The following is a 57,671-nucleotide window of genomic DNA, read 5'->3' as shown; positions in this document are numbered from 1 at the left end:
CCGCTCCCACCCGCCTTCGCGGCGGTTGAGCGTTTTGATTGCAGGCTCGAGCAGCCTGGCGCCACCCCTGCTCGATTACTTGTCGCCCTGCTCGAGCATCGCCTGCACCTTCTTGATATCGGCCATGCTCATGCCGCCCGGCATACCTGGGATACGGCGGCGACGCTTGCCCTTCTTGCCCTTCTTGCCGGAAAGCTCATCGACCGAGGGCATCATCTTCTTCATCATCTTCTTGGTCTCGTTGAACTGCTTCATGAGCTGGTTCACCTCGGTGACCGACACGCCGGCGCCCGCGGCGATGCGCGCGCGGCGGCTGCCGTTCAGAAGGTCGGGCTTCTCGCGCTCGGCCTTCGTCATGGAGTTGATGATGACCTCCATGTGATCGAGCGCGCCCTCATCGACCTGCCCCGATCCAAGTGCCTTGTCACCGCCGGGGAGCGCGCTCACAAGCTTGCGCACGCCGCCCATCTTGCGGATTTGGCGATTCATGTCGACGAAGTCGTTCAGCGTGAGCTGCGATTTCGCGAGGCGCTTCGCCGTTTCAGCCTCTTCGACCTCCTGCTGGACGCGCACGGCGCTCTCGATGAGGCTCACCATGTCACCCATGCCGAGGATGCGCTTGGCAATGCGGTCGGGATGGAATTCCTCGAGCGAATCAGGCTTTTCACCTGCGCTGATGAACTTGATGGGCTTTCCTGTGACCTGTTTGATGGAAAGCGCGCCGCCGCCACGAGCGTCGCCGTCCATCTTCGACATGATGACGCCGTCGAAATCGACGCGCTCGGCAAACGCGGCCGCCACGTTCACGACGTCCTGGCCGGTCATGGCGTCAACGACCATGAGGATCTGGTCGGGCTTGACGGCGCGCTTGATGGCCTCGGCTTCCTCCATCATCTCGTCATCGACGTGCAAGCGGCCCGCTGTGTCGACGATGACGACGTCGCGCAGGTGGTCGATGGCGTCCTGCACGCCTTCCTTCGCGATGGCGACCGGGTCCTTACCGTCGCCGCGATAGACGCGCACCCCCATCTCGTCGCCGAGCGTCTGGAGCTGATCGGCGGCAGCAGGGCGGTACACGTCGCACGCGACGAGCAGGGGCGAGTGCTTTTCCTGCTTCAAACGGTACGCGAGCTTGGCTGCGGCAGTCGTCTTGCCCGAGCCCTGCAGGCCGACGAGCATGATGACGTTGGGAATGCGGCTCGAGAGGACGAGCTTCGAGTCGGTGCGACCTAAAAGCTCGGTGAGCTCGTCGAGCACGATCTTCACGACGTTTTGCGCCGGAGTAAGCGACTCGAGCACCTCGGCGGTGAGGCAGCGCTCTTTGGTGCGAGCGCAGAACTGCTTCACGACTTTGAAGTTGACGTCAGCCTCGAGCAGCGCCAGGCGAATCTCGCGCATGGCGGAGTTGATATCTTCCTCGGTCAAGCGGCCTTTTCCGCGCAGGCCCGAGAATATGCCCTGCAATCGCTCGGAAAGACTTTCAAGCATGAATCCTCCAGTGTGGAATCGAAAAGTGCACAGTGCTTGGGATTATACGCCAGGTGAGGCGCATGACGGAAAAGACCTCGGGTAGCGCGCGAAGACTGCACCGAAAACGTGGAATCGGGCGGCGAGCTCGCGGGCCGTGAGCGAATGAGACAGGAGTCAGCATGATAGAAAGAGGTCGGGTGATTTCTTTCACGTCAAGCGGGGCTCACCTAGGTGCGGGACAGGAGTTGAGCGATTTATTTCATCCTCAGCCCTTCCAAAAAGTGCACTGAACCGCGGCGATCCTGGCACAAAATGAAGGTCTACCGAATCGGAAGTGAATCCACCACTCGCCGCAACGAAAAAGGGCGCCGACCCCAAGAGGAGTCGGCGCCCTGAACAGGCAGTTCTTCGAACGAGAAAGCGAAGCTCGCCTTATTCCTTTTCCTCACGATGCTCTTGCGCGCGCGGAGCACGGGAGCGCACCTGGTTGTGCGGCTCGCGGGCAAGCTGGCCCTGCGAAGCGGAGCTCTGCTGCGGGCGAGGACGGCGGCGCGGGGCCGACCCACCGTTGCGGTTCTGCCCCACCGGCGTGGCGCAGTACGGGCACACGGTCCATGCAGGCTCGAGCGCATGATGGCAGCTCGGGCAGAGGTTCTTCAGGCGCGTATGGCAGTTCGGGCACAGCACGTAGTCGGACTCGACCGGATAGCCGCAGTTCGCGCACTCGCCGTACTTCATGAGCTCGCGCTGCTTCAGGGCGACCTCAAGCTCCTGCTCGTCGCGATCGATCTGCAGCAGAGGCGGACGAAGCAGGCAGTACGCGATGACGCCGATAAGCGGCACGAGTGCGACGATGCCCCAAACGTACCAGTGTGTTCCGCGCATATACGCGTCGCGGATGACCCACACGATAGAAAGGACATAGAGCAGCACGAGCAGCACGATAAAGACCGTGAACGCCGTCATCAGTTCCGGCGTAATGAGCTGCGACATCAATTCGGACATGGATTCCTCGTTTCCAATGACGCCCGTCCAACAGGCATTTCGGGCAACTAGCGAACGATTATAACAAAAAACCTTTAGAGCAGACGGTATACCTCGCGATATCGCAGGCATCGCCAAATAACGTATATGAGAGAATAGAATTATCAATGGGCTGTGTCAAAACCCAGCCGTGAGCACCGCACAATTACCCTAACCTATTACGGAATGCACCCATTCAACCAAAGCATCGAAATCCCATGAACCTTCGGCAACGCCGAGCATGGCTTTCAACAGCTCATCATGACGTGGCCGGAAAGCAAGACCGGATATTCTAAGGTACGCTCCCATAAGGGCGGTGGCGGTTCGCTTGTTGCCATCAACAAACGGATGGTTTTTGATGATGCCGTAAGCATATCTGCACGCCTTGGCTTCGTCGGTTGGATAGAGCTCTGCACCGTCGAACGACTGGAGCGGCTGCGCGAGCGCAGACTCCAGAAGCCCCTCGTCTCGCACACCATCGGCTCCTCCGAACTTGGCGATTACGGCAGCGTGCACCGCAATCGCCTCATCTTTGACAATAGGGCGGATTCTCATTTGGCAAGTTCCTCGAACACGTCGGAATACTCATCCATGAAATCGACTGCAACGTCCAAAGTCGATGCCTCTGCTCCAACTGGCTGAATCACCACCCAAGGCTTATTGTTCTTCAAGACAGTAACCGGTCTGCCGGTTCTGTTGACCTCCGCCGTCAAGCGGGAAAAGTTGGCCTTGGCCTCCGCAAGGCCCATCGTCAGCGTTGCCATACAATCCTCCTTCCAATATGGTCAGAATTATGACCAATTATTAAGTCAGCGTCAACCTGAGCCATTACCTTCGATCATAGCGGAGCCAATGAAGTTGCCAGATTCGACCGCAGACACCGCGACGGTGCCTTTGCCGGGCTCTGTGTTCTCGCCGTAGGATATAGTCCGTTCACCTGAATAAAACTGCGCCGGACCCGCTTGCAAGTCCGGCGCAAAAACTAACTCTAAGAGAAGCAGCTTTTAGCCCAACTCGGCGAGCTGCTCTTCCACGCGCGCAAGCTTATCGCGCAGCTCGGCAAGCTTCGCCGTGTCCTTCTCCACGATCTCGGGCGCTGCCTTCGCGAGGAAGCCTGGGTTGGAAAGCTTCTTGGCGAACTTGGCCTCGTCCTTCTGAAGCGTTGCGCGCTCCTTGGTGAGGCGTGCGCGCTCGGCCTCGAAGTCGATAAGGCCGGTGAGCACGCAATACACCTCGCACCCGTGCGCGACGACGCAAGCGCTCTCGGCGGGCTTGTGCGCATCGGACGGAACGATCGAGAGCTCGGACGCGCGCGCCATCGAGATGATCTGACTCTTTAGACCCTCGAGGACACGGGCATTTTCAAACCCGGCGCGCAAAACCACGGGAAGCTCCTGCTTGGGCGAGATGCCGTAGCGCGCACGCGTCGAGCGGACGGCGCTCACCACGTCGCACAGAAGGCTCACCGCACGCTCGGACTCCTCGTCGACAAGCGACGCGAGGCTTTCGGGCTCGGGCCACTTCGCCATCATGAGCGCGGGCGCCTCCCCTTCTGCATGCGGAACGTTTTCCCAAATAGCTTCCGTGACGAACGGCATCGCGGGATGCAGGAGGCGAAGCGCGTTGTCGAGCACGTACACGAGGTTGCGCTGCGTCTGCAGGCGGGCATCGCCCTCTTCGCGCAGGCTCGCCTTGCTAAACTCGATGTACCAGTCGCAGAACTCGTTCCAGAAGAAGGCGTGCAGCTCGCGCGCCATCTCGCCGAACTGGTAGGTTTCGATGTCCTTGGTGACCTCGGCGGAAAGCTTCGCCAGACGGCTGAAGATCCACGCGTCGGCCTCCGAGACCGCGCGCGGCTCGCCGGGCGTGAAGCCGTCCAGATTGCCCAAGACGAAGCGGCTCGCGTTCCAAATCTTCGTTACGAAGGCGCGTGCCGACTCCGTGCGCGGGCTGCCGAGAAGCTCGTGGGTCTTCTTGTCGATATCGGCGTCAAAGCGCACATCCTGGTTGTTGGTCACGAGCGTGAGCAGGTTGAAGCGCATCGCGTCGGCGCCGTACATGGAGATGAGGTCCATCGGGTCGACGCCGTTGCCCTTCGACTTGGACATGCGCGTGCCGTCCTTCGCGAGGATGGTCGCGTAGATGACCACGTCCTTAAACGGGATTTCCTTAAGAAAGTACGTCGACGACATGATCATGCGCGCCACCCACAGCGCGATGATGTCGCGCGCGGTGACGAGCGCAGTCGTCGGATGATGGCCTTCCAGGCGCTCGGGATGCTCGGGCCAACCCTGCGTGGCGAACGTCCACAGCTGGCTCGAGAACCAGGTATCGAGCACGTCCTCTTCCTGCGCGACATGGTGGCTGCCGCACTTCGGGCACACGTCGGTGTCCTCCATAAGCGCGTCTTCCCAACCGCAGTCCTCGCAGTGGAACACGGGGATACGATGACCCCACCACAGCTGGCGCGAGATGCACCAGTCCTTGAGGTTCTCCATCCAGGTGAGATACGTCTGCGTCCAGCGCGAGGGGTGGAAGGTGACCTTGCCGGAGGTGACCGCCTCGGTCGCCGGTCCCTTCAGCTTGTCGACAGCGACGAACCACTGCTCGGACAGCCACGGCTCGAGCGTCGAGTCGCAGCGGTAGCAGTGCATGACGGAATGATGATGGTCGTCCACATGATCGAGCAGGCCGTGTTCCTCGAACCAGGCGACGACCGCTTGGCGGCACTCGTCGCGGCCCATGCCCGAGAACTCGCCGTAGCCTTCGACCACGTGCGCCGTCTCGTCGAAGATGTTGACCTTCTCAAGGCCGTGACGCTCGCCCATGCCATAGTCGTTGGGGTCGTGAGCAGGGGTTACCTTCACGAAGCCCGTGCCGAAGCCCGCATCGACGTAGAAGTCGGAGAAGATGGGAATCTCGCGGTCGACGATGGGAAGGCGAACCTTCGCACCGACGAACTTGTCCTTGTCGTGGTCCTTCGGAGAGACCGCCACGCCGGTGTCGCCGAGCATCGTCTCGGGGCGCGTGGTGGCAACCACGACATATTCCTGCCCATCGACAGGCTCGACGAGCGGGTAGCGCAGGTACCACAGATGGCCGTCTTCTTCCTTGTACTCCGCCTCGTCGTCGGCGATGGCCGTCGTGCAATGCGGGCACCAGTTCACGATGCGCTTGCCGCGGTAAATCAGCCCATCATGGTACCAGTCGCAAAAGACCTTGCGCACCGCGGTGGCGTAGTCGGCATCCATGGTGAAGTGAGGGTCGGAGAAGTCTATCGAGCAGCCCATGCGCTTGATCTGCTCGACGATGTGCCCGCCGTACTCGTGCGTCCAGTCCCAGCAGGCGTCGACGAACTTCTCGCGGCCGATCTCGCGGCGGGAGATTCCCTCAGACGCGAGCTTTTTGTCCACCTTCGTCTGCGTGGCGATGCCCGCATGGTCGGTGCCCAAGATCCAGCGGGTGGAGATGCCGCGCATGCGGTTCATGCGGATGATGGTGTCCTGGATGGTGTCGTCGAGCGCGTGGCCCATATGAAGCTTGCCGGTCACGTTCGGCGGCGGAATCGTCACCGTGCAATCGCCCACGCCGGGGTTGCGGCGATAGTAGTCGCCAGCGAGCCATTTATCGAGCATGCGCTGCTCGACGGCTTCTGCGTCGTAATTCTTCGGCATGTTTTCCATTGGATGCAAGCTCCTTCGATGAAACGTAAGCGGACAGGCGCCGAAACGCCGAGAGGGGCGCCCGCAAAAGGCGCCCCGGGAAAGTGCGGCTTAGGAAGCGGGAACGATCTCGGGGACCGTTTCCCCCGTGATGTCGCTCGCGCGCACGACGACGTGCGTGGCGACTTTGTGCTCGGGCAGGTCGTACATGACGTCCTGCAGCACGCGCTCGCAGATCGAGCGCAGGCCGCGAGCGCCCGTGCCGTGCTCCTGCGCCTCGTGGGCGATGGCGCGCAGGGCGTCCTTTTCGAACTCGAGCGTGGAATCTTCGAACTCGAACATCTTCGTGTACTGCTTCACGAGCGCGTTCTTCGGCTCGGTGAGGATGCGGACAAGATCGTCCTCGGACAGCTCGTTGAGCGCCGTGATCACAGGGATGCGGCCGACGAACTCAGGGATCATGCCGAACTTGTTCAGGTCCTCGGGAAGCACCTGCGCCAGAAGCTCAGCCTCGGCGTGCTTCTTGCTCTCGGGCAGCTCGGAAGAGAAGCCCAGACCACTCTTTCCGACGCGCTGGCCGATGATGTCTGCCAGGCCGACGAACGCACCGCCCAGGATGAACAGGATGTTCGTCGTGTCGATGTGGATGAGTTCCTGCTGGGGGTGCTTGCGCCCGCCCTGCGGCGGCACGGAGGCCTCGGTGCCCTCGACGATTTTCAAAAGCGCCTGCTGCACGCCCTCGCCCGACACGTCGCGCGTGATGGAGAGGTTTTCAGCCTTGCGGGCGATTTTGTCGATCTCGTCGATGTAGATGATGCCGATTTCCGCACGCGGGATATCGAAGTCGGCGGCGGTGATCAGCTTGAGCAGAATGTTCTCGACGTCCTCGCCGACATAACCCGCCTCAGTGAGCGTCGTCGCGTCAGCAATCGCGAACGGGACGCGCAGCGTGCGCGCGAGCGTCTGGGCGAGCAGCGTCTTGCCGGAACCCGTGGGGCCCAAAAGCATGATGTTGCTCTTCGCGAGCTCGACATCACCCTCCTGCGCCTCCGATTCCATGCTGATGCGCTTGTAGTGGTTGTAGACGGCGACGGAGAGGGCGCGCTTCGCGTTTTCCTGGCCCACCACATGCTCAGAAAGCTCGGCGTAGAGCTCGTGGGGTGTGGGCAGGTTGCCCAGGATATCGGCGGGGTTCGGGGTCGCATCCTCGATGTCGGCCTCAACGATCGCGCCGCGGTCCTGTGCACGGCGGCAGCCACGACGTCCGGCCGTCTCCTCGTCGGACATGCTGTCGAAGGCGGTCGAGAGGCCCAAGTCGCGCATCATCGCGTCGGCGCACACCGAGATGCACTCGTCGCAGATGTTGATGCCGTTCGGACCTGCGATCATCGCGGTCACCTGGTCGGATGACTTCCCGCAAAACGCGCAGTACACCGCGTCGTCGCCGCGATAGCCAAGGTCGCCTCTTCGTTCGTTTGTCATATGCGTTAGGTCGCTTCTCTTCTTAGGTTCTACTTGTCGGAGGAGCCGCGATGGCTCGTGATGATGTCGTCGACCAGGCCGTATGCCTTCGCTTCCTCAGCGGAAAGCCAGTTGTCGCGCTCGCAGTCGACGTGCACCTGCTCCTGGGTCTTGCCGCAGTGCTTGGCGATGATGCCCTCCAAGCGGTCGCGCGTCTTCTTGATCTCGTCGGCCATAATCTGGATGTCGGTCTGCTGCGTGTGGCCGTCGCCGGTGCCGCCCATGGGCTGGTGAATCATGACCTGGGCGTTCGGCAGGATAAAGCGCTTGCCCGCCGCGCCGCCGGTCAGAAGGGGCACGCCCATGGATGCCGCCATGCCCAGGCAGATGGTGGACACGTCGCACTTCACGAACTGCATGGTGTCGTAGATGGCGAGGCCCGCGGACACGCTGCCGCCCGGAGTGTTGATGTAGAGCGAGATATCCTTTTCGGGATCGGCACTTTCGAGATGGAGCATCTGCGCGACGACGGAGTTCGCCACATGGTCATCGATGGGCTCGCCGAGGAAGATGATGCGGTCGTTTAAGAGACGAGAATAGATGTCGTAGCTGCGCTCGCCGCGCGGAGATTGCTCGATGACGTAGGGAATCAGCGCCGAAGTGGCACGTTCGATGCTCATAAAAAGCCTCGCTTTCGAAAAGGACGCGGCCTCACGGGGCCGCGAAATTGCATTCTGCTTCACATGATGGAACAGCTTGCCGCTTCGCGCAAGGGGTCGCGAACACGCCGTTCACGATAAGCATAAAACGGGGCCGACGCAGATGCATCGACCCCGTTACGCGATCGGTTGAAGCTAGAGGGCGAGATGCTACGCCTCGACGTCGGCAGCCTCTTCCTCTTTCTTGGCAGCCTTCTTGGAAGACTTCTTGGCAGCCTTCTTCTCTTCCTCAGCTTCCTCGGCGGGGTCGTACTCGGTGACCTTGGCCTTCTCCATCACGTCAAGCACGGCGTGGGTGCGAAGCAGAGCCTCGCGGACCAGGTAGAGGCGACCGCCTTCGCGCCACTCCTTCAGGAGAGCCTTCGGGTCCTTGGCACCGGACTTCTCGAACTCTTCGAGAACTTCCTCGTCGGTGACCTTCAGCTCGAAATGCGCTGCCCATGCGTCGAGCGCCATGTCCTGCTTGGCGGTGTCGGCGGCCTGCTGCTTCACGTCGGCCTTGAACTGGTCGGCGGTGATGCCGTTCTGCTGGAGATACATGTCGAAGCTAGCGCCCTGGTTCTGCAGCTGGGAGAAGAAGTCCTGCAGCAGCTTGGCCTCGGTCTGCTCCTGCACGGCGGCAGGGACCTCGACGTCGAGACGCTTGGCAAGCTCGATGAGGCAGGCGTTTTCCTTCATGCGCGGAAGGACGTCTTCCTTCTGCTCCTTGATGCTGTCGGCAACGCGCTCGCGCAGGTCGGCGACATCCTCGAAGCCCAGCGCGTCCTTGACCCACTCGTCGGTGAGCTCGGGGAGAACCTGCTTTTTCACGGCGAGAACCTCGACCTCGAAGTTCACCGTCTTGGTCTTGCCCTCGAGGGAGGCCATGAGGGTCGCGTCCTTCGCGTCCTCGACATTGACGGAGAAGCTCGCGGTCTGGCCCTTCTTCAGGCCGATGACCTGCTCATCGAAGGCGGCCGGGAACATGCCGGAGCCCATGAGGCACAGACGGGACTCGCTCGACAGCGCGCTCACGTCTTCGCCGTTCTCGTCGGTCGCGGCGATCTTGAGGTCGGCGTAGGAGTCGGCCTTCACCTTGGTGTTGGCGTTAGCGTTCTCGAAATCATGGTAGTAGTCGCGCAGCGCCTCGATCTGCTGGTCGATCTCGGCCTCGGACGCGCCTTCGGCCGGGAGCTTCACTTCAACCGGCTCGTAATCGGAGAGTTCGCAGGTCGGCTTGCACTCGACCTCGAAGGAGAACTCGTAGGGCTTGCCGCCCTCGACGAGCGCAGGCTCGCCGAACTCGGGCTCGCCAACGGGGTAGAGATCGCAGCTGTCGATGGCGAGCGGATAGCAGCCGTTCACGATGTCATCGGTAACGCTGGCCGGCACAGCCTCGGCGCCGAGCGCGTTGTCGATGATCGGACGGGGCGCCTTGCCCTTGCGGAATCCGGGGAAATTGTACTTATTCGCGAAGTCCTTGTAAGCCTTCTTGATGCGATTGTCGACTTCTTTGGCATCGACGGTGACGGTCACTTTGACCTTGTTGTCCTGCAATGCCTCTACTTTTGTTTCCACTAACTTTCCTCCATCGTTCGCTTATCGCACGATTCGTGCAGCGCGCAATCGAATCTGGCCGAATCGGACAGCGCGGCCGAACATCGGCCCGAATGCGCACCGAGAAGGGATTATCGCACATATGGCGAAGTTGTGCCAACCAAACAAAGACATCCACACGGAACGCCTTATACTGAAGAGGAAGCGAACGGAACGAGAGCGAACCGAAAGGCGGCGCTAAGACCCATGACATCTTGCTGCGGCACCCAACAAAAAGCACAGGAAATCAGGCCGGAGCGCCCAAGCTGCGTCGATTGCAAGACGCTCGGCTGCGCTCACAACAACGGCCGCTACCCCTCCTTCTGCGAGACGCGCGGCATGACCGACGAGGAGGCAGCCCTGCTTCGCCACGACTACGAAGAGGACGCCGAGACCTACGAGTTCATGAAGGCGACGGCGGAGACCACCGCCCGCGGCTTCTCAGAACAGCTCTGCCGCGCCGAGGAGACAATGGATTACGCGAGGCGCATGGGATACAAGAAAATCGGAATCGCGTTTTGCGCGGGCGTCGCCGACGAAGCGCAGATCTTCGCGAAAATCCTGCGCATACACAACTACGAGGTGGTGGGCTACACCTGCAAGGTCGGCGCGCTCTCGAACGCGCAGATGGGGCTGAAGGAGAGCTGCTGCAACTTTGGACTGGTCGCCTGCAACCCGCTCACGCAGGTAAGGCGCCTCAACGCCGAGAAGACCGACCTCAACGTGCTCATGGGACTATGCGTGGGGCACGACTCGTATTTCTACAAGCTCTCGGACGCGCCCGTGACCACGCTCATGACCAAGGACAAGGCAATGGTGAACAATCCGGGAGCGGCGCTTTGGGCCTCGACCACAAGTTCGCTTTGGAACCGCATGATGCGCCCCGACGAATCGTTCGCGGCGCGAAAGGACGGGCGGGAGAAAACGAGCGAGCGGGAATAATTGCCTGAGTTCGCCTAACTATCCGAAAAGTCGCAGGGACCCTCTCCAGCGGGAAACAGACGCGCGGCAATGCGGTCGGGAACGCCCGAACGATCGAGCTTCGGACAGCCCCTGAACACGTCGCGCCCCACCTCGTCAACTTCCTCGGGAAAGACGACGCCGGAAAGCTCGGGACAGCTTAAGAACGCCTCGTCACCAAGCGATCGCAAGAGGCTGGGAAACTCGACGCTTCGCAAGGTGCGACAGCCCGAGAAGGCGCGACGCCCGATGGCCTCCACCGCGTCGAGCGCGGGTGCGACACGAAGCGAGCGGCAATTCGAAAACGCCTGGTCACCGATTTCGACAAGCCCCTCCCCTCCCGAGACGCGCCGCAGCGCGAAGCAGCCCTTGAAGGCTCCCCTCGGCACGTCGCGCACACTCGACGGCAGCACTATCTCCTCGAGCTTTTGGCAGTGCTCAAAGGCCGACGCCCCGAGAGACGAAAGGCTCTCTGGCAGCAAAACGCGCCGCAAGTTCAAGCACGCAGAGAACGCGTAGGCCCCGATTTCGCGCACGCCCTCAGGCACGGCGACTTCTTCTATGTCATCGCATCCGCGAAACGCTTCGTCGCCGATGCGGCACACGCCAGGCGGGAAAAGAACCTCGCGCGCGCCGTCGCTCTCATAGCGCGCAATAGCGATCTCGAAGGGCATCGGCTCTGCATCCCCTACGAGCGCTTGCCGCAGCAGCAGCCAGAACCCGCTGAAGCGAGCGGGTCGGGCATGACGTAGTCTTCGGGGTTGCCCACCTTCCACCAGTTTTTGCCGTCGGCGCGGAAACGCGGGTCAGGGTCGACAAGCCCTGGCTCGAAGCCCGCCTCGCGGATACGCGCGACGGCATCCTCCACGGTGAAGCCTCGCCACTCGTCCTCGTTGAACTCGGTATCGCGCGGGTTCGCGCCTCGCTCGACGGTGCACCCGTTCGCGCCCGAATAAAGCGCCTCGGGGATGGCGGGGTGGCATCCCATGGAGTGGATGCGCGACCCGACAGCGATGCGCACGGCGGCGAGAATCTGCAGCATGCGGGGCTTCGAGACGGGCTCCACCCCTTCAAACGGCGTCCCAGGCACATTCACGCGGAACATAACACCCATGCCGAAGGGATTGAGCGACATGTTATAGAGCACCTTATCGGCGATCTCCTCATTGGTGTGCTCGATGCCGATGGGCTCGACGCACGTGCCCCAACGAAGCGGGGACTCGGCGATCGCGCGGATGGTCTGCTCGCGCAGCTTGGGGTCGAAAGGCGTGTCGATTCCCTCGCGCATGCGGCAGACGTGGTAGGCGCTCGTAGCACCCGCCTGGTAAGCCGCCTCGGCCATCGCCGGCGTGAGCTCGCCAACGTTCAGGTTGATAAGATAGTCGCCCGGCACCTGCTCGCGGATATCGGCAAGCCACTCGGTAAGCACCTTCAGGTCGTAGAACTCGGTGGAGCGCAGCGTAAGCGTCGTGATGCCGGCCTCGACATAGGCGCGCGCCATCTCAATGACTTCCTCTTTGGTGTAGATAATCTCGTCGGTGACAAGGCCCCATTCAGTTCCGAACGAGCAGAACTTGCAGTTCATGTCGCAGCTGCACATATCGACCCCGATGGCACCCGCGATGCCGCACTTGTTCCCCGACGCAAAATGAGCGACACGAGAAGCGCATTTGCGAAGATAGGCAACTTCCTCGGACTCGGGATCGAGCTCGAGCATGGACACGATAACCTCCTTGGGCTGGGTTGCCCCACGCAGCGACTCGTCAGTCGCACGATCGATCATCGCCTTCACTTCTTGGTTCATTTTCTCCCCCTTCTTCTTGCCCCGCGACCTTAAAACGCTGGGCATTCTATCGAACTGTCCTCGAATGCGGCCGCACTAGTGCCACTTGGTAAAGCGCTTCTGCAACCACGCGGAGCCGTAATTCAAAACGGTGACGGTGATGCCGCACGTGATAATGCCTGCATAGATGTTCGCATAGTTCGCGAACACGTTCGCGTTGGAAATCCAGTACCCGATGCCCGATTTGGCACCGAAGCTCTCCGCATACATGAGCATGAGGAAGCCAGTCGTAAGCGAAATGCGCAGGCCCTTCAAAATATCGGGCAAAATGTAGGGCATGATGATCTTCGTGATCATAGTCAGGTTGCTCACCTTGAGCACGCGCGTGTTATCGATGATCGCAGGCGGCAGCGAGCCGACGCGCAAGATCATGCTCAAAAACTGCGGCCAGAACACACCAAGCAGGATTACCATCACAGCAGCGAGGCGGTAGTTCGGCATAAGGATGACCAGAAACGGCGTGAACACGACCGACGGAATCGGCGCGAACACGTTCGCGATCGGGTAAAACATCGCGCGTAGGCGGGGAATCCAGCCGCAGATCACGCCTAAGATGACGCCGAACAGCGTGCCGAAGAAAAAGCCCGAAAGCAGAAGCTCGAGCGACGAGACAACGCTTAAGGCCAGCTCCCCGCCGTGGTCGACAAACACGTTGAACACGTTTTCGGGCGATGGGAGCAGCACATTGTGGGCGATGCCGAGCACGGGGCCGAATATCTCCCACAAAAGCAGGAGAACCCACACACACAGCGTGATGTCGGTCGATCCCTGCGGGAAGGGATCCTGCTTCCTGCCGTGAACAAGCGCAACCAGATACAGCACCTCGATGATTCCGATAGCAGCGAAGAACGCCGTCGGATCCGCCACGTTGCGACGGTGATTCGGAACGAGGGAAACCACCAAAATGAGCGCCACCATCAGCACGTGCGCGATGACAATGCGCAGTTTCATGGCTTTTCTCATAGCGTGGCACCTCCGTCGAAGACCTGCTCGCGATCAACCTGATCGAGCTTCGTCTCTTCCGCCTTGTAGAACAAATCGAGCAGATGCGCATGCATCCGCTTGTACTCGGGCGTCTCGAAGTAAACTTCGGGGACGCGGGGGCGAGGAGCGGAGACCTCGAACTCATCACGGAACTCGCCGGCACTCATAAACACGATGCGGTCGGCTAAAAGCAGCGCCTCCTCAATGTCGTGTGTGACGAAGACCGCAGTCTTCTTCCGTCCCGACACCCAAAGGTCTTCCATGAGCATCTGCAACTCGCGACGCGTCTTGATATCGAGCGCGCCGAAAGGCTCGTCGAAGAGCAGCACCTCAGTGTCCATCGCCAAAGCGCGAGCGATGGCAACGCGCTGACGCATGCCGCCGGAAAGCTGGTAAGGATAAAGATCGGCCGCTTTCGCCATGGATACCTTCGCGAGATACTCGTCGGCGATATCGGACATCCGGTCTTTCGTCAAGCCGCGAGAAAGCTCGATAGACGCCTGCTTAATTCCGAACTCAACGTTCTTCTTCACCGTCATCCACGGGAAAAGCGAATAATTTTGGAACACGACCGAGCGATCGAGGCCGGGTCCCTCGATCGGGTTGCCGTTCGTCTCGATGGTCCCCGCAATCGGCTTCTGCAAACCGGCGAGAATCCGAAGCGTCGTTGATTTTCCGCACCCCGAATGCCCCACGAGGCAAAGGAACTCCCCGTCGGCAACCTCGAGGTCAAGGTGCTTGAGCACCAGTTTCTCCTCAGGAACCTCATCGGGGGCGATGCGATGGTGCTGCACTCCCTTGACGAGGTCCTCGTTGTAGGTGAAGCAAAGGTCCCGAAGGGACAAACTGCCCACGCGAGCCCTCCTTTCCATGTCGTTTGCGCGCAAAACCTAAAAGCGTGCCAAAGCGGCGGCCCCCTCGTCAAAGGAAGCCGCCGCTTTCGGTTTCACCAGCGTTCTAAGCAATTGGCGCCTAGTCGTTGTACTTGCTGAAGTCCTCGGCAAGCTTCTTGTAAGTAGCATTGTCAGGCTCGCGCTCGCAAAGGGTGTCAAGCGCCTTCTTGTACACGGCGGAGGTTGCGTAATCTGCCATGTCGTAGTCGCTCTTCTCGATCTCGCCGATGTTCTGCATAGCCTTGTAGAACTTCACGATTTCCTTGGTGTGCGGATCCGGAGAGAGGTTCATGATGTTGCGGTAATCGCTCGTACCGTACATTGCCGCCTCAACGTAATCGGCGCTCTGTGCGGAATAGTCGACAAGGCGCTTGATAACGTCTTCCTTGTTGTTGAGGTAGTAGTCGTAACCGCGGATAAGCGCTATCTCGAAGTCAACGAGCGAGAGGAACTTGTTGTGGTAGGCATCCTCGGAACAGTTCTGGCGGCAGCAGGGGTAGTCGCCCGTGATGTCAGCCGGAATGGCAGCCACCTTGATGTCGTCCATGCTGGTGGAATAGGTGTAGCCCATCGCGTTATTCGTGATAAACAGGTCATTTTGGCCAGAGCGCAAGCCCTCAAGCGCCGTGGTCGCGTTGTCGACGTACTCGAAGACGACGTCCTCGCCAAGCTTAAGTCCGTTTTCCTGCAAGAAGTTCTTCAAGTAAATCTGGCCAGACTCCTCACGGCTGCAAGCAATGTTTAAGCCCTTGAAGTCCTCTGCCTTCTTGAGCTCTTTGGTGAAGTCCTTCGTGGAGATAATCTCGGAGCCGTTCAGGATGGTGCCGCCGAACACGAAGATTTCGATTCCTTGGGAGACATACGAGCAAGCCGGCACGATGCCGAACAAGTCGATGTCGAGCTTATTCACCGACATCGATGCCATAGCATCGGCGAGGGCGACAGTCTGGAACTCGACATCGCAGCCCTCCTCCTCGAAGTAGCCAAGCTGGTTGGCGAGAATCGCCGGAGCGATCTTGATGAGCTTACCGGTAACGACGCAAACGAGATGCTTGCCCTTGCCCTCGCTCATGAAAGCTTCCTCCTTGGACTCTTCCTTCGCGGAATCGTCCTTCTTATCGGAACTCTCAGAGCTCGAGCAGCCAGACAGGGCGCCAGCGGCCATCGCTGCCATCGTCGTCACGCCGGCGACCTTCACGAAATTACGGCGAGAAAGATCCTGCATACTATTATTCCCTTTCTTCGGTGGTATAACGCCGCGGCGGCGCTATACACTATATGTGTAGTTCATCTATTTGTAGTGCTACCGCTATTTGCCTGTATCCAATAATAGACGCTATTTGCCAATCAGGCAACCGAAATAAGCAGGGAATCGAGCATCTTGGGAAACGAACGCCATACGCGGCTGTATTTCGAAACAGTAGGTTTGCCGGAAGGTTTGGCAGTAGGTTTGCACATTGTCTTAGGCAAATGAACTCGAGCAATCGGCACCCTCAAACACCACGCATTCTCTTCCCCAGGTTCCCAAGCATCGCGAACGAGCCGCCTGCTTGGGCGTTCAGCGCCGCCGACGCCGAATCGAAAACTTGCGCGTATCGATTGCGTTCTGTTCTGCTATTATGTGTCCGCTGTTTTTCGAGCAGCAAAGCGTGCGGGCGTGGCGGAATTGGCAGACGCGCCAGATTTAGGTTCTGGTGGGCAACCCCCGTGAAGGTTCAAGTCCTTTCGCCCGCACCAGCTGGGGGAAGGGTGCTTTTCCTGCACCCTTCCCCCAGCTTCTTTTTGCGCAGCTTATATATTTGAAAGGACCGCCAGTGGATACCATCAAGAAGATAGGGCGAACCTGGAACTCGATCAGCCTCATCAAGCGCATCATCGTGGGCCTCGTCATCGGCACCATCCTCGCGCTCGTCGTCCCCGGGAACGAGATCATCGAGATGCTCGGCACGCTTTTCGTGAACGCCCTGAAAAGCGTCGCCCCCATCCTCGTGTTCTTCCTGGTAATCAGCGCTCTTTGCAATGCGAAGGGCGGCGGGCAGATGAAGCTTGTCGTCATCTTGTATCTGGTGGGCACCTTCATCGCCGGCGCCGTCGCCGTCCTAGCGAGCACCCTATTCCCCGTCAACCTCACGCTCTCCGCCGCCGCCGAGGCGCAATCCTCGCCCTCCGGCATCGGGGAGGTCCTCGCAACGCTTATCACCAACGTGGTAGCCAACCCGGTCACGGCGCTTATGAGCGCGAACTACCTCGGCATCCTCGCTTGGGCCGTCGTTTTGGGCATCGCCCTTAGGCGCGCAAGCGACCAGGTGAAAGACGTGTTCACAAGCATCTCCGACGCTGTATCGACCGTCGTCCGCTGGATCATCTCGCTCGCCCCCTTCGGCATCCTGGGCCTCATCTACACGGCGGTTTCCACCAACGGCCTGGAAATCTTCACCGAATACGGCCAGCTGCTGCTCGTGCTCGTAGGCTGCATGCTCTTCATCGCCTTCGTCACCAACCCGATCCTCTCCTTCGCGTGCTTCCGCAAGAACCCCTACGGGCTTGTTCTTCGCTGCCTGAAGGATTCCGGCCTCACCGCGTTTTTCACCCGCAGCTCCGCGGCGAACATCCCTGTGAACATGGAGCTGTGCCGCAAGCTGGGTCTTGACAAGGACAACTACTCGCTTTCCATCCCGCTCGGCGCGACCATCAACATGGGCGGCGCTGCGGTCACGATCTCGGTCATGGCCATGATGGCGGCACACACGATGGGCATCCAGGTCGACATCCCCACCGCGATCATCCTGTCGGTCCTCTCCGCCGTGAGCGCATGCGGCGCATCGGGCGTCGCCGGCGGCTCGTTGCTTCTGATCCCGCTCGCCTGCTCGCTGTTCGGCATCGGCAACGACATCGCGATGCAGGTCGTCGGCATCGGCTTCGTGATCGGCGTCATCCAGGACTCCTGCGAGACCGCGCTCAACTCCTCCTCCGACGTGCTCTTCGCCGCATCCGCCGAGTACAGCCAGTGGAGAAAGGAAGGCCGCGACTTCAAACCTGGAAAGGACATCGAAGCCGCGTAGAGCTTTACCGAAAAGACAACCGAGCCTCACCAGAAAGCGCCCCGTCGAGGGCGCTTTCCTTTTTCCTGGACCTCCTGCGTCAGTTCTTATTCTAAATCGAACATATTGCCTATTTTTAGCATAATACTTGTATTCACATGTTCTAGTTCTGGTATAGTCTCCTTTGGCTTTATTTGACGTTGCGTATATTTTGATTTAGGGGATTTCAATTACGATGCAGAAAAGCACGCAGAGCGTCACGACGCCCGATTTCAGCGAAGAATATCGCGAGGCGCAAAAGGCACTCGATAAAAGAATCCCGCTTGGGGTGAAGCTCGGCATCGTCGCCGTGCTCGTCATCATGCTCTTCGCCTCGTTCGCGCTCGGCAAGTACCCCGTCGCGCCCGACGAACTGGTGAAAAACGTCGCCGCGCAGATTACCGTCGGCGTATACAACCTGTTCAACGACCCCGATATCGTCATCTCGGACGCGGCGAACACAGCCCTGTTCAACATCCGCTTACCCCGCATCGTCGTCGTGATGCTCGTCGGCGCCGCGCTTTCCGTCGCGGGCGCCGCCTATCAGGGCATGTTCAAAAACCCCCTCACCTCCCCCGACCTCCTCGGCGCATCCGCCGGCGCAAGCTTCGGTGCCTGCTTGGCGCTTCTGCTCGACATGCCGAACTACATGGTGCAGGTCTTCGCGTTCGCGGGCGGCATGGTGGCCGTGGCGTGCGCCGTGTGGCTCAACCGCATGGTCCGCTCCGATGCCATCCTAGGCCTCATCTTAGGCGGCATCCTCGTGTCGACGCTCTTCCAATCGGGCACGTCGCTTGTAAAGCTCATGGCCGACGCCAACGACAAGCTCCCCACCATCACCTTCTGGCTCATGGGCAGCTTCGCAAGCGTGAGCGACGGCGACATGAAAGCCGTCATCATCCCCATGATCTGCGGCTTCTTACTCTTATTGCTCGAAAGTTGGAAGCTCAACGTGCTCTCGTTCGGCGATGAGGAAGCGCGCTCGATGGGCATCAAAACCAAGCGGGTGCGGCTCGTCGTCATCTTCGCCTCGACGCTTATCGTGTCGTGTTCGGTCGCGGTATCGGGCATCGTCGGCTGGGTCGGCCTCGTCATCCCTCATCTCGCCCGCGCGCTCGTCGGCCCGAACTACCGCGCGCTCCTGCCGGCATCGATGGTCATCGGCGCAAGCTACCTCCTGCTCGTCGACAACCTCGCGCGCCTGCTCGCCACCGTTGAAATCCCGATCGGCATCCTCACGTCGATCCTTGGCGTGCCGTTCTTCATCTTCATCTTCTCGCGAAACCAGAAGGGGTGGTAAGCGATGAGCCATCTTCTGGAAGTGCGCGACGTCCACGGCGGATACCACAAGACCGAAATCGTCCACGGTGTGTCGTTCACCGTCGAGCACGGCGAGTTCGTCTGCATCATCGGCGCGAACGGCTGCGGCAAGACGACTACCTTGAAGACCGTATTGGGGCTTATGAAGCCGACCGCCGGCGAGGTGCTCATCGACGGAAAGAGCACGCATGACATGGACGAGCCGGAGCTCGCGCGGCATTTCGCCTACATCCCCCAGGCGCACACGCCGCCCTTCCCCTTCAACGTGGCCGACGTCGTGCTCATGGGGCGCACCCCGTATGTGAACCGCCTCGCCGTGGTGAAGCCCGACGACCGAGCCATCGCGTGGCGCGCCATGAAGCAGATGTCGATCGAGCACTTGGCGGACCGCCCCTACACCGCGCTCTCAGGCGGCCAGCAGCAGCTCGTGCTGATCGCGCGCGCCCTCACGCAACAGCCCGATCTGCTCGTCATGGACGAGCCGACCGCAAGCCTCGACTTCGGCAACCAGCAGCTCGTGCTCTCGCGCATGAAGTCGCTCTCGCAGGCGGGCATGGGCGTGGTCATGGTGACGCACGACCCCGACCATGCGCTGTTCTGCGCCGACAAGGTCATCGTCATGGAGAAAGGCCTCGTCATTAACGAGGGAACGGCGGGCGAGGTCATCACCAACGATACGCTGCGGCAGATTTACGGAACGAACGTCCATGTAATCGACGTTGAGATAGAACCGGGCCACACCGAGCGCGTGTGCATACCGTTGTAAAGGACGAGAAGGAAGCGAAGAGTTATCGTGACGAAGAGTGAGAACGGGAACAATCGGGCGATGAGCCGCAGGAAGTTCCTGCAATTCGGAGGAGTTGCGGCGATGACCGTGCTGTTGCCCTCAAGCGGGCTTTTGTCGGGCTGCTCGGCAGATCAGGTGACGGGGGCCCTCGACAACATGGGGGTGAAATCGGGCCTCGACGCGACGTTCCGCGGCACCCGCGAGTTCACCGACTCCTGGGGCCGCACGCGAACCATCCCCACGGTCGACAAGCTCGAACGCGTGTACTTCACGAGCGCCCTTGCGCAGATCTTCGTGTTTACGCTCGCACCGCAGCTGCTCGGCGGCACGGGCATGCAGTACACCGAGGAGGAACTGCGCTACCTGCCCGCGGGAACCGAGAACCTCATCTACATGGGAACGCTCTCGGGCGGCGGCGAGATCGACCGCGAGATGCTGCTCAAGCAGGACATCCAGCTCATCATCGACTGCTCGGGCACGACGCTTTCCGCAGCGGACGTCTCGACCGCGGAGAAGCTCGAGAGCCAGACGAACATCCCGGCCCTGTGCATCGACGGGTCGTTCGACAACATCCGCACCGCCTACAAGCTCCTCGGGGAGATTCTCGGCGCCGAAGAGCGCGCAAGCGAGATTGCCGCGTACCTCGAGCGCGTCTACAACGACGTGACGACGGCGACCGCCGACATCCCCGAAAGCGAGAAGGTGCGTCTCTACTACGCCGAAGGCCCGCTCGGCCTGCAGACCGAGCCCGACCGCGGCCAGCATGCCCTCACCTTCGACGTGGCGGGCGCGAACAACGTTTCCGCCGTCGAGGAAACCCAGGGCATCGGCATGACCAACGTGAGCCTGGAAGCCGTGCTCGCCTGGGACCCCGAGGTCATCATCGCGTGGGACGACGTCATCCGAGGCGGTGCCGACGAGATCATCCGCACCGACGAGAAGTGGAGCCACATCTCCGCCGTGAAGAACGGCCGCGTCTACACGATGCCGAACGCCCCGTTCGCATGGTGCGACCGCCCGCCGGGAGTGAACCGCTTCCTCGGCGTCCAATGGATCGCGAACATGCTCTACCCCAATCGCTATGACGTCGACATGGTGGAGGAAGTCAAGAAGTTCTACTCGCTTCTGTACTGGGTCGACATCACCGATGACGATGCGCGAGAGCTTCTCGGCAATTCGTATCCGCCCTACGGAAAGCAGTAGCGATGCGCACCCAGACCATAAAAGCCAAACGACTTGCCAGCGACGCGCTGCGTTGTTTGCTCGTCTTCTTGCTCGCGTTCTCTCTGACGTTCTACGCGCAGGGAGCCGCGTTTGCGGAAGGCGAGTCGGATGGCGGAAGCTCAACCGAGCAGCCCTCCAACCCCGACCCTGCGCCCGAACCCGACCCCACCCCGCAACCCCCCACCCAGTCGGTGGAGGGCATCTCGCTGTTCTACGAGACGCCCTACGTCGGAAGCGGCTGGAAGGTCGCATCGAACAGCTGGGAGAACACGCCCGAGACGCACGGCCAGCTCACGAAGAAGGGCGAGTCGCTCCAGTTCAAGGTGCAGCTCGTATGGAACGACGGCTCGACCTCCTGGGCAGGTGACACCGGGCACATGACCAACTGGTCGGTAAGCGACCCGTCGGTAGCGCACGTGAGCACGTCCGGCCAGGTGACGGCACTCGCGAACGGCACTGTCGCGCTCACCGCGACCTGCGACGGGCTGTCGACCTCCTACATTATCGACGTGAGCGGGCAGAACAACGAGCTCTACGTGGAGAACATCGTCATCTGCGACGAGAACGGCGAGCCCTACACCGAGGCGGGCGCGCGCCTTTACAACACGAACCAGACGCTGCAGCTCGTCGCGCGCGTGACGGTGGCGAACCCCGCCGACGGCACGACGACCGATTACCTCACCTCCAACGGGCTTTTGAGCCAGCAAACCAACGGCGCGATCGCCGACCTCTCGTGGAGCGTCGATGACTCCACCTTTGGCTACGTCGAGCCGACGACCGGCCTCTACCGCCCCGCTGAGGAGGCGAACGTCTGGGTGAGCGCCTCGTCCACGGCGGGAATCGGCGGCGCAACCGTCACGGGCAAGGTGTGCGTGAGCACCGCGGCCGAGGAAAAGCCCGACCCCGTGGCGCGCCCGCAGGATTCCCTCACCGTGAAGGTCGTGTGGGAGGAAGCCCCCGACAAGGTCGTTTCCGAGAAAAAGTTCTCGCGCGCCGAGGTCGAGGCGATGGGCATGGTCGAGCAGACCTACACCGTCATCGGCTCGGCGAACCGCTTCGCCACGGTAAGCGGCCGAGGTGTCCTGCTCTCCACCGTGCTCGAAGCTGCGGGAGCGAACCTCGACGGCATCAAGGAGTTCCGCTTCGTCACCGCCGACACCCCGGTGGGGTCCTCGGACTTCGGCACAGCGGTGAGCTATAACATGCTCTTCGGCTCGATCCGCTACTACTTCCCGCAATACGACGCCGGCGGCAACGTGCAGGGAGGCGTTCCCGTGTCCCCGATGCTCGCCGTGCAATCGAACTTCCGCTGGTACAAGTACGGCGACTCGATCGACCCCGACTATTCCGACATGAACGACAACGCCTGCTTCCGCCTGCTCTTCGGAGCGACCGGATCAGGCCAGGTCACGTCGAACGCCCAGGTCTATTGGATCAACACCATCAAAGTCGTCCTCGCAGGCGCTCCCCCCGTTCAACCCGAGATCGGCGCCAACACCGGCAATGGCACCGGACAAGGCGGCTCGGGCGGCGGAGAAGGAGGCGGAGACGGCGGAAGCACCGGAACCGACGTCGGCGACGCCACCGGCCTTGGGGGCGGGTCCGCTGCGATCAGCGACGGCGGTGGCGGCACCACGGGCGGCTCATGGCAGGTCTACCAGGTCATGAACCCCAACCCCTCCGACGTCGACACCATTGATTTCGAGAACCCCTTCGCCCCGTTCGTCATCCCCTTCGCCGTCGGCACGGCAGCCGCAGGAGGCGTGCAGATGGGCGTGAGATACCGCAGACAGAAACTACCCCTGAGATAGCGTTCGAAAGGAGACCGAAGATGAAGAAGAACATCCGCACCGCAGCGATGGGAGTCGCGTTCGCGTTCGCGCTTGCCTGCGCTGCACCATGCGCCGCTTGGGCAGTCGAGACGCCCAGCAGCGTGACCACCATCGACGAGGCTCAATCATGGGCAGAGGCGTATCTCGACGACGCCCCCGCGCTGCTCTCCCTTAACGAGGAGCAACCAGGTTGGGAGCTTATCGAGCTCGCCAGCACCTCGTGGGATTTGCGCGCGGTGGCCCCCGACACCTCCTGGTACTCGGAGGGCGCATCGAGCTACACCTTAAGCACGGGCTCGCAGCTCGCAGGCCTCGCCGAGCTCGTCAACTCGGGCGTCACCTTCGAGGGCAAGACCGTGACGCTCGCAAAGGACATCGTGTTCATCCGCGCCGAGGTCACTCCCATCGGCGGGGAAGGCGGACACGAGTTCAACGGCATCTTCGACGGCGCGGGCTATTCGATCCGCGGCTACAGCCTCACGTCTCTTGCCGATGCAGGCGAGCGCGCAACGAACATCGCGCTGTTCGGCGGATGCGGCGAGAAGTCGGTCGTGAAGAACGTTCACGTGACCGGCGCCACCGTCACCGTCCATCGCTCCGCAAGCTCCTCACAGGCAGTCTCGAACGTAGCCGCCCTCATCGGCACCTCGAAGGGTTCGGTTGAGAACTGCACCGTCGACGCCACGATCGACGTCGCCGTCGACACGCCTCAAACCGACACCGTGAAATGCGTTATGTCCAAGATCGGCGGCATGGCGGCAAATGTGTACGGCGATGTGAAGAACTGCGAGTTCTCGGGGTCTATCAAGGCCATCACGAACACCGCAGGTTCCGACGGCACCGACGGCAACGGCCGCTCACCGGGGCTCATCGTCGCGAAGACCATCGGCGGGGTCGTGGCGTACCTCGGCGACCCAGCGCAAGAGGAAATCAAAGGCGCAAGGACGCACGGTAACATCTACAACTGCGTGTTCTCCGGCTCCATCGACTCCCAGTCCCCCTGCGAGGCGGGAACCGACCGCTTCGGCGAGAAGATCTCCGCCAAGACCGAGAGCGTCGGCGGAATCGTGGGATTCTCCCTCGGCAGCGTCTACGACAGCACCTGCAAGGGCATCGTCTCCGGTGCTCAGGCGAGCATGACGGGCGGCATCGTGGGATCCCTGCGCGGGTTGTCGATGAGCGGCTCGGGAGACTCGACCGAGATCGACTACGGCTCCAAAGATGACATCCTCTACACACAGCGTTGTTTAACCGATAAAAATGCCCAGGTCACTGGGTTGTATTCTGGCGGCGGCATCGTCGGCAGCGCAGGAAGCTACACCGTGATCACCGGGTGTGCGAACGCGGCGCTCGTCACCGTGAACCGCTGGAACAAGCCCGCTGGCGGCGGCATCGTGGGGCAAAGCCACGGAACCGTCTCGTTCTGCGGCAACACCGGCACCGTGAAGACCGCCACGGGCGGCGGCTACTACGTCGCGGGCATCGCGGGCATGCTGCTTCAGTACGCAAAACCCGACGGCACGCACACCACGCCCACTCCCGAAGTATACAGCTGCTACAGCGCCGGCAAGATCGACGCGCTTCCTGGAAACAAGAGCTCCGGCCTCATCGGCCAGAACGATGGTAACCTGCATGACTGCCTCGTGCTCAAGGACACCTGCGCGGACGGCAAGATCTACCACGTGGTCGATTCCAGCTCGGGCACGTATTCCAACTGTGCGTATGTGAGTGCCACCGACCTGCGCGCGACAAGCGCCGTCGCCGCCCTCAACAAGCAGCGCAACGGCGGCGAATGGGACAACTACTTCGTGCTCTCGACCGGCGGGCAGAACAACGGCTACCCCGTCCTGAAGTGCTTCGCGAACGCAACCTCGACCACCCCGCTTTCCAGCATCACAGCAACGTGCACGGAGAACGCACCCTACACCGGCGGCGAAGCCATTCCACGCCTTGAGGTCACCATGGGCGGAAAGACCCTCACCCAGGATGTCGACTTCTACGTGGTGCCGCAAGAAGGTGCCACCGACCTCGGCGACGGCTACAGCGCGAGCATCGTCGGCATCGGCTCCTACTCGGGCACGCAAAGCAACGTGTGCACCTACAGCATCGTGAAGGGCGACCTTGCGACCTGCCTCGTCTCCATCAAGAGCAGCAAGTTCGACTACTCGGAGAAAACGCTTGCGGCAGACGACATCACCGTCACCGACGCCTACGGCAACAAGCTCCCCTCTGACTGGTTCACCTACACCTTCAAGACCTGCGTCTACAATGGGTCCAACACCACCTATGCAGGCCAAACCTTAGTCGAGCGCTACATCTCGCCTTCCAAGACCATCAACATGACGCAGACCGCACCCGAGTGGTCCGCCGACGGCGTGTACCACTACGGCTACTACCCCGTGGTCATCTCCCCCACCGAGTCGGCTCCCTACACAGGCGAAACCGAAGGCCTGTTCAAGATCACGCCGGCAAGCCTTATGACCGACGTCGACATCGAGTACATGGAGTGGGACGGCGAGAACCTCGAGTGGAACGACAAGGCTATCGCGTTCGAGAACGGTGCCCCCGTGTTCAACTACACCGGCTCGACGATCAAGCCGACCATCTCGAAAGTCACCTACAAGGGGCACACGCTCGTCGAGGGCACCGACTACCAGCTCGTCTACGGCAACCCCAACTGCGATACGAGCTCGAGCAACTACACGCAATACGCCAACGTCGGCGACCCTGACAAAAACGAGGTTGGCTGCGTGACCGTGCGCTTCAAGGGCGGCGGACGACCGTTTGACTTCGACAACTTCGTGAACATGTACTTCGTCATCCACGGGCAGAACGCGCCCGCGCCGACGAGCATCGACGACTGCACCATCGTCGTGAACGACCAGGCATACACCGGCAAAGACATCACGCCAGTGAAGGTCTACGCTCCTGACGGAACCGAGCTTAAGGGCGAAGATTACAACGTGAAGTACGAGAACAACAAGGAGATCGGTACTGCCACCTTCACCGTTCGCGGATCGCGCTCCTACACCGGAAAGGCAACCGGCAGCTTCATCATCTACGACAAAGCCGACCAGCTCGGCTACGAGGACGTCATCGCAACCGACTGGTACGTGAAGGACGGCACGCTCAAGTTCTGCAAAGACTCGGGCCTTATCAAGGGCATAAACGACACGACGTTCCTCCCCTACGGCGAGCTTACCCGCGCTCAGATGGCCATGGTGCTCTGGCGCTTCGCCGACCCTGATGCTGCAGCCGCCTGCGATTCCGACAAAACCGCAAACGAGACCGGCCTGCCCGACGTCTTGGACAACGTTTGGTACACGGGTGCTGTGAACTGGGCATTCGAAAACGGCATCATCACCGGCTACAAGGATCCGGAAACTGGCGTCGCCACCGGCTACGGCCCTGACGACCCCGTCACCCGCGAGCAGGTGTGCGTGATCTTGAGGAACTACGCCAAGTCGCAGAACAACGCCGACGTCGACGCACAGACCGACCTGTCCAAGCTGGCCGCCATGCCCGACGCCGCCGCGGTCGACACCTGGGCGACCGAAGGCGTGGCCTGGGCACTCACTCAGGGCGCCATCGGCGGCGTTTCCCACGATGACGGCACGAAGACAATCGAACCCGTGCGCAGCATCTTCCGCTGCGAGATGGGCGCGATCATGCGCAACTGCACGTCGACGAACGACATCATCGTGCCCCCGACCGTGAAGCTGCAGGAACTTGAAGAGACAGCGGATGCGGTCGAGCTTGCAAGCGCCCCGACCGCCGAGGCGGCACCCGTCGCCGATGCTGCAGCAGCCGACGCCGCAGCGCGCGACGAGGAGGCGGGCCGGGCACCCGAGGAGGACGCAACCGCCGCAGCGGACGCAACCGGCACCGCCGCAACCGAAACCACGACCAAGGAAGATTAACCCATGCTCGAAATCGCACAAGCACTCTATCTGACCGACATCCTCCATGCGGTCGCGCAGGGGCTGCTGGCTCCCGTCATCATCGTCCTGCTCGCGTTCGCCGTCTACGCGGTCTTCCTCATCGGAAGCGTCATCGTCGAGGCGGTGACCGAGCGGCGCAACTTCCGAATCGTGATCTCGAAGTTCTTGGCTTCCATCGCCTGCGCGAAGGAAGAGGACCTCGCCGACGTCGTAATCGACTCGGGCCTTCTGCGCCGCCAGAAGGTGTCGCTGCTCACGCTGTGGAGCTACCGTTCGCTTCCGAGCGAGACGCTCGAGACGCTCGCGAAACGCCTGCTTGCCATCCAGGAGCTGCGCTACGGGCGCATCACCGGGCGAACCGACGCAGCGGTGCGCCTCGCCCCCATGTTCGGCCTCATGGGCACCTTGATCCCCCTCGGCCCCGGCATCGTTGCCCTCGGCCAGGGGCAGACCGACGTGCTCGCAGCCTCCATCGGCGTCGCCTTCGACACCACGGTCGCCGGCCTTATCACCGCAGGCGTCGCCTACGTTATCGGACGCATCCGCGGCAACTGGTACGAGAACTACCTCGGCGCGCTCGAGGCAGCCATGTGCACCATGCTCGAGAAGATCGAGAAGGAGCGCGAGGCAGGTGTTGTGACCACCGTCGGCGACGGCGTCGACGTGGAGATCATCATCGCCCGCGCCGAGAAGGAAATGAGCGACAAGGGCATCTCCTTGAAGGAACTCGTGGGCGCCGCAGGCGAAGAGCCCCGTAAGGCCGACGCTGCGCCCGCCAAGGAAGGCGAATAGCCATGGCGCACGGATTGCGAAACGGCGGCGGGCTGCGCGGAGGACGCCTGCGCTCGAAAGAGGACACCGATCCCATGGCGTCGGTCGCTAACATCGCCGACATCATGCTCGTGTTCGCATGCGGTCTTATGATGGCGCTCGTCACCGTCTGGAACATCGACTTCACCCCCCTCTCGGAGCTTCAAGACAAGCAGCTCGAAGCGATCGACATGCCCGAGGACATGCCCGAGGACATGAGCGATGCCGGCAACGCCTACGTCGAGAAGGGCATGGTGTATCAGGACCCCAAGACGGGCAAGTACTACATGGTCACCGAGGACAAAGACGCAATGGACAGCGACCTTGCGAGCCAGGGTACCTCGTCGGGAGATTCGACGAGCTCCAGCTCGGCAAGCTCCAGTTCCAGCTCGGGCAGTAAATCCCGCGCTGCAAGCCCCTCGGGTTCCACCAGCGCAAGCGGCTCCTCGTCGAGCGCAGCTGCCCCCGATAGAAGCGCCGGGGCGGATTAGCGAACTATCCTTTACCGAGTTTTATCTCTATAGGGGATACTTCGCGCTATACTATCCACAAACCTGTTTATTCGGGTTTTGGAATATAGGAGTAGGGAAATAGAAAGAAGGAAAAGGAGGTTTCCATGTTATCGAACGCCAAGAAGGCCTGGCATGTTGCGCTTGCATTCGTGCTCGCCACGGCATTTGCACTGCCAAGCCTTGCATTCGGTCTCGATGGAAAGGGAGACACGTCAACTGCCGCCGATGGCACGATGGCTGTCTACGTCGAGGATGAGGCGGGCAACACCGCACTCATGAAGACCTACACCGCCGACGAGTTCGCGGCTCTCGCGACCGAGGTGGATGCAGGCTACCAGTACGGCAAGAACAACATCATCAACGTTCTCGCCGTCAAGAAGATGGTCGAGTTCGACAAGCTCATCGCCGACGCTGGCGCTTCCGCATACTGGAAGGAAGGCGCCAAGCTGCAGTTCACCTGCACCGACGGCGTGTACAAGAAGAACGTGCCGAGCTACGAGCAGCTCAACGAGCCGGGCTACTTCTACCCGAATCGTTCCAACACCGAGGTTACCGACGTCTCGGGCGCCATCGAGGTTCCCGCAGGCATCGCGATTCCTGGCTGGTACAAGAGCTCGACGACCGCTGGCGAGACTTCCGCTGACGCGCTCGCCGCTGCGCTTTCCCAGCTTGATGGCACCATCACCAAGGACAACAAGGCCGGCGACTCCACCAAGGTTGGCATCGGCATCGCCCGCGACCTGTCCTCCTCCGAGGAAGGCGCCGTCATCGACGCTGGCTGGCGTCTTACCGGCAGCGTGGTCGCCATCACGGTCAAGGCGCCGGCTGGCGTGACCGTGAACAGCATCTCCAACTGCACGATCAACGGCACCGACACCCAGTACTACACCGGCAGCGCCATCACCCCGATCACCGTGTCCGACCAGGAAGGCAACCTCCTCGCCAAGGACACCGACTACACGATCGAGTACGCCGACAACGTGAATGCCGGCACCGCCAGCTTCACCATCACCGGCATCGGCAACTACGTCGGCCAGGTCAAGGGCACCTTCCCCATCACCGACAAGATTCTGAACGTGCAGATCAACGGCCTGCCCGTGAAGTCCTACACGATGGCTGAACTGGTATCGAAGCTCTCCACCGACACGCAGTACTACCAGCAGTCCAACCACGGCTCTGTCGTGGGCTACGCCGCTACCGACTACATCACCTTCGCCGACCTTCTGAAGGATGCCGGCATCGACCAGTACTGGACTGAAGGCTCCAACCTGCAGTTCATCTGCACCGACGGCCTTTACGGGAAGAACCAGCCCACCTTCGAGGAAATTGCCGAGCAGAACCTGTTCTACCCCAACCAGTCCCCCTCTGAGGTGAACAACATCACCGACGCCGTTGCGACCCCGGCAATCCTCGCGTTCACCTACGGCTCCCAGAAATCCACTATCGAAGTTGTGAGCGACACCGCGCAGGCTGCTGCCGCCAACATGAACACCTACCCCCTCGCAAAGGTCTTCCGCGGCTGGAAGGCTGACGAGAACGGTTCCATCAACGCTCCTGGCTGGCGTCTTGCCACCGGCGTTGTCACCGTGAACCTGCAGACCACCCATGCGTCGAAGATCTTCTCCGACGTCGAAGCAAAGTCCTGGTATGAGGATGCCGTCACGTTCTGCAACTTCACCGGGTTCATGACCGGCTATGCCGACACCGACCTCTTCGGGCCGAGCAACGCTCTCACCCGCGCTGAGTTCGCCACCGTCCTGTATCGCATCATGAATCCCGACGCCGCTTCCGCTGACTTCACGAACGTGAAGAACGAGACCAATTTGCCCGACGTCGAGGACGGCAAGTTCTACACCCCGGCTGCCAACTGGGCTGTCGCCGAGGGAATCATCACCGGCGTTGACGGCAAAGAGTTCCAGCCGAACACCCCGTGCGATCGCCAGACCATGTGCGTCATCCTCTCCCGCCTCTTCGGGGCCGAGAATCCCTCCATGGATAAGCTCAATGCCATGCCGGATGCTGAAGGCGTTGCCGTTTGGGCAACCGAGGGCGTTGCATGGGCTCTGAACGAAGGCGTCATCTCCGGCGTCGACGTTGAGGGCACCCGCTACATCCAGGCCGACACCGTGCTCAGCCGCGCTATGGCCGCCCAGGTCGTCGCCAACTCTTGCTACAACGGCCTGTTCTAAGTAATCTCAGAACAACCTTGTTTGCATGAAAAAACGCTCGGTCCGCAAGGGCCGAGCGTTTTTTTGATTCGCAAGAATGGAACGTGCTACCGAGGTTGGCACGCATCAGATGCCGAAGCGTGAAGGCCGCTACGCCTCGCGCTCGTCGAAGTCTCCCACAAGGGCGCGTGCGAAGTCGTGCGGGTCGAAATCCTTCAAATCGTCCATGCCCTCGCCCACGCCGATCTTCAGCACGGGAAGCTCAAGCTCGTGGCTCACGGCAAGAGCGATGCCGCCCTTCGCCGTACCGTCGAGCTTGGTAACGACGATGCCGTCGAGGGAAAGCGAGTTGTTGAACTCGCGCGCCTGCTGCAGGCCGTTTTGGCCGGTCGTCGCATCGATGACGAGCACGGTGTAGACTGGCAGCTGCGAGCGCTTGCGCACAACGTTCACAACCTTCTCGAGCTCGCGCATAAGATCGGCAGAGGTGTGCAGACGACCTGCGGTGTCGATAAGCACCAGATCCGCACCCGTTTCCTCCGCACGCTCGATCGTGGCGTAGCACACGCTTGCAGGGTCGCTCCCCCGCTCGCGCTCGACAACCTCGACATCGGCACGGCGCGCCCAGACCTCGAGCTGCTCGATCGCAGCAGCGCGGAAGGTGTCTGCGCTGCCCAAGATGACGTTGCGGCCCGCATCGGAGGCCTCCTTGGCAAGCTTGCCGACGGTCGTCGTCTTACCCGTGCCGTTGATGCCCACGAAAAGCACAAGCGCGGGCTCGCCGCCGAAGACCTCTTCCCCGCCCTCGGTGAACGTGCTCGCGATCTGCTCGTTGAGCATATCGAGCACGGCGTAGGCGTCGGGAAGCGCCTTGCGCGTCGCCTGGTCGCGCAGGTTCTCCACGATGGAGCTCGCCGCGGGGGCGCCGACATCGCTTAAGATGAGCGTCTCCTCGAGCCCGTCCCAAAACTCGTCGTCCAAGTCCGGCCCGCGGTCGAGCAGGACGTTCATCTGCTCCTTGAATTTGTCGCGCGAGCGCGAAAGACCCTCGCTGATGCGATCGAAAAAGCCCATGGTCAATCCTTTCAGGAAAACGAAGAGGCAGGCGAAGCGCCTCGGAATCTTCTGCAACACAGCATAGCAAAGAAACGCCCCCGACATCCGAAAATGCCGAGGGCGTTGACAACACGTAGGCGGAAACGGCGAACTAACGAACCGCGCGAGTCATCTCCTCCGTTGGAGGAAGCTCGGGGTCGTACAGGTGGCAGGCGCACCGATGGTTTTCCTTCACCTCGCGCAGCTCGGGAACCGAGTTCCCGCATACGCCGAGGCGTTTGAAGCAGCGGCCCGCGAAACGGCATCCCGGGGGCGGGTCAATCGGGGAGGGAACATCACCTTGCAAGATGATGCGCTCGCGCTTCGATTTCGGATCGACCGCGGGGATAGCGGAAAGCAGCGCCTGCGTGTAGGGGGACAACGGGTCGGCATACAGCGAGCGCTTCGGGGCAATCTCCATGATCTTGCCCAAATACATGACACCCACGCGATCGGAAACATGCTTCACGACGTTTAAGCCATGCGCGATGAACAGGTAAGTTAAGCCGAACTCCTCTTTAAGATCGTCGAGCAAGTTGAGAACCTGAGCCTGAATGGAGACGTCGAGCGCGGACACGGGCTCATCGCAAACGATGAGCTTGGGGTTCACGGCGAGCGCGCGGGCAATACCAACGCGTTGGCGCTGGCCGCCGGAGAACTCGTGCGGATAGCGATTGCGCATGTAGTTCGCAAGGCCGACGCATTCGAGCAGCTCGTTCACACGGTCCTCAACCTTATCCTTCGGCACGATGTTGTTCGTGATCATCGGCTCGGCGATGATGTCGCCGATGCGCATGCGCGGATTGAGCGACGCATACGGGTCCTGGAAGATGAGCTGGATGTCCTTGCAGTAGTTCTTGCGCTCGGAATCCTTCATCGCGGTGAGGTCTTTGCCCTCGAAGATGATCTTGCCGCTCGTGGGCTTGAGCAGGTTCACGAGCATCTTGCCGACCGTCGTCTTGCCGCAACCGGATTCGCCGACGAGGCCGAACGCCTCGCCCCTCTTAATCTGGAACGACACGTCGTCGACGGCGTGCACGTACGACGTCGCTTTGCCGAAGAAGTTGGTTTCGGCGGCGAACAGCTTCGTCAGGTGCTGCACATCGAGCAATACATCGGAATCCGCCGCGCTGTCGGCAGCGGGCTTCTGGGCAGCGTTATCGCTCATCGGCTTTTCCCTCCTCTGCTTCCTGCGTCTCGTCGCCCATGATGAGAGCGGCGGCAGTGCTCACCTCGCGCGCTGCCTCGACGGCTGCGCGAGCCTTTTCCTCGTTCTTCTCGACCTCGGCGGCGTTCTTCGCCTTGCCCGATTCCTCCTCATAGAGGAAGCAGCGTACCTTGTGGTCGCCCACCTGCACCAGGTCGGGCACCTTCTCGCGGCAAATCTGCATACAGTTGTCGCAGCGGTCGGAGAAATGGCATCCGGGAGGCATCTCGAGCGGATTCGGCACCATGCCCTTGATCATGTAGAGGCGCTTCGAATCGTCGTCTTCCAAACGGGGAATCGACTTCAGAAGGCCGAGCGTATAGGGGTGCATAGGGTTGTCGAACAGCGAGCGCACCTCGGCTTCTTCCACGACCTGGCCGCAGTACATGACGACGACGCGATCGGCGGTTTCCGACACGACGCCCAAATCGTGCGTGATGAGCAGCACGGCCATGCCGGTGTCGTCGCGCAAGCGGCGCAGAAGGTCGAGGATCTGCGCCTGGATGGTCACATCGAGCGCCGTGGTGGGCTCGTCGGCAATGAGAAGCTTGGGGTTGCACGCAAGCGCCATGGCGATCATGACGCGCTGGCGCATGCCGCCCGACATCTGGTGCGGATAGTCGCGCACGCGGGCCTCAGGGCTCGGGATACCGACCTTGCGCAGAAGGTCGATCGCGCGCGTGAGCGCTTCCTTCTCGGAAATCTTCTCGTGCGTGCGAATGGCCTCGACGATCTGGTCGCCGATGCGGTACACGGGGTTGAGCGACGTCATGGGCTCCTGGAAAATCATGGCCATGTCGTTGCCGCGCATCTCGCGGTATTCCTTCTCGGAGAGCGTCGTCAGGTCCTTGCCGTCGAACTCCATCGAGCCGCCGGCGACGTGGCCGGGTTCGGCCAGAAGGCCCATAATCGACAGGCTCGTGACCGACTTGCCCGAGCCGGATTCGCCCACGATGGCGAGGATCTCCCCTTCGTCGACCGAGAACGTCACGTCGTCGACGGCGCGGACGACGCCGCGCTTGACGGGGAACTCAGTGCAGAGGTTCTTCACTTCAAGCAACATGTGACTACCTCTTTCTCGACTTGGGGTCAAGGCCGTCGCGGATGCCGTCACCGAGCAGGTTGAACGCGAGCACGGTGAGGGTGATGGCGAGGCCGGGGAAGATCATGAGCCACGGCGCGCGGAACAACTCGTTGCGACCACGGCCGAGCATGTCGCCCCATTCGGCGTCGGGCGGCTGCACGCCAAGGCCCAAGAAGCCGAGGGCCGCGCAGTCGAGGATGGCCGACGAGATGCCGAGCGTCGCGCGGACGATGATCGAGGGCAGCGCGTTCGGGAGCACATGGCGGAACACGATGGCGAAGTTCGAGTTGCCCATGACGCGCGCGGCGGCGACGTAGTCGTTCTCCTTGATGGAGAGGATCTCGGAGCGCACGATACGCGCATATTCGGGAATGGCGACGAAGCCGATGGCCACAACCGCCTTCTCGATGCCCTGGCCGAGCGCAGCCATGATGGCGATGGCGAGCAGGATCGACGGGATGGAGAGCATCATGTCCATGATGCGCATGATGACCGTGTCCCATTTCCCGCCCTTGTAGCCGGCGATCGCGCCCAGAACGACGCCGAGCGACAGCGAGATGGCCACGGCCGCCAGGCCGACGACGAGGGTAATCTGGGTGCCGACGAGCACGCGGCTGAAGATGTCGCGGCCCTGAAGGTCGGTGCCGAACCAGTGCTCGGCCGAAGGGCCCTGCGCGGAATGCGCGAGGTTCTGCTCGTAGGGATCGTAGGGCAGCACGCCGGGAACGAGCTTCGTCACAACGGCGATGACCACGAGAACGAGGATGAAGATGGCCGACACGAGCGCCGCCTTGTTGGAGACGATGCCGTCGATGACGTCCTTCCAGATGCTCTCGCGCTTTTCAACCACAGGCGCTGCTGCGGCGTTCGAATCGAGTTCGCCGGCGCCTTCGGTCGCGAGAACCGTTTTCTTGCTCATCTCGATCACCCCTCTTCCTTCGCACCGTACTTGATGCGGGGATCAAGCCATGCGTAGACGATGTCGACAAGCAGGTTCATGATGACGAAGATGACCGCGACGAGCAGTACGATGCCCTGCACCACCGGGAAGTCGCTCTTGAGCACGCAGTCGACAGCGTATTTGCCGATGCCCGGCCATGCGAACACCGTTTCGGTGAGCAGCGCGCCGCCGAGAAGGCTGCCGAACTGCAGGCCGATGACGGTGGAGACGGGCAGCATCGCGTTGCGCAGCGCGTGCTTGATGTTCACCGAGCGCTTGGTCAAACCCTTCGCACGAGCAGTGCGGATGTAGTCGGCATTCAACGTTTCGAGCATGGAGGAGCGCGTCATGCGCGTGATGATCGCCATAGAGTACAGCGACAGCGCGAGCGTCGGCAGGATGAGGTGCACGAGCACGTCGCCGAGCGCGGTCCAGTCGCCCTTCATGATCGTATCGAGGATGAAGAAGCCCGTGCCGCCCGTCGGCTGGAGAAGCGGCGTCACGCGGCCGGACGACGGCAGGATGTGCAGCGTCGCCGAGAACAGCAAGATAAGCAGGATGCCGGACCAGAAAATCGGCATCGACACGCCGATGAGCGCGATAACCATGCTCACGTTGTCGGCGAGCTTGTTCTTCTTCACCGCGGCGAGCACGCCGAGCGCGATGCCGCATACCGATGCGACGATGATGGCGCAGATGGCGAGTTCGGCCGTTGCCGGGAAGCGTGACGCGATCTCGGCCGCGACGGAGGTGTGCGTGTAGTACGACGTACCCAGGTCGCCTTGGATCGCCGACACCAAGAAGTTGACGTACTGCATCCAGATCGGATCATCGAGTCCGTAGTCAGCCCGCCACGCGGCCATCGCCTCGGGCGTCGCATGCTCGCCGAGAACGACGGGAGCAGGGTCGGACGCCAAGACGCGCGTGATGAAGAAGATGATGATCGTCACACCCAGCAGCACGGGAATCACCATAAGGATTCTCTTGAGGATGTATTTGAGCACCTTGTTCCTTTCGAAAGAGCCCCGTCTCGTCTGACTCGGGGCTGTAAAGACGCAGGTTGCGGATCCTGCCTGGAAGCGAATCCCCGTCATTCGACTCCAGGCAAGCCGCACCTCTGCGCAAAACGGGGCGCGCGAAGCGGACAACCCGCTTGCGCGCCCCGGAAAAGGGCAAAACTCAGGGAAACGGTTCTACGCTTCCTTGGAAACGCCCTTGAAGAAGACGACTCCCGTCGGGTGATAGTAGAAGTCCTTCACCTTCGGGCTGTAGCCGAGCAGGTTCTTACCATGGGAGATGAGCACCCACGGCTGCTCCTCAGCGACCATTTCCTCGCACTTCTTGTAGATCGCGTCGCGGTCGTCGCCGTCCGGCGTGTCGATGCCCTGGGCGATGAGCTTCTTGTACTCGGCGTTGTTCCAGTGAGCCACGTTCATGGACTTGTTGGAGTCCGCGAGCAGGTTCATGAAGTTGTCCGGGTCGCCGTTGTCGCCCGTCCAGCCGTAGAAGCAGATGTCGTAGGGATCGGTCTGAACCTTCGACTTGTAGGTGGTCCAGTCGTACTGGGTGATGTTCACCTTGACGCCGACCTTGTCCAGGTAGCCCTGGATCATGTTGGCGAGCTCGACGCCGCCCTTGGCGTTGTAGGGACGGGCGGTGGAGTAGGTGATGCAGGTGAGCTCGGTGACGCCCTTCGCGGAAAGCGTGGCCTTCGCAGCATCCGGGTCGTACGCGGTCTGCTTGATGTCCTTGTCGTAGGGAGCCATCCACAGCGGCATGACGGAGTTCGCGACGGAAGCGTAGTCGCCGTAGATAGCGGTGACCATTTCCTCGACGTTGATCGCCTGGGCGATGGCCTTGCGGACTTCCTTGTCGGCGCAGATGCCGCCCTCGTCGGTGTTGAACGCCATGTAGTTGATGGTCATGCCGTCCTCAGCGAAGAGCTCGTAGCCGCCGTCGATGATCTGGTTGGCGGAAGAGGGGTCGACCGAGGAGATGATGTCGCACTCGCCGTTCAGAAGCGAGGTGATGCGGGTGTTGCCCTCGGCGATGACCTTGAAGATGATGTTCTTGGTCTTCGGGGCGTTGTCCTTGTCCCAGTAGTCCTCGTTGGCCTCGAGGGTGATGGAAGCGGACTTCGTCCAGTCGACGAACTTGTAGGGGCCGGTGCCGACGGGCTTCTCGATCGGCTTGCCGGCGGCATCGTCGATGGCCTTCGGCGACACGATCGGGGAAGCGAGGCACATGGCCAGATTCTTCAGGAACGACGTGTTCGCGGCGCGCATGGTGAACTTCACGGTCTTGTCGTCGACGGCTTCGACTGTCTTCACGCCCGAGTTCGCGGCTTCCTCGCCGAAGACGAAGGAGGCGTAGGGCATGTCGGAGTTGCGGTTCGGCTCGAGCAGGCGCTCGACGGACTTCACGACGGCAGCGGCGTTGAACTCCTCGCCGTCATGGAACTTGATGCCCTCGCGCAGCTTGATGGTGTAGGTGAGCATGTCGTCGGAGATTTCCGGCAGCTCGGCGGCGAGCAGCGGCTGGACCGTCGCGTCCTTCGCGCCGTAGCCGTAGAGGCCCTCATGGATGTTGCAGGAAACAATGGCGGATTCGCCGTCGTCGAAGTACGCCGGGTCGAGAGCGCGCGGGTCGGCGGTGAGGCTGTAGGTGATGCTCTCGGCAACGCCCGAGCCGGAAGCGGACGAGTCGCTCTTCTTCTCGCTGGAACCGGAGTTGCTCGAGCAGCCGGCCATGCCAATGACGGCGGTGCTCGCAACAGCGGTGCCGAGCAGGCCCATGAACTGGCGCCTGCTGACTTGCAGCTTGCTTTCTTCCATTGGATTTCTCCCTTCCCATTTCGACCCGATCGTTCGCCGACGGGCCGTCGCACAGCTTCCTGTACCGTGCTTTCCCACGAATTCCTAAGAACAGCTAGAAATTCGTATCGATACACTTTAGCGCAGCAAAGCACGCGCGCGTGCCACGAGTGGGGATTTTTTGGACTATTTATTCGCTTTTTACCGTCAACGGCGGGAAAAAGGCAGGTAAAGAATGGGTAGCTGGCGATTCAAGGAAACATGATCGAAACATACGGAGGGCGCGCCGGAGGGTGCCTCCCCTATCTGGCGCGCCCTCCCCGCCCTCGATGCGGCTACTCGGCGTATTGCAGGGCCCTATCGAGTTTCTGGCTTACGACCTTCGTCACGCCGTCGGCCTGCATGGAGACGCCGAAGAGCACGTCTGCAGTCTCCATCGTGCGACGCTGGTGCGTGATCATGATGAGCTGCGTGGTGCCGCGAAGCGATTCCACAAACGCGACGAGGCGGCGCAGGTTCGTGTCGTCGAGCGCCGCTTCGACCTCGTCCAAGATGTAGAACGGCGTCGTGCGGATGCGGTAGACCGCGAACAGGAGCGCAATCGCGGTGAGCGACTTCTCGCCGCCGGACATAAGCGACATCTTCGTGATGCGCTTGCCGCGCGGCTGCGCCGAGACCTCCACGCCCGTGTTCTCCATATCGTCGGGGTCGACGAGGGACAGATGCGCCGTGCCGCCGGGGAACAGCGTGGAGAAGATTTCCTGGAAGTTAGCGTTCACCGCCTCGTAGGTCCTCGCGAAATCGTCCTTCATGCGCGCATCGATGACGCGGTTGATCTTCGCGAGCGCCTTGCGCGCGCCGTCGAGGTCGGCAAGCTGGCTCGCCAGATAGTCGTAGCGCACCTTGAGCGCGTCGTACTCGTCAGCGGCATCGGGGTTGATCGTGCCTAAGTTGGCGATGCGGCGGCGCAGCTTGAAGGCGGCGTCCTCCACTTCGTGGCGGTTCTCAAGCTCGGGGCATGCGAGCGCCGTCTCGAGCGGCGTGCGGCAGCCGTGGACAATCTCGTTGACCGCAGCCTCGACCTGCACCTCCAAACGTCCTTTGTCCACACGCGCAGCGCTCATGCGCTCGCTGGCCGCGTCGTAGGCGTCGTGAGCCGCGCGCGCCTTCGAGCGCGCCTCGTTCGCCTGGGCATGCAGCCCCGACTGGGAATCCTGCGCCTGCGTCGCCTTGTCCTCCAAGTCGACCGTCCAGCGGCGGGCGCTCTGCGCAAGCTCCTCGAACACCGCGAGCAGAGGCTCGATGCGGGATGCGGAAAGCTCCTTCGCGCGATGGGCCAAACGCTGCGTCTTCGCCTGGGCAGCGAGCTGGGCGAGCTCCCCCGCGCGCGCATCGCGGACGCGGACGGTGTAGGTCTCGCGCTCCACAAGCGTCGCTGCGGCGAGCCTTGCCTCGGAGAGGGCATCGGTTGCCTGTTGGGCGGCATCGCGCAAGGGGGCGGCAGCGTCAAGCGCGGCGGCAAGACTTTCCTTCACACCTTCCAGCTCGTGCCCGAGCTCGTCGGCCAAGCGCGCATACTCCTCCACGTCGGGACGGGCCTTCGCGATAACCTGCTCCGCCTCCGAGCGCTGTCGCTCGACGTTCTCAAGTTCATGGCGAGTCGAAGTGAGCTTGCGCGCGGCGGCGTCGGCAGCGGCGCGCGCGGCGTCCGACTTGCCCTTGGCGGCAGCGAGCTCCTGGCTTTTTGCGAGGCTTTCCCCTTGCGCCGTGCGCAGGGCGGCGTCAGCGGCGTCGGCAGCTTCCTTCGCCTTTTGCGTCGCCTCCTTCGCGACGACAAGCTCACGGGAAAGCTCCTCAAGACGGCGGGCGCGAGCGAGGGCGCCCTGTCCCCCATCGTCGACATGACGGCCGGCAACCACCTTGCCCGTCGGCCACACGATGCACCCGTCGGGCGTGGCAAAGCGCAGGCCGAGCGTGTCGGCCTCATGGGCGGCAAGCGCCTCCTCAAGGTTTTCGCACACGACGACATCGCCGAGGAGCGCGCGGACCGCACGAGCGGACGACTCGGGGAACGAAAGACCCGCAAGAAGCGCGCGGCCCAAGGCGCCTGCGGGACGCGCTGAGGCGTCAGGCGTGGAAACCCCGTTCACATCGTCGCGCAAGACGAGCGTCACCTCGCCGTTTTTCCCTTCGGCGGCGAGCGCGGCGACCATGCTTGCCGCATGCGACCCGTCAGCCACAAGAAGCGCTGCCACGTCGGCGCCGAGAAGGTGCTCGACGAGCGCCTCCTGCCCTTCGGGAGCAGAGATTTCGTGGGAAAGCGGCGCGACTGCGGCATCGAAGGCAGCCGCGTTGCTCGCAAGCCATTCGAGCGCGGGGCCCTGGGCCTTCGCGGATGCCCGCTCAACTTCGCGCAACGCTTCGATCGAGGCAGCGCAGGCGCGCTCGGCGTCGTTTGCCTCGTCGCGGGCAGCACGTGCCTCCTCGGCAGCGCGCACAGCCTCGCCCACGTGCATGCGGGATTCCTTCTCGACCTGCTCGAGCGCCGAGAGCTCTTCGGCGAGCATTCGGGCATGGGCCTCCGCCTGGGAAGCCTCGGCCTGGGCGCGGTCGAACTGAAGGGTAAGCTCTTGGGTATGCCCCTCGATGATCTTCATGTGCGCGAGCCCGTTCGTGAGGGCCTCTTTAAGCTCGGCGTGCTTGGCGCGGGCCGAGTTGATGCGCGATTCCAAATCGCGGCTCGCGCGGCCGAGTTCGGTCGCGCGCTTCTCGGTCTCGGCGCGCCTCGACGTCACGTCCGCATGGTCGGCAGCGAGCCGCGACACCTTTTCTTCAGCTTGCGCACGCTCGGCCTGCACGCTTGCAAGCTGGGCGTTTGCCGCATCAAGGTCGGCTTGGGCGGTCTTTGTACGAGCGGCGTTCGCCTCGAGCGACACCGCAAGCTCGCCCGCACGGGAGGTCGCTGCACGCTTGCGCTCGCGCATGACGAGCTCGGCGGACTCGATGCGCTCAACGGCGCTCGAAGCCTGGCGATGCTGACGCGTGAGCTCGCCGGCGCTTGCCCCCTCTTGGCGGATCTTCTCCTGCAGTGCCTCGGCAGCAGCTTCCGCGGTCGAAATCTCCGCGCGCTTCGCCTCGAGCTCGGCAGCAACAGCTTCCTCGCGCGCCGTGGCGGCGGCGTGCTTTTCCTGTAGCTGTCGCAAGTCATCGACGGCAAGCTTGAGCTTCAGATCGGAGAGCTCGGCGGAAAGCCCGATGTAGGTGCGGGCGCGCTTCGCCTTGCGCTCGAGCGGCTTCAGTTGACGTTCGACCTCGGCGGTCACGTCGCGCACGCGCGCAAGATGCTGATCCATCTGGGCCAGCTTGCGCTCGCTTTTCGCCTTGCGCTGCTTGTGCTTGAGCGTTCCCGCGGCCTCTTCGATGAGCGCGCGGCGGTCTTCAGGCTTCGATTGCAGAATAGAATCGAGGCTACCCTGCGAGATGATCGAGTGCGTGCCCGTCCCAAGTCCCGAGTCATGGAGGATGTCGAGCACGTCCATGCGGCGCGCCACCGTGCCGTTGATGAGGTATTCGCTTTCGCCCGAACGGTACATGCGGCGCGTAATCGCGACCTCGTCGTAGTCGACGGGAAGCGTGCCGTCGGAGTTGTCGAGCACCAAGTCGACTTCTGCAAGCCCCGCCGCGCGTCGGGCGGAGGAGCCGGCGAAGATGACGTCTTCCATGGCCTGTCCGCGCAGATGCTTGGCGTTGCGCTCGCCGAGCACCCACAGCACGGCATCTGAGATGTTCGATTTTCCCGATCCGTTCGGGCCCACGATCGCCGTGATGCCCGGCTCGAGCGTGAGCGCGCTTCGGTCGGCAAAGGACTTGAAGCCCTTGAGGACGAGGGATTTGAGGTGCATTCGCTAGCCCTGTTTCTTCTGAAGGCGTGCGGCTTCCTTCTCTGCTTTGATGCGGGCGCGCTCGGAGGCCTTCTCGGCCTTCGCATGTGCTGCAGCTTCTTTCTCGGCAGCGCGGGCGGCTGCCTTCTCGGCCTTGGCCTGCGCCGCGGCCTCCTCCTTGGCGGCACGCTCCTCCTCGGTAAGTCCGAGCCCGAAGAACTCGCCGAGGCGCGCGAGCGTGCTCTTCGCAGCCTGGCTCTCGGCCTCCTTCTTCGTGCGGCCGGTGCCACGGGCAAGTCCCTGGTCACCCGCATAGACCTGTGCGACGAACGTGCGGTCGTGCGGCGGGCCCTGCGTCTCGATGAGCTTGTAAGTCGGCGTGATGCCGCCCTCCTGCAGCTTCTCCTGAAGGGCGCTCTTGGGGTTTTCGGGCTGCGCGGCCAAATCGAGCGACATATGCGGGATAAGCGTGCGGCGCACGAACTTCACTGCGGCGTCGATGCCGCCGTCAAGGTAGAGCGCGGCAACGACCGCCTCGTAGACGTTTTCGAGCGCGGAGTGAAGGCCTCGCTTGCCCGTGCCCGTCTCGGAGGAGCCGAACACGATGATGTCGGCGAATCCGAGCTTCGCAGCCACATCCGAAAGGCTCGAGCCCGCGACGAGCGCCACCTTGATGCGGGTGAGCCCGCCCTCGTCGATTTCATGAAAGCTGTCAAACGCGATCGCCGCGACGATGGCGCCCACAATGGAGTCGCCCAAGAACTCCAGGCGCTCGTAGGAGTATTTGACTGGACGGCCCTCCGTCGCCGAAGGGTGTGTAATTGCCGAGAGGAGCAGCTGCTCCTGCTTGAATTCGTAGCCCAAGATTTCCTGGGCGCGTGCGAGCTTTTCCTGCTGTTCTTCAGTCATCGACATGCTGATATCGGACCACCTTGCGATTACCGTGTCTTCTGATTGCTTAAACGTTTATTCTACCTGTTCAGAATTATTTGCGTCGGAGCCTGCGAGCGTCTGCGCGATTATTTCAGAAACGTTCTCCCGGGCGGCGCGGGCGGTCACGAGGATGCCGTTCTTCACCGCCTTCGCGTTCGAAGAGCCATGCCCGACGACGACGGCGCCCTTGCAGCCCAGAAGCGGCGCGCCGCCGTAGGTGTCGGCGCTCATGCGGTCTTTCAGCTCGTAGAGCTCGCTTTTGAGCGCGAGCGCGCCGATCTTCGCCTTCGCCGAGGACATCATGGCTTCCTTCACCATCTTGAAGAGCACCTTCGATGTGCCCTCGATGGACTTGAGGGTCACGTTGCCGGTGAAGCCGTCGCACACCACGACGTCGAAATCGCCCGTCAGAATATCGCGACCCTCGGCGTTGCCCGCAAAGCCCGGCACCTGCTTAGCCATGAGCGCATGCGTCTTAATCGCGAGGTCGTTGCCCTTTTCCTCCTCCTCGCCGATGTTGAGAAGGCCGATGCGCGGGTTCGGGATGCCCAAGATGCGCTCGGCGTAGATGCCCGCCATGCGGGCGAACTGGACGAGGTAAGCGGGCTTGCAGTCGGCGTTCGCGCCCACGTCGCACAGAAGCACCGGGTGGGACGGCGCGGGAAGTGGCATGGCGAGAGCCGGGCGCTGCACGCCCTTCACGCGCCCGACCACAAGCGTCGCAGCGGCGAGGCATGCGCCCGTCGACCCCGCGGAGAAGAAGCCCTCTGCCTGGCCTTCTTTCACCAAGCGGCAGCCGACCACGATCGAGGAGTCCTTCTTCTGTCGCACGGCGCGGGCGGGGTGCTCGCCCATGTCAATCACCTGGGTGGTAACGTGCGCCTCGCAGCGGTCGCGGTTCGCGGCGAACGGGGTCACCACCTCGTCGGGCCCGCACAAAACGATCTTGAGCGCAGGGTCGGCCTCAAGCGCGGCTGCGACGCCTTCGAGCACGACGCCGGGCGCGTTGTCGCCGCCCATGGCGTCAACTGCGAGAACGGTTCCGGGAAACGCCTCGGCCGCAGCACGAGCGGCGGCCAGTTCGCGAGATTTCCTTCCCAAGGTGAACTCCTATCCGGCAGACGCGATTGCACCCACCTCGTGAAAAAGCCTCCCGTCCGCGCGCAAGGGCGCACGGATATGGGAGGCTCCAGGCTTGCCTATGTAAGAAGCTAGGTCGGACTCGGCGAGCCCGCAAGCCGCTATTCGGTCTCGATGACTTCGCGGTTCTTGTAGAAGCCGCAGTTCGGGCACACGCGATGCGGAAGCTTCACTTCGCCGCACTGCGGGCACACGGAACGAGAAGGTGCGTCGATGCGATCGTTAGCGCTGCGACGAGTATGGGTGCTTGCACGACCCGTTTTTTGCTTAGGTACTGCCATGATCTAGCTCCTTTGTAAAACATCGGACGGATTTCCGAACCGCCCGCTTATCACTGGGTAAACACGCGAAGAGATATGATAGCAAAGAGAAACGAGCGGCGCAAGGCCTTGCGCGCGTTTTCACCCAAGCCTACCACATAATGCGCAGAAAAGCTTGATTTGCAAGTTCATCCGAACACTTCGATTTCGTTCTCGAACTCAGCCGGACGCGTCCGGATGAGTTCGAGAATTCCTTTCCGGAGGCGAGGGCCGAGGGCCCTCCCGAGAGAAAGGAAGAGCCATGGAGGGAAAGAGGCGGCAGAAGCGGTACCGCAGGCTGGACCGGGCCGAGCGCGCGGCGATACAGAACGGCCTGGACAAGGGCAGGTCGTGCAGGCAGATGGCCCGCGACCTGGGCCGCTCGCCCTCGACGGTGGCCGACGAGGTGGCCCGCAACCGCACCGTGTCCAAGGGGCCCGGCAAGGGCGAGAGGGTCCGGGACGCGCCGGAGGACGCGTGCCCCAAGCTGCTGTCGTGGCCGCGCTGCTGCAACGGGTGCAGGAACCTGCGCTACCGCAGCTGCTCGAGGAGGTGGCGCTGCGAGTACTCGGCGGCCCGGGCGCAGGCGCTCGCGGACGCCGAGCTGCGCGAGTCCAGGATCGGCGTCGACCGGGACGAGGCCGGGTTCGAGTACGCGATGGGGCTGATCAGGTGCGACGTGGCCCGGGGGCTGTCGCCCCAGCAGATAGCGCTGGCAAGGGCCGGCCAGATCGGCGCCTCGCCGTCGACCATATACCGGTGGATATCGCGCGGCTACGCCGGGATGTGCGACCTCGACCTGCGCAGGAAGTGCGGCTACAAGCCCAGGTCGCGCTCGGAGCCGCCGAGGCCGACGGCGCACGGCGGGGCGCGCTCCTTCGCCGCCTTCATGGGGCTTCCCGAGGAGGAGCGCGCCCGCGCCTGCGAGATGGACACCGTGATAGGGCTCAGGTCCGACCGCCGGTGCCTGCTCACATTGTACCTGAGGGCGTTCAGGTTCCAGCTCGCGCTGCTGATGCCCGACAAGACGGCCGCGTCGACGGAATCGGCGCTGGACATGCTCGAGAGGGCCGCGCCGAGGGCCTTCGCCCGCCTGTTCCCCCTGCTCCTGACGGACAACGGCGCCGAGTTCTCCGACTGCGCGGCCATCGAGCGCTCCGCGCTCGACCCGGCCGCCAGGCGCTGCTCGGTCTACTACTGCGACGTCCGCCAGTCCCAGCAGAAGGGCGGCTGCGAGCGCAACCACGTCGAGGTCCGCAAGATACCGCCCAAGGGCCGCGGGATCAGCTTCGACCGGCTGGGCGGGCGGGACTGCGCGGTCCTGATGTCTCACCTCAACTCCGAGCCCAGGCCGTCCCTGGGCGGCATGTGCGCCATCGACATGCTGCTGGCGGCGCTCGGCGCCGACGGGCGCGAGCTGCTCGACGCGCTGGGGGTCGAGAAGGTGCCCTACGGGGAGCTCGACATGACGGTCGGGGCGGTGGAGGCGGACCGCAGGCGCCGCGGCGAGGGGCCGCTGATGCCTTAGCCCCGCCGGCCCGGGAAACCGAATAGGCAGGGCCCTCCAGCCCGTCCGGATGAGTCCGAAAACCGACCCGGGCGGGCCGGCGGAGCCATGCCCGAAACTCAGCCGGACGCCCCGGCCGAGGGCCCTCGGGGCCGAACCGACCTGGAAAAACGCAGGACGGGCGCGCGAGCGCCCGTCCTGTTAGCTGCGAAAACGCCGATTACGGCGCGGGTGTTCGGCTAACAATGAGAATCAACCAATGCGCAGAAAATCGCAAACGACATTTCGACGGACGCGCTGAAAAAATGAGCACGATTGAGCTTAATCGGCCGATTCGTCGGAATCGAACGAGAAGTTCGCAAGCGCCGCGAAGGGGTTTTTTGCCAGCTCGAACTCGTCGGGCCCGTCGGATTGCTCCTTCTCGCACCCGCACGGCCCCTCGTTCAAGTTGGCGCCGCAGGTGGGGCACAGGCCCTTGCAGTCCTCATCGCACAGAGGGACGAGCGGCAGCTCGAACACGATGGCCGCAACGACGAGGGACTCCATATCGAGCACGTGGTTCGCGGGCAGACGGTCGAACTCGTCCTCGTCGGCACCTTCGGGAATCTCCGCGCCGTCGAGCAGGAAGTATCCTTCGATTTCACCCTCGACATCGAAGACCGCATCCTCAAGGCAGCGCGCGCAATCGGTGCGCGCCTCACCCGTGACGCTCCCCGTGACGAGCAGCGCGTCGCCTGTGTTGGAGACGTCGGCATGCCACGAAAGCGGCTCACTGAAGCGGTACGAGTCGGGACCGCACTCGAACTCATCAACGGCAACGGTGCCCTCGAACTGGGCAAACTCTGCAGGCGAGAATAGCTCGGCGGGAACCTCGAGGGAAAGCGGATCCCCCGAGACGACGCGCAGGGAGCTTTTAACGCTAGAAAGCTCGTCCATTAGCCGCGACCGACGTTGGTCGACCCAGCGTTCAGGCGATCGCGGCAACGGCGCACGTTGCCGAGAAGCGTGTCGAGGCTCTGCTCAACGTGACCGAACACCTCGTCGGCGTAGTCTTCCGCGCCGGCGCGTGTCTGACGCTCGAGCTCGCGGGCGTCGGCCAAGATGGTGTCGGCCTGCTGCTGTGAGATGCGCACGATTTCCTGCTCGGAGGCGATGGTCATCGCCTGGCTGCGCGCGTCTTCGATCATGCGGTTCGCTTCGGCTTCCGCATCATCGAGAAGGCTCTGGCGTTCGCGCACGATCTGGCGCGACTGCGCGAATTCGCTCGGGAACGTGTCGCGGATCTCGTCGATGATCTCGAAAGCGGCGGACACGTCAACCTGACGAAGGTTGTTCTTGCCGAAAACTGGCTTTGCATCCTCAAGCAAAATCGAGAGTTCCTCGAGAAGACCCAAGACCCCGGTTTCGTCCATGTTATTCCTTCCAACCTGCTGTTATGCAGCGTTTAATCTGCGCTTCGTGTGCTGCGCTTTGTGCGCACATGAGTCCATTTATCATATCACGACGCCCTGATTTGGCAAAACGCACCACAGAGCATTCATAAGCCTCAGCTAGGCGCAGACGCATAATAAAAACTGCGCCCGCCACGCGCTACCCGAGCGTATCCGCCAAGCGCAGGATATCGACTGCCGTCTCGCCGTATTTCTTGCGGGAAGAAAGCGCAAACCCGCACGCCGCCTCCGCCTCGTCGGCATCGGCGTTCGTCGAGAGCGCATGCTCGTACACCACAATAGCATCGTCAGAGACTGCCCCCGCCTTCGCGAGGTTCGCCACCATCCTGAGGGACTCCTCCGCGGCAAGCGCGTAGGGTGGATCGAGAAACACCAGGTCGAACGCGGGACGTTGGCGAGAAGGCGGCTTCTCGAGCACATCGGCGCACACGAGGCGAGCGCGGCGCGGTTCAAGGCCGAGCGTGCGCATGTTCCCGGACACCACAGACGCCGCCGCGCCGTCGCGCTCGAAGAAGCACGCCGATGCGGCGCCGCGGGAGAGAGCCTCGAGGCCTAGTGCCCCCGACCCTGCAAAGGCGTCGAGCACGACCGCACCCTCAAGGCCCCCGCGCGCGGAGGCAAGCGCGCTCATCAGCGACTCGCGCACGCGATCGGTCGTCGGGCGCGTGCCATCCCCCTTAGGGGCCTTAATGACACGGCCGCGATATTCACCTGCGATGATTCTCATGCTATCCGCCTTCCCCAGCGCGCGCGGCGCCGAGCAGCAACCGTACCTCCCGCCCGAGCGCCGCGTGATCGGCAGCGGCAAGGTCGGGGTCGTTTTCCAAAAGCTCGCGCGCGTCGGCATGGGCCGCTTCGATAAGCCCACCATCGCGCACGACGTTCACCAGCTTCAGCACCGAGGCGCCGCTCTGGCGATTGCCCAGGATATCGCCTTCGCGGCGAAGCGACAAGTCGATGCGGGCGAGCTCGAAGCCGTCGTCGCAGGTCTCCATCGCGCGAAGGCGCTCGAGGGCGACGTCTTGCTTCGAGGCGGACACGAGAAACACCCAGGCGGGCTTCTCGCCGCGACCGACGCGACCGCGCAGCTGGTGGAGCTGCGAGAGACCGAAGCGGTCGGCGTCCTCCACGATCATGACGGTCGCGTTAGGGACGTCCACGCCCACCTCGATGACCGTGGTGGCGACCAGAACCTGCGTCTCGTTATCATGGAATCGCTGCATGACCTGCTGTTTCTCGGAAGATGGCAAGCCGCCGTGCAAAAGCTCGACCTTCCAATCGAAAAACGTGCTCCCCTGGAGCACCTCCGCCTCGCGCGTCGCCGCGGCCACGTCGTCGTGTTCCAGGTCGGCATCGTCCTCGATGGCAACCATCGGGTGGTACGCCCCGCCGTCGGGCTCCTCGCGCGATGCGGCGGCCCCCTCCCCCGCCATCGCATCGCGCTCCTGGGTGTCCTTGCCCACAAGCGGGCACACGACATACACCTGCTCGCCGCGACCGAGAGCCTCGCGGGCAGCGTCGTAGGCGTACCCGCGCTCCGACTTCGCGAGCACGCGCGTCGTGCGGCGCGCTGCGTCGTGCGGTCGATGCTTCAGGTACGTGAGCGTCAAGTTCCCGAACAACGCGAGCGCGAGCGTGCGCGGAATCGGCGTCGCCGTGAGGAAGAGCGCGTCAGGCGCGTCGCCCTTGGCGAGCAGCTTCGCGCGCTGGGCGACGCCGAAGCGCTGCTGCTCGTCGATCACGGCAAGCGTGAGGTTGCTCGGGCGCACGTCGTCCTCGAGCAGCGCATGCGTGCCGATGAGCACGTCAAGGCTGCCAGCGGCGAGGCGGGAGAGTAGCTCAGCCCGCTCGGATTCCGAGGTCGACCCAGTGAGAGCCGCATGGGTGATTCCCGCCGCGTCGAAGAGCTTCCCCAGGCTGCGCTCGTGCTGCTGCGCAAGGACCTCGGTCGGCGCGAGAAGCAGCGCCTGCCCGCCCGAATCGGCCGCAGCCGCGATGGCGAACGCGGCCACGACAGTCTTGCCCGTGCCCACATCGCCTAGAAGCATGCGGTTCATCGCATGCGGCTGCGCCATCTCGCCGAGGATGTCGAGTCGGGCCTGCTGCTGCTCGTCGGTGAGCGTGAACGGGATCGCCGCGTCGAGCGCCTGCATGCGCGGGCCCGCGATCTCGTGCGCCGTGGGCACATGGCCGCGGCTGCGAGCCGCCCCTTGTTGCATGAGGTGGAGCTCGAGCAGCAGCACTTCCTCATACGCCAAGCGGCGCCGCGCCTCATGGGCTTCGGCCAGACTTTCGGGAAAGTGAATCGCGCGGAACGCGACCTGACGGCTCACCAGGCGATACTTCACGCGAAGCTCCAGCGGCATCGGGTCGAGCACACCTTCGGCGAGCTCGAGCGCGTTGCTCACGAAGCGCCGCATCAGCGCCGGCGTCACCTTCTCGCCAGCAGGGTGCACGGGAATGACGAGGCCGTGCGCGGGCGCGTCGGACCCTTCGAGCGGAAGGATCTGCGGGTTCACCATTCGCTTAAAGCCGTAGTTGAACTCGATTTTGCCGGCGATCGCCACGCGCATGCCGGCAGAGAGCTGCTCGGCGAGCCACGGTTGGCGAAACGCAGTCACGATCACAACGCCCGTAGAGTCAGTGACGCCAATCTCCACCAAGGTCAGGCGCGGTTTCGGGCGCTTGAGCTTAACGTCGTGGATCACGCCCTCGATGGTGCACGACTCGCCGATGCGCGCCGAGGCGGCGGTCTCACGGGCGGAGAGGTCGATGTAGCGCCGCGGGAAATGCGTGATGAGCCCGCGGACCGCGCGAATGCCGAGCTTCTCGAGCGCCTTCGCGCGCGCGGGGCTCACCAGGCGCACGCGGCTCACCGGCTCGTCAAGCCCGAGCGTGGCCTGCAGCCTATCGGGTATGTGGGAAGCTTCCGGCAAAATAATCCTTCAAAGTGAACCCTGTCGAGCTTCCGCGGCAGACCTTCGTGCTCAAACAGTCCTGCTTTGGCGAACGGTCCACTGGACCGTTCGCGTCGTGCGGAACTGCGCTCGAAGGCCCGCCGCGGAAGCCCTCACTTTCTCCGATAAAAGCGCCGAGGCTGTCGAGTCCTCGCCCGCCAGCCTCGGTTTGAACAATCTGAAAAGCTAGCCTACTCCACGGAGAACACGATCGGGTAAAGCGGTTGCTCGCCGCGGTGCGCGTCGACTTCCAGTTCGTCGAAGCGCGACTCTATGCGCTCCACCAAAGCATCCAGCTGCTCGTCCGAGAAGTCCTCGCCCGCAAGCAGCGTCAGTGTGTCGGCGTCTTCGGCCTCCATAGTATCGAGCAGCGACATCACGACATCCTCCACGCTCGAGCCAACAGCCTCGATCGAACCGTCGGCGATACCGATGACATCGCCGTTGTGGATGGGGTTGTCATGCGCGTCCTTGGAGTCCTTGATCGCCGTGGTGACCTCGCCGGTCTTCGTGTCGGCGAACGCGCTCGTCATGTTCTCGACGTTATCCTCGAGCGACGCGGTCTCGTCGGCGCTGAACAGCGCCGAGAACGCCTGAGGCACGCTCTTCGTGGGAACGACGGCGCAAGGAACCTCGGACAGCCCCGCCGCGCTTTGGGCCGCCATGATGATGTTGGAGTTGTTCGGTAGGATGATGACGGCGTCGGCGTTCACGCGCTCAACGGCGTCGAGCAAATCCTTCGTCGAGGGGTTCATGGTCTGCCCGCCCGACACCACGACGTCGACGCCCAAGCTCTCGAGAATCTTCGCCATGCCCGAGCCAGCGGCGACCGCCACGAACCCGAGCGGCTTGTGCTCAGAGCGCTCCTCGGCCGCAAGCTTCTCGTTGCGCTCGACGCTCTGAAGCTTCATGTTGTGGATGAAGACTTCCGAGATCTGGCCGCGCTCCAAGAAGTAATGGAGCACCTTGTCGGGCGTGTTGGAGTGAACGTGCACCTTGAACTTGGGTTTCTCACCAACGCACAGCTCGCAGTCGCCCATCGTGGACAGGAAATCGAGCGCCTCATCCTTGTCGAGCACGTCGGAATCGACGAGGAATTCGTTGCAGTAGGTGTACTTGGAGCCCTCCCAGTCGTTGATCTGCTCGATTGCGACCTTCGGAGCCGCGCCGGCACGGGCAAGAGCGAGCTCGTCGCCAAGGGGGCCGGACTTGCCGAGCAGCGCCGCAGTGAACGCGTCAGCCAGGATGGCCAGGCCGAAGCCGCCGGCATCGACCACGCCGTTCTCCTTGAGCACCGGAAGCAGGTCGGGCGTGCGCTTCACCGAGGCGTAGCCTTCCTCGACGATGGCCTCGAGCGCCTCGCCGACGGAGAGCTTCTTCTTACGCGCGTGCTTGGCGGCGGCGGCCATGTCCTTCACCACCGTGAGGATCGTGCCCTCAACCGGCTTGCGCACCGCCTGGAAAGCGACCTCGACCGCGCGGGCGAACGCCGCATCGATCGTCGTAGTGGAAACCTCGTCAGCCTCCGCGCAGCCCTCGCACAAACCGCGGAGAATCTGCGAGGTGATGACGCCGGAGTTCCCGCGCGCGCCCATGAGGGCACCCGTGGTGATGGCACGACGGACCTCGGCTACGCCCGCGTTCGCGGGAAGCTTCGCAATATTGTCGACGACCGACTTCAGCGTGAGCGACATGTTCGTGCCGGTATCACCATCGGGAACGGGAAACACGTTCAGGCGATTGATCTCTTCCTTGCGCTCGCTAAGCTGAGCAGATGCCGAAGCAATGGCGGCAAGGACGTCTGATCCGGTATAGGTTTGTGACATAGTGGAACGATCTCCTTAACAAGCAGGCCCGCACGCCGATGCGGCGCGCACCCGCAGAAACGATGCTATTTGCGGACCTTCACGCCTTGCACGTGGACCTCGACGCCGTCGAGCGGGACGCGCGCGTACTCCTTGAGCGCGAACGTGACCTGGTCGACGAGGTTCTGGGAAACGGCGCTGATGTTCGTGCCGTACTCGATGACGACGTAAAGCTCGACGTGGACCCCGGCGTCGGTGCTCGAAACGACCACGCCGCGGCGCAGGCGCGAGGCGGGCAGGATCTTCGCGATGCCGTCGACGGCGTTCGGAGCCGCCATGCCGACGACGCCGTAGCATTCGAGAGCCGCGTTGCCGACCATGTCGGCCAGAACGTCGTTGGCAACATGCAGGTTGCCAGGAATCGTTGTGCTCATGATGCTCCTTTCGCAACACGCGCGAAGCCTAATCGCCCGCGCGTAATCATCCAAAAAGGCAGTATAGCGCAAGGAAAAGCGCCCACGATAGCTGCCAGAACCCAGCGGCCGCTATTACACACGAAAAGTCCTTGAAACGAGCTGTCTGTTTGTGATATAGTAGTTAGGCTTTTTTGTCATCAACGGTTTTTAACCGGCACGTACACGGAGTTGAGAATTATGTCGAAGATTTGCGAAGTTTGCGGCAAGGCACCGTCTTTCGGTCGTAGCGTGAGCCACTCCCATCGAGTGACCAACCGCATGTTCCGTCCTAACATCCAGAAGGTCACCATTCGCGACGAGAAGGGCCGCGTCCGCAAGGCGAACGTCTGCACCAGCTGCATGAAGGCCGGCAAGGTCGAGCGCGCGTAAAAGCGCACTTCAATCGCGCAGTGGGTTCTGCCCCCGTCGCGATTGACCGCACTGCCTTTTGGTACCAAAAGCAAAGCCCGCATCCGCGGGCTTTTTTGGGTTTGGGAGATAGCACAAGAACACGAAGCCCCCTCTTTCCACACACAAAGAAAGAGGGGGCTTAAAAACGCTTCTACGACGGTAGCACAATCAGCAGGCGCTTGCAGTTGGGACACTCACCAAGCGGCGCATGCGCTTTCAGGTCGATCAAGTGGCCTTGCTCGATCGGGGCGCGACAGGCGCCGCAGGCATCGTCGCGAAGAAGGGCAACTGCCACTCCTCCGCAATGCTTTGCCGCACGGTCGTAGCGGGCCTTGAGATCGGCAGGCAGATTCGCCGCAATCTGATCGTGCGACGAGGTAAGGTCGGCCTCTTGCTTTTTCAGCTCGCCACCCTGCGACTGGAACTCGGCTGTTGCAGCCGACTCCGTTTCCCGAAGCTGGGCAAGTGCCGTGGAAATCTGCTTCTCAACTGCAGAAATCTTATCCAACTCAGCATCGACGGCAGCGAGGTCCTCCTCAAGCGTGGCGCGGCGCTTCGCGTAGCCGTCCATCTCGCGCGTATGCGCCTCGACGTCGCGGTAGCCGGACGCCGAATCGACCGCCTTCTGCGCCTCCTCCTGCTTTGCGGCCAGTTTGCCGTCCTCCTCGGAGATGCCAGCAAGCTTCTCCTCTGCCTTTGCGCGAAGCTTCCCCACCGTTTCCTGCTTCTCCTCGATGGCCTTGATCTTCTTGCGCGCAGCGACAATCGTCTTTCGCTGCGGAAGATCGGCGATGGCCTTCTGGACGCGAAGAAGCTCCATGTCGTTGTGCTGTAACTCGATGAGCGTGGAAATGTCTTCGTCTTTGACCTGCATGCGTTGTTACCTCGCGCTTCCCTTGTGTTCCTTCGTTTTACGTCCGCTATTCTACAACCTGGTCGATTCCGGATGAGACCAATTGCCGCTCTGGTCTATCACCTCGATGCAATCTACGGAAACGCCCGCTGCCGCCACCGCATCTGCCAAAACGCCGGTAAAGGGCAACTCGGTCGTGTCGTGGCCCATGTCGATGATGGCAAGCCCCGCCGCAGACGCATCGAGCGCCGCGTGGTATTTCACCTCGCCGCAGATGAGGCAGTCCACATGCTCGCGCAGGCACGCGGCGACGATGCTACCGCACGAGCCCGTATAGGTGGCAACACTCTTGATCTCGCGGTCGAAATCGCCCCACACGCGCGGAACCTGCGCAAACACCGAGGTACAGCGCGCGGCGAGCTTTTCAAGCGTCATCGGCGCGTCGCCTTTGCGCACCGAACACAGCTGGCCGTATCCGCGATCGGGCCCCGAGGGGCACGGCACGAGGACGCGTCCGGACCAGTCGAGCGAGAGCATGTTGGGAAGCATGCGCGCCGCAAGCGGGCTTGCGTCAAGGCCGGTGTGAAACGACATCACCGCGACGCCCGATTCGATGGCAGCCCACACCACCGCGCCCGGAGACACCGCCGCAGAGGCGCCGGGCTTGAACTCGCTTGGCGGATCGAGGAAGGCGGGATGGTGCGTCACAAGCACGTTCGCGCCGCGCGACGCCGCCTCGTGAATCGCCGCAACCGTGGGGTCGAGCGCTACCGCCACGCGCGTGACCTGGCGCGACGGATCGCCCACCGTAAGGCCCGCCCGATCCCAGTCTTCAACGTCTTCTTTCGGGAAAGCTCTGAACAGCGCCGCTTCCAGGGCGCCTACGCTTAAGGTCCTCTCCTTCTTGGACAGGGGCCCGGATGCGCGTTTGCTCAGTCCCGTTTCAGGTTTTGCAGAAGCCATGTTCACATCCTCCTTATGCGTTCGAATGAGGTTTCATGCCCTTTATTGTATCGGCAGCTCCCGCCGCTCGCCATGCGCCAGGGGAATCGTCACGCAATCATAACCTGCGCGGGCCATGAGCTCGTACGCCTCGCGGATACCGAAGGCGACGTCAACCGGCTTGTGCGAGTCGGTGCCCACCGTGCAGGGCACACCCGCGCGGTGGAATGCGGAAAGCAGCTTAAGCGTCGGGTACATCTCGGCGCAGCGCTTCACCGCACCCGCCGTGTTCACCTCCACCATGCGTCCACCCGCGCGCGCCGCCTCAGCCATGCGCGCATACAGGGGCTCCAAGGGGTAGGTTGGGAAGTGCCCGAGTTTTTTCGGCAGATCAGGATGGGAAAGGACATCGAAACGGTCGGGCGAGGCCGCCATTGCACACCATTCGTCCACGTATTGGCGCCAGATGCGGTCGGGCGCGCCCGGTTCAAGCCACGGGCTCTCGATGTCCTCGTTGTCGATGCCCCAGGTGCCAAGGAAGTGCACCGACCCCAGCACCACGTCGAAGCGCGAGGTGTCGCGCTCGGCAGGTGTGCGGTCCTCCGCCGCGCCGAGCCAGTCCATCTCGCATCCCGAAAGGATGGTCATGTGCGGATGCTTTGCGCGGGCGCGGTCGATGTCGGCGAGATAGCCCGCGACGGACTCGCAGGGCATAGCCTCGTCCCCGCGCGGGTCGAACGCGCCCGAAAGCGGGAAGTGCTCCGTTACGGCGAGCACCTCGATCCCCGCCGCGTCGGCTGCGGCAACAAGCTCGGCCACCGTGCCCTCGCCGTGACCGCAGAGTGCCGTGTGGGAATGCGTGTTCACAAGCGGCATCGCAGGCACGTTAGCCCCGATTCCAGTTGAGGGCCTCGTCGAAAGCGATGAGGAACCTGTCGATATCTTCGGCGGTGGTGTAGCGTCCCATCGAAATGCGCAGCGCACCGTAGGCGTCGTCACCCTCCACTCCGATGGAGCGCAGCACGTGGCTCGGCTCGAGCGAATGCGACGAGCAGGCCGACCCGCCCGACACGCCGAAGCCCTTCATGTCGAGGCGCAGGATGAGCGTCTCGCTTTCAAGGTCGCTCACGATCACGTGCACGATGTTCGGCAGGAAGTCCACCGAACCACGCGGGACGTCGACCGTCGGGCGCACGCCCGGCACCTGGGAAAGCTTCTCGTAGAGCTCATCGCGCAACTCGCGCAGGCGGGCGGATTCCACAGGCTCCATCGCGCAGACCGCGCGGCAAGCGGCGGCAAAACCGGCGGCGCCCATGACGTTCTGCGTGCCGGAGCGCCGGCCCGCCTCCTGCCCGCCACCGAGCTGGAACGCCAAAAGCGGCGTGCGCGCCTTTACGTACAGCGCGCCGATACCCTTCGGGCCACCCACCTTGTGCGCGGAGAACGATGCGGCATCGACATCCCATTCGCGCACGTCAAGAGGCATCTTCCCCAAAGCTTGAGTCGCGTCGACGTGGAAGAGCGCGCCGTGGGCGTGCGCGATGGCGGCAAGCTCGCGCACCGGCTCGACGCTGCCGAGCTCGGAGTTCGCAGCCTGAATGGACACGAGCACCGTGTCCTCATCGATCGCTTCCTCAAGCGCGTCTGCGGTGATGAAGCCGCGAGAGTCGGGGCGCAGGCGCGTCACGCGAAAGCCCTGCTGCTCGAGCCGCTTTGCAGGCATGAGCACCGCCTCGTGCTCGATGTCCGACACGATAACGTGCGGCGTGAACGAGCCCGAGGCCACACGGCGCGCTTCGGCAGCGGCGGGGGCAACCCCCAAAAGCACCGTGTCGTCGGACTCGGTAGAGCCCGACGTGAAGATGACTTCGCTCGGGCGGGATGCGCCGATGTCGCGAGCGATCGACTTGCGCGCGGATTCGAGCGCCTCGAAGGCGGCACGGCCGGGCGAATGGAGCGAGTTCGCGTTCATGTTGAGGGCGAGGTTGTCGCGCCCGCAGGTGAGATAGGGCTTCATAGCCTCGAGCGCCTCTTCGCACAAAGGTGCTGTCGCGGCATAGTCGAGATACACGTAATCGGGACTCACAGTGGCAGGCATTACCTACATCTCCTCTTCGGCGAGGGCTTCCTCGGCCCGCGCATCCTCGATGGCCGCCACGCGCGCGGCATCGCCCTTCTCCTTCACGGCGGCAAGCGCAGCCGCGGGGTCTTCCGCCCCGAACACGGCGCTGCCGCATACGAGCACGTCGGCGCCAGCCGCAGTGAGGCGCTCGACCGTTGCCTCGGACACGCCGCCGTCGACCTCGATCAAGAGCGCATCGTTGCCGACCGCGCGCGCCATTTCGGCGACAGCCGCAACCTTCTCCTCGCTGCCTTCAATGTAGCTCTGCCCGGAAAAGCCCGGCTCGACGCTCATCACGAGCACCATATCGAGGCGCGCGATGACCTCCTCGAGCACCTCGGGGGGCGTGTGGGGCTTGAGCGCCACGGCGGCCTTCGCACCCGCGTCGTGGATCATGTCGACCGCACGGCGCAGCTCGTCGCCGTAGAGCACCTCGGCGTGCACGCACGCAATGTCGGCGCCCGCTTCGAGAAACCACGGCAGCTCGTCGAGCGGGTTGTCGATCATGAGATGCACGTCGAGCGGGATGTTCGCCAGCTTCGCGAGCTGCTTCACCACGGGAACGCCCATGGTGAGGTTGGGAACGAAATGCCCGTCCATCACGTCGACGTGGACATAGCCCGCGCCCGCCTGCTCGATCATGCGGATATCGCGGCCGAGGTTCATGAAGTCAGCCGAAAGAATAGAGGGCGCTATGGCCACCGGTTGAAACATGGGCGTGCTCCTTGTCTACCTATTACGCCGCCTACCTGCGACGTTCTCTCGTCACGCAGCCATTCTAGCGCACTGGGCGCACGCGGCGGGCACATCGAGCAATGACATGTGAAATCCCCACGCAGCAACGCGAGAAGGCACCTCGCCCGCCTATAATAGATACACTGACAGGAAGAAGGCCCCATGACGCATAGCATGCTCTCGCACTATTCCTACCCCACCCCCCACGGCCCGATCACCATCTGCGCGAGCGAGCGGGGCGTGCGCGCAGTCGCGTTCGGCGAGGTGCAGCTTGCTGGTACCCGGCGCCCGACGGAACTTTCGAACCGCTGTGCCACCGAGCTTCTGGAATACTTCGCCGGGAAGCGCACCGCCTTCGACGTCCCGCTCGACCCCGAGGGGACCGAGTTCCAGAAAAGCGTGTGGGAAGCGCTTTCCCGCGTGCCCTTCGCCACCTCGGTCACCAGCGGAGATATCGCGCGCGATCTGGGGAAACCGAAGTCATACCGCGCTGTTGGGGCCGCGGTGAGAGAAAACCCGCTCGCCGTGATCATCCCCGACCATCGGGTCGTGCGCGCCAACGGACGGCCCATCTCCGCCGACGCGCGCGGGCGCATCCGCGAGGGGCTTTTGCATATGGAAAAGGAACAAAGCCGAGGTGCGAGTTAAGTTTTTGAGGAAAAACAGCCGAGAAATCTGCTAGCGAAGGAAAAGGGCCCTTCGGTATGCTTGCGGGTGTCTAAGCCAAAGCAAGCAAGAGAAAGGCCCTTCACGATGAATCTTACCACGCGCGCCGAC

Annotated in this window: 47 protein-coding genes and 1 tRNA gene; 14 read left to right on the top strand and 34 right to left on the bottom strand. The window is 62.6% G+C overall.

Translation table 11 applies throughout. The features are described 5' to 3' along the window. Positions 1 to 75: 75 nt before the first annotated feature. The 8 genes from ffh to tig form a co-directional block, all read right to left on the bottom strand. Entirely contained in the window at positions 76 to 1,488 is a 1,413-nt protein-coding gene (ffh, locus tag ACMRQN_RS00380) for a signal recognition particle protein (protein WP_330047390.1), read from the bottom strand. Positions 1,489 to 1,902: 414 nt separating this feature from the next. Next, complete coding sequence (locus ACMRQN_RS00375) at positions 1,903 to 2,475, bottom strand: zinc ribbon domain-containing protein (RefSeq protein WP_418733335.1); 573 nt, start codon at positions 2,473 to 2,475, stop codon at positions 1,903 to 1,905. A gap of 189 nt (positions 2,476 to 2,664) precedes the next feature. Then, positions 2,665 to 3,048 (bottom strand): type II toxin-antitoxin system death-on-curing family toxin, encoded by a 384-nt coding sequence (locus ACMRQN_RS00370; protein ID WP_418733334.1) that lies wholly within the window; start codon positions 3,046 to 3,048, stop codon positions 2,665 to 2,667. Next, positions 3,045 to 3,257 carry a type II toxin-antitoxin system Phd/YefM family antitoxin gene (locus tag ACMRQN_RS00365; protein WP_418733333.1) on the bottom strand — a complete coding sequence of 71 codons (213 nt, stop codon included), beginning with the start codon at positions 3,255 to 3,257 and terminating at the stop codon, positions 3,045 to 3,047. Before ACMRQN_RS00365 ends, ACMRQN_RS00370 begins: the two co-directional genes overlap by 4 nt. 240 nt (positions 3,258 to 3,497) lie before the next feature. Beyond that, positions 3,498 to 6,176 carry a valine--tRNA ligase gene (locus tag ACMRQN_RS00360; protein WP_418733332.1) on the bottom strand — a complete coding sequence of 893 codons (2,679 nt, stop codon included), beginning with the start codon at positions 6,174 to 6,176 and terminating at the stop codon, positions 3,498 to 3,500. Between the two features lie 90 nt (positions 6,177 to 6,266). Next, entirely contained in the window at positions 6,267 to 7,637 is a 1,371-nt protein-coding gene (gene clpX / locus ACMRQN_RS00355) for an ATP-dependent Clp protease ATP-binding subunit ClpX (protein ID WP_417052840.1), read from the bottom strand. 29 nt (positions 7,638 to 7,666) lie between these two features. Beyond that, complete coding sequence (locus ACMRQN_RS00350; protein WP_158049230.1) at positions 7,667 to 8,296, bottom strand: ATP-dependent Clp protease proteolytic subunit; 630 nt, start codon at positions 8,294 to 8,296, stop codon at positions 7,667 to 7,669. 189 nt (positions 8,297 to 8,485) lie between these two features. After that, positions 8,486 to 9,892, bottom strand: a complete 1,407-nt coding sequence (gene tig, locus ACMRQN_RS00345) for a trigger factor (RefSeq protein ID WP_418733331.1) — start codon at positions 9,890 to 9,892, stop codon at positions 8,486 to 8,488. Positions 9,893 to 10,117: 225 nt separating this feature from the next. Here tig and ACMRQN_RS00340 point away from each other — a divergent pair, with 225 nt between their 5' ends. Further along, the gene (locus tag ACMRQN_RS00340) at positions 10,118 to 10,852 is read left to right on the top strand and encodes a DUF1847 domain-containing protein (RefSeq protein WP_418733330.1); all 735 of its coding nucleotides are present in this window, start codon (positions 10,118 to 10,120) and stop codon (positions 10,850 to 10,852) included. 14 nt (positions 10,853 to 10,866) lie between these two features. Here the strand turns inward: ACMRQN_RS00340 and ACMRQN_RS00335 are convergent, their stop codons facing one another. From ACMRQN_RS00335 to ACMRQN_RS00315, 5 genes are all read right to left on the bottom strand, one after another. Continuing rightward, positions 10,867 to 11,544: a leucine-rich repeat domain-containing protein gene (locus ACMRQN_RS00335; protein ID WP_418733329.1), complete on the bottom strand. Its 678-nt coding sequence runs from the start codon at positions 11,542 to 11,544 to the stop codon at positions 10,867 to 10,869. 14 nt (positions 11,545 to 11,558) lie between these two features. Continuing rightward, the gene (locus ACMRQN_RS00330; protein ID WP_418733328.1) at positions 11,559 to 12,674 is read right to left on the bottom strand and encodes a hypothetical protein; all 1,116 of its coding nucleotides are present in this window, start codon (positions 12,672 to 12,674) and stop codon (positions 11,559 to 11,561) included. A 75-nt stretch (positions 12,675 to 12,749) separates the two neighbouring features. After that, positions 12,750 to 13,676, bottom strand: coding sequence for an ABC transporter permease (locus tag ACMRQN_RS00325; protein ID WP_418733327.1), 927 nt, complete (start codon positions 13,674 to 13,676; stop codon positions 12,750 to 12,752). Continuing rightward, positions 13,673 to 14,551, bottom strand: coding sequence for an ABC transporter ATP-binding protein (locus ACMRQN_RS00320; protein ID WP_418733326.1), 879 nt, complete (start codon positions 14,549 to 14,551; stop codon positions 13,673 to 13,675). The genes ACMRQN_RS00325 and ACMRQN_RS00320 overlap by 4 nt, the downstream gene beginning before the upstream one ends. A 118-nt stretch (positions 14,552 to 14,669) precedes the next feature. Further along, a complete protein-coding gene (locus ACMRQN_RS00315) occupies positions 14,670 to 15,815 on the bottom strand; it encodes an ABC transporter substrate-binding protein (RefSeq protein ID WP_418733325.1) in 1,146 nt (381 codons plus the stop codon). Between the two features lie 426 nt (positions 15,816 to 16,241). Between ACMRQN_RS00315 and ACMRQN_RS00310 the strand changes: the two genes are divergently transcribed. The 10 genes from ACMRQN_RS00310 to ACMRQN_RS00265 all read left to right on the top strand — a co-directional run bounded on the left by ACMRQN_RS00310 (position 16,242) and on the right by ACMRQN_RS00265 (position 30,285). Further along, positions 16,242 to 16,327: transfer RNA gene (locus ACMRQN_RS00310), tRNA-Leu, on the top strand. Positions 16,328 to 16,413: 86 nt separating this feature from the next. Continuing rightward, complete coding sequence (gene sstT / locus ACMRQN_RS00305) at positions 16,414 to 17,652, top strand: serine/threonine transporter SstT (RefSeq protein WP_418733374.1); 1,239 nt, start codon at positions 16,414 to 16,416, stop codon at positions 17,650 to 17,652. Positions 17,653 to 17,866: 214 nt separating this feature from the next. Continuing rightward, the gene (locus ACMRQN_RS00300; RefSeq protein ID WP_418733324.1) at positions 17,867 to 18,970 is read left to right on the top strand and encodes a FecCD family ABC transporter permease; all 1,104 of its coding nucleotides are present in this window, start codon (positions 17,867 to 17,869) and stop codon (positions 18,968 to 18,970) included. A 3-nt stretch (positions 18,971 to 18,973) separates the two neighbouring features. Further along, complete coding sequence (locus tag ACMRQN_RS00295) at positions 18,974 to 19,756, top strand: ABC transporter ATP-binding protein (RefSeq protein WP_418733323.1); 783 nt, start codon at positions 18,974 to 18,976, stop codon at positions 19,754 to 19,756. Between the two features lie 27 nt (positions 19,757 to 19,783). Continuing rightward, the gene (locus ACMRQN_RS00290) at positions 19,784 to 20,980 is read left to right on the top strand and encodes an ABC transporter substrate-binding protein (RefSeq protein ID WP_418733322.1); all 1,197 of its coding nucleotides are present in this window, start codon (positions 19,784 to 19,786) and stop codon (positions 20,978 to 20,980) included. 2 nt (positions 20,981 to 20,982) lie between these two features. After that, a complete protein-coding gene (locus ACMRQN_RS00285) occupies positions 20,983 to 22,812 on the top strand; it encodes an Ig-like domain-containing protein (protein ID WP_418733321.1) in 1,830 nt (609 codons plus the stop codon). Between the two features lie 20 nt (positions 22,813 to 22,832). Next, positions 22,833 to 26,753, top strand: a complete 3,921-nt coding sequence (locus tag ACMRQN_RS00280) for an S-layer homology domain-containing protein (RefSeq protein ID WP_418733320.1) — start codon at positions 22,833 to 22,835, stop codon at positions 26,751 to 26,753. 3 nt (positions 26,754 to 26,756) lie between these two features. Continuing rightward, the gene (locus ACMRQN_RS00275) at positions 26,757 to 27,566 is read left to right on the top strand and encodes a MotA/TolQ/ExbB proton channel family protein (protein ID WP_418733319.1); all 810 of its coding nucleotides are present in this window, start codon (positions 26,757 to 26,759) and stop codon (positions 27,564 to 27,566) included. A 2-nt stretch (positions 27,567 to 27,568) separates the two neighbouring features. Beyond that, complete coding sequence (locus tag ACMRQN_RS00270) at positions 27,569 to 28,075, top strand: hypothetical protein (protein ID WP_418733318.1); 507 nt, start codon at positions 27,569 to 27,571, stop codon at positions 28,073 to 28,075. A 125-nt stretch (positions 28,076 to 28,200) separates the two neighbouring features. Continuing rightward, positions 28,201 to 30,285, top strand: coding sequence for an S-layer homology domain-containing protein (locus ACMRQN_RS00265; RefSeq protein WP_418733317.1), 2,085 nt, complete (start codon positions 28,201 to 28,203; stop codon positions 30,283 to 30,285). 129 nt (positions 30,286 to 30,414) lie between these two features. Here ACMRQN_RS00265 and ftsY read toward each other — a convergent pair whose 3' ends face one another. From ftsY to rpmF, 10 genes are all read right to left on the bottom strand, one after another. Further along, the gene (gene ftsY / locus ACMRQN_RS00260) at positions 30,415 to 31,338 is read right to left on the bottom strand and encodes a signal recognition particle-docking protein FtsY (protein WP_296058609.1); all 924 of its coding nucleotides are present in this window, start codon (positions 31,336 to 31,338) and stop codon (positions 30,415 to 30,417) included. Between the two features lie 133 nt (positions 31,339 to 31,471). Continuing rightward, positions 31,472 to 32,527: an ABC transporter ATP-binding protein gene (locus tag ACMRQN_RS00255; RefSeq protein ID WP_418733316.1), complete on the bottom strand. Its 1,056-nt coding sequence runs from the start codon at positions 32,525 to 32,527 to the stop codon at positions 31,472 to 31,474. Further along, positions 32,517 to 33,629, bottom strand: coding sequence for an ABC transporter ATP-binding protein (locus tag ACMRQN_RS00250; RefSeq protein ID WP_418733315.1), 1,113 nt, complete (start codon positions 33,627 to 33,629; stop codon positions 32,517 to 32,519). The genes ACMRQN_RS00255 and ACMRQN_RS00250 overlap by 11 nt, the downstream gene beginning before the upstream one ends. A gap of 4 nt (positions 33,630 to 33,633) precedes the next feature. After that, a complete protein-coding gene (gene nikC / locus ACMRQN_RS00245; protein ID WP_297149869.1) occupies positions 33,634 to 34,569 on the bottom strand; it encodes a nickel transporter permease in 936 nt (311 codons plus the stop codon). Positions 34,570 to 34,574: 5 nt separating this feature from the next. After that, positions 34,575 to 35,594: an ABC transporter permease gene (locus tag ACMRQN_RS00240; protein WP_418733314.1), complete on the bottom strand. Its 1,020-nt coding sequence runs from the start codon at positions 35,592 to 35,594 to the stop codon at positions 34,575 to 34,577. Between the two features lie 189 nt (positions 35,595 to 35,783). Further along, positions 35,784 to 37,424 carry an ABC transporter substrate-binding protein gene (locus ACMRQN_RS00235; protein WP_418733313.1) on the bottom strand — a complete coding sequence of 547 codons (1,641 nt, stop codon included), beginning with the start codon at positions 37,422 to 37,424 and terminating at the stop codon, positions 35,784 to 35,786. Positions 37,425 to 37,738: 314 nt separating this feature from the next. Then, a complete protein-coding gene (gene smc / locus ACMRQN_RS00230; protein WP_418733312.1) occupies positions 37,739 to 41,305 on the bottom strand; it encodes a chromosome segregation protein SMC in 3,567 nt (1,188 codons plus the stop codon). Positions 41,306 to 41,308: 3 nt separating this feature from the next. Beyond that, positions 41,309 to 42,199, bottom strand: coding sequence for a ribonuclease III (rnc, locus tag ACMRQN_RS00225; protein ID WP_296058594.1), 891 nt, complete (start codon positions 42,197 to 42,199; stop codon positions 41,309 to 41,311). A 51-nt stretch (positions 42,200 to 42,250) separates the two neighbouring features. Then, positions 42,251 to 43,297, bottom strand: a complete 1,047-nt coding sequence (gene plsX / locus ACMRQN_RS00220; RefSeq protein ID WP_418733373.1) for a phosphate acyltransferase PlsX — start codon at positions 43,295 to 43,297, stop codon at positions 42,251 to 42,253. Between the two features lie 161 nt (positions 43,298 to 43,458). After that, positions 43,459 to 43,638 (bottom strand): 50S ribosomal protein L32, encoded by a 180-nt coding sequence (gene rpmF / locus ACMRQN_RS00215; protein WP_158049213.1) that lies wholly within the window; start codon positions 43,636 to 43,638, stop codon positions 43,459 to 43,461. Between the two features lie 280 nt (positions 43,639 to 43,918). Here rpmF and ACMRQN_RS00210 point away from each other — a divergent pair, with 280 nt between their 5' ends. Beyond that, a complete protein-coding gene (locus ACMRQN_RS00210) occupies positions 43,919 to 45,184 on the top strand; it encodes a transposase (protein WP_418733311.1) in 1,266 nt (421 codons plus the stop codon). A 300-nt stretch (positions 45,185 to 45,484) separates the two neighbouring features. On the opposite strand, the gene ACMRQN_RS00205 is transcribed toward ACMRQN_RS00210, so the two are convergent. The 6 genes from ACMRQN_RS00205 to ACMRQN_RS00180 form a co-directional block, all read right to left on the bottom strand. Beyond that, positions 45,485 to 46,099 carry a YceD family protein gene (locus ACMRQN_RS00205; RefSeq protein ID WP_418733310.1) on the bottom strand — a complete coding sequence of 205 codons (615 nt, stop codon included), beginning with the start codon at positions 46,097 to 46,099 and terminating at the stop codon, positions 45,485 to 45,487. Continuing rightward, entirely contained in the window at positions 46,099 to 46,575 is a 477-nt protein-coding gene (locus tag ACMRQN_RS00200; RefSeq protein ID WP_158049208.1) for an ATP synthase F0 subunit B, read from the bottom strand. Before ACMRQN_RS00200 ends, ACMRQN_RS00205 begins: the two co-directional genes overlap by 1 nt. A 178-nt stretch (positions 46,576 to 46,753) precedes the next feature. Beyond that, positions 46,754 to 47,341 (bottom strand): 16S rRNA (guanine(966)-N(2))-methyltransferase RsmD, encoded by a 588-nt coding sequence (gene rsmD, locus ACMRQN_RS00195; RefSeq protein WP_418733309.1) that lies wholly within the window; start codon positions 47,339 to 47,341, stop codon positions 46,754 to 46,756. Between the two features lies 1 nt (position 47,342). Further along, positions 47,343 to 49,550, bottom strand: a complete 2,208-nt coding sequence (locus tag ACMRQN_RS00190; protein WP_418733308.1) for an ATP-dependent DNA helicase RecG — start codon at positions 49,548 to 49,550, stop codon at positions 47,343 to 47,345. 212 nt (positions 49,551 to 49,762) lie between these two features. Continuing rightward, entirely contained in the window at positions 49,763 to 51,397 is a 1,635-nt protein-coding gene (locus tag ACMRQN_RS00185) for a DAK2 domain-containing protein (RefSeq protein ID WP_418733307.1), read from the bottom strand. A gap of 65 nt (positions 51,398 to 51,462) precedes the next feature. Next, positions 51,463 to 51,810, bottom strand: a complete 348-nt coding sequence (locus ACMRQN_RS00180) for an Asp23/Gls24 family envelope stress response protein (protein WP_296058576.1) — start codon at positions 51,808 to 51,810, stop codon at positions 51,463 to 51,465. Between the two features lie 219 nt (positions 51,811 to 52,029). Here ACMRQN_RS00180 and rpmB point away from each other — a divergent pair, with 219 nt between their 5' ends. Further along, a complete protein-coding gene (gene rpmB / locus ACMRQN_RS00175; RefSeq protein ID WP_158049204.1) occupies positions 52,030 to 52,221 on the top strand; it encodes a 50S ribosomal protein L28 in 192 nt (63 codons plus the stop codon). A 172-nt stretch (positions 52,222 to 52,393) separates the two neighbouring features. Here the strand turns inward: rpmB and ACMRQN_RS00170 are convergent, their stop codons facing one another. The 5 genes from ACMRQN_RS00170 to rpe are packed head-to-tail and all read right to left on the bottom strand — an operon-like array spanning position 52,394 to position 56,873. Further along, positions 52,394 to 53,116: a zinc ribbon domain-containing protein gene (locus tag ACMRQN_RS00170; protein ID WP_417296561.1), complete on the bottom strand. Its 723-nt coding sequence runs from the start codon at positions 53,114 to 53,116 to the stop codon at positions 52,394 to 52,396. A 51-nt stretch (positions 53,117 to 53,167) separates the two neighbouring features. Then, positions 53,168 to 54,058 carry a Nif3-like dinuclear metal center hexameric protein gene (locus ACMRQN_RS00165; RefSeq protein ID WP_418733306.1) on the bottom strand — a complete coding sequence of 297 codons (891 nt, stop codon included), beginning with the start codon at positions 54,056 to 54,058 and terminating at the stop codon, positions 53,168 to 53,170. Positions 54,059 to 54,100: 42 nt separating this feature from the next. Continuing rightward, positions 54,101 to 54,913 carry a histidinol-phosphatase gene (locus ACMRQN_RS00160; protein WP_418733305.1) on the bottom strand — a complete coding sequence of 271 codons (813 nt, stop codon included), beginning with the start codon at positions 54,911 to 54,913 and terminating at the stop codon, positions 54,101 to 54,103. Between the two features lie 10 nt (positions 54,914 to 54,923). Further along, entirely contained in the window at positions 54,924 to 56,135 is a 1,212-nt protein-coding gene (locus tag ACMRQN_RS00155; protein WP_418733304.1) for a cysteine desulfurase family protein, read from the bottom strand. Positions 56,136 to 56,138: 3 nt separating this feature from the next. Next, positions 56,139 to 56,873, bottom strand: a complete 735-nt coding sequence (gene rpe / locus ACMRQN_RS00150; RefSeq protein ID WP_417059820.1) for a ribulose-phosphate 3-epimerase — start codon at positions 56,871 to 56,873, stop codon at positions 56,139 to 56,141. A 183-nt stretch (positions 56,874 to 57,056) separates the two neighbouring features. Between rpe and ACMRQN_RS00145 the strand changes: the two genes are divergently transcribed. Beyond that, positions 57,057 to 57,542 carry a methylated-DNA--[protein]-cysteine S-methyltransferase gene (locus tag ACMRQN_RS00145; protein WP_418733303.1) on the top strand — a complete coding sequence of 162 codons (486 nt, stop codon included), beginning with the start codon at positions 57,057 to 57,059 and terminating at the stop codon, positions 57,540 to 57,542. Positions 57,543 to 57,671 lie beyond the last annotated feature (129 nt).

This window comes from Ellagibacter sp., assembly GCF_048412355.1.
In the GTDB taxonomy this organism is placed as follows: domain Bacteria; phylum Actinomycetota; class Coriobacteriia; order Coriobacteriales; family Eggerthellaceae; genus Ellagibacter.
The sequence above is the reverse complement of the archived record's forward strand: the minus strand, read 5'-3'. Positions and strand labels throughout refer to the sequence as shown.

Bases quoted from the DNA above. Each gene is read 5' to 3' on its own strand.
- ffh (WP_330047390.1), bottom strand. From the start codon at position 1,488: ATGCTTGAAAGTCTTTCCGAGCGATTGCAGGGCATATTCTCGGGCCTG.
- ACMRQN_RS00375 (WP_418733335.1), bottom strand. From the start codon at position 2,475: ATGTCCGAATTGATGTCGCAGCTCATTACGCCGGAACTGATGACGGCG.
- ACMRQN_RS00370 (WP_418733334.1), bottom strand. From the start codon at position 3,048: ATGAGAATCCGCCCTATTGTCAAAGATGAGGCGATTGCGGTGCACGCT.
- ACMRQN_RS00365 (WP_418733333.1), bottom strand. From the start codon at position 3,257: ATGGCAACGCTGACGATGGGCCTTGCGGAGGCCAAGGCCAACTTTTCC.
- ACMRQN_RS00360 (WP_418733332.1), bottom strand. From the start codon at position 6,176: ATGGAAAACATGCCGAAGAATTACGACGCAGAAGCCGTCGAGCAGCGC.
- clpX (WP_417052840.1), bottom strand. From the start codon at position 7,637: ATGACAAACGAACGAAGAGGCGACCTTGGCTATCGCGGCGACGACGCG.
- ACMRQN_RS00350 (WP_158049230.1), bottom strand. From the start codon at position 8,296: ATGAGCATCGAACGTGCCACTTCGGCGCTGATTCCCTACGTCATCGAG.
- ACMRQN_RS00340 (WP_418733330.1), top strand. From the start codon at position 10,118: ATGACATCTTGCTGCGGCACCCAACAAAAAGCACAGGAAATCAGGCCG.
- ACMRQN_RS00335 (WP_418733329.1), bottom strand. From the start codon at position 11,544: ATGCCCTTCGAGATCGCTATTGCGCGCTATGAGAGCGACGGCGCGCGC.
- ACMRQN_RS00330 (WP_418733328.1), bottom strand. From the start codon at position 12,674: ATGAACCAAGAAGTGAAGGCGATGATCGATCGTGCGACTGACGAGTCG.
- ACMRQN_RS00325 (WP_418733327.1), bottom strand. From the start codon at position 13,676: ATGAGAAAAGCCATGAAACTGCGCATTGTCATCGCGCACGTGCTGATG.
- ACMRQN_RS00315 (WP_418733325.1), bottom strand. From the start codon at position 15,815: ATGCAGGATCTTTCTCGCCGTAATTTCGTGAAGGTCGCCGGCGTGACG.
- ACMRQN_RS00300 (WP_418733324.1), top strand. From the start codon at position 17,867: ATGCAGAAAAGCACGCAGAGCGTCACGACGCCCGATTTCAGCGAAGAA.
- ACMRQN_RS00295 (WP_418733323.1), top strand. From the start codon at position 18,974: ATGAGCCATCTTCTGGAAGTGCGCGACGTCCACGGCGGATACCACAAG.
- ACMRQN_RS00285 (WP_418733321.1), top strand. From the start codon at position 20,983: ATGCGCACCCAGACCATAAAAGCCAAACGACTTGCCAGCGACGCGCTG.
- ACMRQN_RS00280 (WP_418733320.1), top strand. From the start codon at position 22,833: ATGAAGAAGAACATCCGCACCGCAGCGATGGGAGTCGCGTTCGCGTTC.
- ACMRQN_RS00275 (WP_418733319.1), top strand. From the start codon at position 26,757: ATGCTCGAAATCGCACAAGCACTCTATCTGACCGACATCCTCCATGCG.
- ACMRQN_RS00270 (WP_418733318.1), top strand. From the start codon at position 27,569: ATGGCGCACGGATTGCGAAACGGCGGCGGGCTGCGCGGAGGACGCCTG.
- ACMRQN_RS00265 (WP_418733317.1), top strand. From the start codon at position 28,201: ATGTTATCGAACGCCAAGAAGGCCTGGCATGTTGCGCTTGCATTCGTG.
- ftsY (WP_296058609.1), bottom strand. From the start codon at position 31,338: ATGGGCTTTTTCGATCGCATCAGCGAGGGTCTTTCGCGCTCGCGCGAC.
- ACMRQN_RS00255 (WP_418733316.1), bottom strand. From the start codon at position 32,527: ATGAGCGATAACGCTGCCCAGAAGCCCGCTGCCGACAGCGCGGCGGAT.
- ACMRQN_RS00250 (WP_418733315.1), bottom strand. From the start codon at position 33,629: ATGTTGCTTGAAGTGAAGAACCTCTGCACTGAGTTCCCCGTCAAGCGC.
- nikC (WP_297149869.1), bottom strand. From the start codon at position 34,569: ATGAGCAAGAAAACGGTTCTCGCGACCGAAGGCGCCGGCGAACTCGAT.
- ACMRQN_RS00235 (WP_418733313.1), bottom strand. From the start codon at position 37,424: ATGGAAGAAAGCAAGCTGCAAGTCAGCAGGCGCCAGTTCATGGGCCTG.
- smc (WP_418733312.1), bottom strand. From the start codon at position 41,305: ATGCACCTCAAATCCCTCGTCCTCAAGGGCTTCAAGTCCTTTGCCGAC.
- rnc (WP_296058594.1), bottom strand. From the start codon at position 42,199: ATGTCGATGACTGAAGAACAGCAGGAAAAGCTCGCACGCGCCCAGGAA.
- rpmF (WP_158049213.1), bottom strand. From the start codon at position 43,638: ATGGCAGTACCTAAGCAAAAAACGGGTCGTGCAAGCACCCATACTCGT.
- ACMRQN_RS00210 (WP_418733311.1), top strand. From the start codon at position 43,919: ATGGAGGGAAAGAGGCGGCAGAAGCGGTACCGCAGGCTGGACCGGGCC.
- ACMRQN_RS00205 (WP_418733310.1), bottom strand. From the start codon at position 46,099: ATGGACGAGCTTTCTAGCGTTAAAAGCTCCCTGCGCGTCGTCTCGGGG.
- ACMRQN_RS00200 (WP_158049208.1), bottom strand. From the start codon at position 46,575: ATGGACGAAACCGGGGTCTTGGGTCTTCTCGAGGAACTCTCGATTTTG.
- rsmD (WP_418733309.1), bottom strand. From the start codon at position 47,341: ATGAGAATCATCGCAGGTGAATATCGCGGCCGTGTCATTAAGGCCCCT.
- ACMRQN_RS00185 (WP_418733307.1), bottom strand. From the start codon at position 51,397: ATGTCACAAACCTATACCGGATCAGACGTCCTTGCCGCCATTGCTTCG.
- ACMRQN_RS00180 (WP_296058576.1), bottom strand. From the start codon at position 51,810: ATGAGCACAACGATTCCTGGCAACCTGCATGTTGCCAACGACGTTCTG.
- rpmB (WP_158049204.1), top strand. From the start codon at position 52,030: ATGTCGAAGATTTGCGAAGTTTGCGGCAAGGCACCGTCTTTCGGTCGT.
- ACMRQN_RS00170 (WP_417296561.1), bottom strand. From the start codon at position 53,116: ATGCAGGTCAAAGACGAAGACATTTCCACGCTCATCGAGTTACAGCAC.
- ACMRQN_RS00165 (WP_418733306.1), bottom strand. From the start codon at position 54,058: ATGGCTTCTGCAAAACCTGAAACGGGACTGAGCAAACGCGCATCCGGG.
- ACMRQN_RS00160 (WP_418733305.1), bottom strand. From the start codon at position 54,913: ATGCCGCTTGTGAACACGCATTCCCACACGGCACTCTGCGGTCACGGC.
- ACMRQN_RS00155 (WP_418733304.1), bottom strand. From the start codon at position 56,135: ATGCCTGCCACTGTGAGTCCCGATTACGTGTATCTCGACTATGCCGCG.
- rpe (WP_417059820.1), bottom strand. From the start codon at position 56,873: ATGTTTCAACCGGTGGCCATAGCGCCCTCTATTCTTTCGGCTGACTTC.
- ACMRQN_RS00145 (WP_418733303.1), top strand. From the start codon at position 57,057: ATGACGCATAGCATGCTCTCGCACTATTCCTACCCCACCCCCCACGGC.